Source organism: Paenibacillus sp. FSL H8-0315, assembly GCF_038005365.1.
GTDB lineage: Bacteria > Bacillota > Bacilli > Paenibacillales > Paenibacillaceae > Paenibacillus_AQ > Paenibacillus_AQ odorifer.
In genome coordinates, this window is the sequence record NZ_JBBOTA010000001.1 from 1,557,129 (window position 1) to 1,614,799 (window position 57,671).

Here is a 57,671-nt window from a genome sequence, read left to right on the forward strand (position 1 = left end):
AGAGGCCTCTTTGACTGTGATTTCTGCCGATGCTTTGAACCCACCATCTACCGTCTCCACAGTAATGGTGGCCTTTCCAGCTTCTACAGCGGTTACTGTTCCGTACACTACGGTAGCTACAGAGGTATCGCTCGAAGTCCAAAGTACTGCTTTATCCGTCGCATCTTCCGGGGATACTGTAGCCGTCAACTTGCCGGTTTCACCAGCGGTCAACGCAAGCTCTGTCTTATCCAGTGTTATACCGGTTACTGTCTTAGGTGCAGCCGTCAATTTTACCAGTTTCGACTCTGTCGGCTGCAAGGACAATTTCATAGTTCCTGTGGCAGAGGAAACTTCTCCTGTCCAGAGATCTTGCGTAGTATAAATCTCTGCAGCATCCAGTCCAGCGCGGCCAAGATCAACTTGCTTATCTGCCGAAGCAGATGCACTGTAATTGAATACAGCCAGATAATAATCATTGCCATCCTTCATAACAAAAGTATCGGCGGCATTGGCGTTTGTATTTCCTTCAAGTGGTTTGAACACTTTTCCTTTTAAAGCTAAATCGAGAACATCTTTGTTGTTGAACAAAGCGGTCATGTACTCCTGTGCTTTTGGATCGTTAACATTGTCAGAGCCAAGCAGTACTGTTCCAGCGATAACGCCAGAGTTCATACGGCTACGCGCTTCAGTCAAGCTGGTAGCACGGGCCAATGCCAAATGATCAGGATCGGTGTAGGTATAGATCGTGCCATTTTGCCAAAAGCCATAGGTTAATGAATTCAGCATATATTCGGTTTCATTGATCTTGCCGTAGGTGTCGCAGGAAATTCGCCGGCTATGCGCATATTGACTCGGGAAAATTGGCGCAATTGATGCGCTAATGAACATTTTTCCATCCAGACGTTCTTTCACATAACGCATTCCTTCATTATAAGCTTGGATTCCTGTCGTTATAGTTGAATCGAAATGTTGCCCCTCAAGCGAACCATGCGTTAAGAAATCCAATTTGATGAAGGTGAAGCCCAGCGCTTTAAATTTGTCCAAAAAATAGTTCATGCGTAATTGGGCACCAGGATGTGTTACATCCAAAGGAAAAGCCCCGTCCAGAGTCGGCAGCGGTTGACCCGCGGCATCCTTAAGGACAATATCGCCGTAAGTATATTTATTGTCAGTTCCCTCTACAATCTGGTCCATATTGTTGCCCCAGTATACAAACGGTGCCCAATAAATACCCGCATGCTGGCCATTCCCTTTAATAACCGATACGGCGTCAGTCAGCTGCTTATCATTCAGATTATCCCAATAAGAATCCATGTTAATAAATACATTGCCGTTATTATTGAAATTTTGCAGATTCTCTTTATAGTAATTGGAGACATCCACTACATCCTGATATGAAAGCGTACCCTCGTAAGCTCCCCAGCTATTAAAACCAACCGGTACGCCTTGTGGCAGCTCGGGGTTTAGCGCAAGTGCAGGTGTAATGATCGCATTAGCTTTGCCATACTCCTCAAGCCCTGTACGGTAATCACTGAAGGCCCCTACCATGATCATAGGTGAGGACAAGTTTGTTCCACTTAAGCTGCCATGAGGCTGGGTATCCCGGGTAACATCACTAGCTGCACCCCCATATACGACCAGCTCATTCAGCCGATTGGAGGAACCTTTCCAGTCGATGCCTGTCTTCCAGGTATCATGAGTTACAGAGCCAAGCACAAGGCCGCTGCGTGTCGAGTTGTTAAACACAGTCGTCATCTCATAGCTGGTATCTGCACGATTCATAGATTGAGATTTATAACGAATCCAAGCATCATTGTCAAAAGGAACCGTAAGCACACGATTATCCGCACTAGCTCCGATATCCACACCACCTGTACGTTTTACGGTAATAGGTGACATATAGTTGGTCTTGACCGCTGTATCGCTGGCCGCATCCAGACGGGTCAGAAAATACTTTTGATCGTCATAAAACTTGTAGACCTGCTTTAACGTCGGTTTTCCTGTGGAAGTGTGGACAAAAGTTAGCTCCACGCCTTTGCCGAAACCATCCTGAATGTCTACCGGAGCACCAACACTTGTATGACTCTCATAGCTTGTAGTCTCAACGAGCGTATCGCCGATTTTGATACTGCTATAGATCCCATGCAGCTTCTGTCCGTCAGCCCAGTTATAGCTTGCATATCCAGACTTGGTATTATAGGACACTTCATATTGGCCATTTGATACAAGCAGTCCGTAAGTATATTCGGTAACTGTGATAGCTCCGTAGTTCTTCGAAGCGCCCGGTGTTCCTAAATCACCGTCCTCCTCTACTGGGGGATTAGGATCCACACCCATGGCTGGTTCAACTATAATTCGGTCCAGATCTGGCGCATACCCGTTGCCATCTGTAAATTTGATTGTATTCTCGCCTTCGTTCAGTGACAGTGTAAGTTCATACATTCCAACCGTATCCCAGTCCGGTGTCTTGGGCAGCTCATAATACTGCTCTGCTCCACCATTCGCACTAACGTAGAAGCTGCGTGGGTCACCTGAAATATAGGCGACTGTGATTCGGTAATCATCAGTCATAGGGGCTGTAATCTTGTTGAAGGTTATGGAACTGCCGCTATTCAAGTACCCTACCTTCTGACCACCCGAAGCATTCGGACTTTCGGAAACTTGGGCCTCACCTGTCAAATCATTGAGTGGAGATTCTGCTTCATAGCTGAGGGTATAAGGAATAATTTCTATCCGGTCGAAATCTGGAGAATACCAATCATGATCTGAGAAGGTGATAGTATTCAAACCCTCTACCAAAGAGGCCTCCACATCATAGGTTCCCACGGTGCTCCAGCTTGCCGTCTTTGGCAGGTCGATCATTTCATCCAGTCCATCGTTAACCTGCATATAGACAGGACGTTGATCGCCGGAAATATAGGAGATGCGGATTAAATACGTTCCCGCTGCTGGTACTGCAACATTTGTGAACTGTAAGGAACTGTTTTTGTTCAGATCCGTTACGATTTTACCGCCAGAGCCCACACTGCTGTCCGCCACTTTGGCGTTGCCTGTAAGCATATTCTCAGTAGCCTCGGCTTCCATGATCACACCATGCAGCTTCTCCTTCCAGTCACCCCCGGGTCCTTCACCTGGATCGCTGTCGTCCAGTCCATGGATTACGATCTTATCGATGTCCGGAGAATACCAGTTGTTGTCATCGATCAAGATGGTATTAGCACCCGCGTTCAGCGGAAGCGTCACATCATAAGTGCCTACCGTATCCCAGTCCACAGTCTTGGACGGTTCTTCAAATTGCTTGTCACCGCCATTGGCACTGATATTAAACGGGCGTGAATCGCCAGAAATATAATACACTGTAATTTTATAATTCCCCGGCTCGCTTACGGTCACATTATTGAACAACAAGGAGCTGCCTTGATACATGCCGCCAACTTTTTTCCCTCCGGAAGCCGCTGGGTGGTCAGAAATTGACGCATTACCCGTCAGAATATTCCCATCCGCTTCAGCTTCATAGCTATTTGTATCCTCGGCGTAGACCTTGCCGGCAAACTGACCACCGCTGCCTAACACTAAGCTGATCATAAGAAAGAACAAGACCCCTCTTTTCATTACACGTCCAAACATTTAATCCCTCCATTTAACTTTCTGATATAAGAAAAGCCTTCCGGTTGCAATTCATCAGTTGTTCCTCTTTCCAAATAACGTCTTCAGAACTCCTCTCCTTGTTGTAAGTAACGTCATGTAAGGAATGTACGGCCCGTACCGATTACTCTCTCAAGAATGCTGTATCCAACTATTGCCGTCTGGATTTCTTGAAAGCGCTATCGCAATTAGATGTGTAAAAAAGCTTCCTTTAATCGCAATAATGAATCAAGCCCCTCACATGTGCTGAGTTGTAATACATGCTTATTGTAAAAAGCAAAGGGGCATCTTTCCATATCGCAAGTTTACAATTCATAAAGGAAAGCGACTTTTCTTTCTATTCAGTAAGCAGAAGTGCAGAAGGTTAAATATTTTTCCTATACTCGTTAGGTGTGACCCCAAGGTTCTTCAGAAATAGAGAAATAAAATAAGACGTGCTTTCGTACCCCACTCTCTGGGCAATATCTTGAATCTTCAGTGACCCGTCTGCGAGCAGCTCCTTAGCCTTATCAAGCCGAATACGGGTTAAATAATCGTGGATCGTGATGCCTGTTTTATCCTTAAAAATAGATCTTAAGTAGTTCGGTGACAGATAAACCTGATCAGACAGACTATTAATCGTAATCGGCTGATCGTAATTTTGTTCAATCACGGTGCGAACCTTGTGGACGAGCTTTGTATTTTTATCCATAAGTCGCTCACCTAGCATGCTCACGGCATCACCCGCAGTGCCCAGGATTAAATCCTCGATCTCATGTAAAGTCAGCGCATTATAGATGGAATGATAGAGCTCCGCCCGCTTAAAGCCCTCGGGAACAGACTGATGCAGCTGCTCTAGCAGTTCATCAACAAGATCAATCGCCCAATCACAGATGATTTTTTTCTTGATTCTCAGTGTGGCCAGTCCCACGAAATATTGATGCAGCTTTTGTGCGGCCTGCTCGAAGTCCAGCTGATGGATAGCTTCAAACCACTCTTTTCTCTCAAAAGGTGGCATATGTTCACTGTCGAACTGATTCGAAATAGCCTCGGCATGAATAATTAAGCCCGTGCCTTTATAAAAACGTTCATTTAAAATCACACGCGTCTGCTTATACAGATTATGGACCAGCGCTAATTCTGCTGCCTGCGCTCCGACTGCTGCCGTCACCGTAAAATCCAGCGCACTACGAATAGCCACAGCTAAATCCTCCCAAGCATAATAGCCAGGCTGTTGAGTCGCTTCCATGAACATACCTGTCTCGCCATCCTTGTAAGGAACAAAAACAACCTCTATATTTTTCGCCTTAAAAAAGTGATCCAGATAAGAAATCAACCGGCTCATACACTCTTCCAGACTCTGCTGCTCACCCTCCGCCTCTTTGGGATCAATGCTGAACAGTGCCATGGTATAACGATTACTCTCTGGGAGACGTGTCAGCCTATTGAAGTTATTTGCCAGCTCTGCGGCTTGCTCCGCATTTTTTTCAAAAGAAAGCTCCTTAAGAATCTTAGTTTTAGCAGCCTCCATAGAACGTTGTTTCATCTGAACCTCTTCGCAGCGTGCTTTAACCTTTTCGATAACGCTTTCAATTTCAGTCAAATCTAGCGGCTTCAGTAAATATCCAACAGCTCCTACATTAAGGGCCGATTTAACATAGTGGAATTCATCATGTCCGGTGAGGAACATAATTTGCATCTGGTCATAACATTCATGTATTTTTTTAGCCAACTCAATTCCATTCATTATCGGCATCTGAACATCTGTAAGAATAATATCCGGTTGAAAAGCCTCTATTTTCTCCAAAGCTTCTCTACCATTGCTCGCTGTTCCGACTACATAGATGCCCATCTCTTCCCAGCGGATATAATCTCTCATCATCTCAAGACCCATTTCTTCATCATCTACCAAAAAAATACTATACACCTGAGGTTCCCTCCTTCTTGTTGTCTGTATTTGCTCCTATTATATTCTTTTCCCCTTAGTCGATCATCGACCAAATAAATGTAAGTCATTTTCAGGCATGAATCGTTACTTTGTAAGATCTAATCCCAACGTGCTCGTAAAAAGGCTATCGGGTCCTAAGCAGACCAGATAGCCCTTCGATACCTACTCATCATTATTCGGACGCATAATGAAAACGGAGGCTCATCGCCCCCGCCGAATCATTATAACAGCTCCAATTGGCTGTTGAAATAGTAGCTTCCTCCTGTTTCTGCTTGGAAGGTAGTTCTCTGATCTCCCCATCGAAGGGTCACCGTTCCCGGTGCGTAGGTGCGAAGCGTAGCTTCCGTCAACTGCCCCTTCTCCCAAACTACGTCTACCTCTACCTTTCCTTTGGCTCGTAATCCAGACACCGATCCTGTATTCCAGGCTTGCGGAAGCGCTGGCAACAGATGAATTTCATCCGCGTGGCTTTGCAGCAGCATCTCTGCAATGGTAGCCGTCCCGCCAAAGTTGCCATCCACGACAAAGATATTGCACTCTGCCCCACCAATCCCTGATTTGGAGAAACTGAACAGATTATCGAAGCACAGTCCGCTAATTAAATGAGAGATATGCTTATACGCCTTCTCCCCGTCATATAGTCTGGCAAAACTAAGACCGAATAAGGCGGCGGTGAACTCTACATCCTCCAGTTCTTCCTGAGCCATCCGGTTCTCCAGCGTTACCCTTGCTGCCGCGCTTAACTCCGGTGTTCTGTCCGGTGTAATCTGGTTGCTTGGATACAAAGCGAACAAATGAGCCAAGTGTCGATGCTCAGGTTGCGCTTCTTCATAATCTTCAAGCCACTCCTGCAGCTGACCTCTTTTACCAATCTGTAGCGGGGGTAACTTAGCCATAGCTTCCTTAAGCTTCAGCTGAAGCTCCACATCTGTATCGAGCAACACCGCAGACTTCAGGCAGAACTCGAAAAGATCTTGCACGAGCACTTGATCCATGGTCGAGCCCATAGACAGCTGCTGTGCACCCTCGCTGCTATCTGCGGGATAGAAGCTGTTCTCTGGCGAGTTAGAAGGACCCGTCACCAGCCAGCCATATTTCGGATGAATCGTCATATAGTCGAGGAAGAATTCTGCGGCTTCTTTTAGCACAGGATATGCCTGGCGCTCTAGAAATACACGATCCTGACTATATTCATAATGCTCCATCAGATGGATTGCAATCCATAATCCGCCTGTGACATTGAGCCCCCATGAGGTTTCCCAGCCCGGAGCTGTAAACCCCCAGACGTTAGAGAATACATGCGCTACCCATCCTTTGCTGCCATATAAATCGCGTGCAGTTGATTTTCCCGCCTGAGATAAATCTTCAATATATCGCATCAATGGAAGGTGGCTGTCTGCAAGGTTCACGACTTCTGTCGGATAATAATTCATCTGTGTATTAATATCGAGATGATAGTCGCAGCTCCAGCCCATACGGCAAGCCTCACCGTCATTCCAGATTCCCTGCAAGTGCAGTGGAAGAGGTGAATCTTCCCGTGATCCGGCAATGGTTAGGTAGCGGCCATACTGGAGGAACAATGCGAACAACTGAGGGTCCTCAGCCTGATCCTGTGCCAGTAACCTAATCCGCTGATCGGTAGGCAGACCTTCTTTCCCGGAGCTACCCAATTGAATATCCACCTTTGCATAATCCTGACGGTAATCTTGAATATGATCTTCTTTTAACTGTGCATAACCTTTGGTTAATGCCTGCCTTAGGTTGCTGTAGCTCTCCGTCTCCCATTCCTGATTGCTCCGGCGATAATCAGTACTGACCCCAAAATAAATCCGGGCCTCATTAGCTCCGGAAACTCTTAATCGGCCATCCCCCCTGTAGATCGTACCGCCGGATAGACTTATTTTGAGCTGCCCTTTTGCCCATACCCCGCATTTACCATTACTATGCACCTTTTCTGTAGCTTGCCCCTTGAATTCAATAGTGTCGCCATCCACAACCTCAGTCGTAAACGATTCTGTCCCACCTTCGATGGCAAGCGTAAAGGATACCCCTCCAGGCTTATCGCTCCAAATTCTTGAAACTACCAGATCATCGGCATGTGAAGCGAAGACCTCTCGACGGATTGTTGTTTCGCCGCTCTCATAGACCGCCCCAGACACTGCACTTGTCAATTCCAGCTCCCGCCGAAACACACCGCCTGATTTAACATCCGCATCCTGGGCAAAATCAATAACCACCTCGCATAATCCCAGGTTCGTACCGAAATTTTGTTTTTTAGGCTGTAAATACTGTTTGGCTAAACGATCACCGCTGTCATAATCGCCGGCAAAAAAGTGACTTCGCATCTCTTCCAGCGCAGTTCTACCTCCGGCAGGAGCAGACTCGGGATCCGTTTGCCCAGACCAATAGGTCACCTCGCTCATGCTCCACACTTCACGATGCGGCGCCGCCATTACAACAGCACCTATTCTTCCGTTACCCAACGGCAACCCTTGCGACCAGCTTGTTGCAGGGGTTGAATACCACAATTTAAAATCGCTCATTTGATCGTCTCCTGTCTGTAATAGACCTTCAAAAGTTGTTGTTAATTAATCCGCTTTCTCTGTTATTAACATTGTGTATTTATCGCATTTATCGTAACATCATCAGTACTACTAGTCTTTGTTGACTCGTTCATTCATTTGACAATTTATCCGTTATCCCAAATATTTAACTACAGGCCAAAATTAAGAAATGCTGCTAGCAAAGGGGTATAGTATGAACAAACTATCTGAAATCACACCGTATGTTGGAGCAATCATGCCTTATCTGTACGACGGAAGCAGCAATGAGCATCTGCGCGTCGGCAATGCCTACGCCTTTCATCTGTTTACCGATGGCCCCGGTGAGATGGAAATCGACGGAGTTCGTTATCCGATTGAGCGTAGAACACTGGTGTTTCTGCGCCCCGGCCAGCCACATGCCTTTCATATTTCCCCTTCTCATCCACTCTCGTCCTACAATGTCTATTTTGATTTGTGGGACAAGCAGTCGCCTATGTCTACTAATCTTTCTTTTATCCATGCGCCTGAACCCTTTAGGCTTGAGAAAAAGGCCACCGAAGTCCCCTGTGCCGAGCTGAAAGAATTGCCCTGCGTTTTCCCGCTAGCTAAATATCCACAGCTATACGATAGTCTTGTGATGATTGCCAAAATATACAATGAAGCGATATTCTACCGGAATGAAGCGGTTCATAGCTTGTTATACGGTTGGATATTAAGCTGGTATAATGCCCTCCATCAGCATCAGCCAAGCGATTATCGGATTGTCCGCCTGTTGGAGTATTTGAACACTCATCCCGAACGTGGTAAATCTATCGAAGATTGGGCACAGCTCTGCGGACTCAAGCGAACTTATTTTCATGAGCTGTTTCTGCGAGAAACCGGAATGACGCCGCGCGCTTATCATCATAATCTCGTTATGCGGCGGGCGGCAGGTCTGCTTCTGGAGAGCGAGCTAAGTGTTACTGCCATTGCTGAGAAATTAGGCTATCCTTCGATCCATCCCTTTTCCAGACATTTCAGTGCCTGCTACGGCATAAATCCCACACAATACCGCCTTAATCCGCAAAGCCGAAAACAAATATAGGTTGTAAAAAAGAATACGCGCTATCCGCAAGAAGCAGAGGGCGCGTATTCTTTTGTTATTTTGCCGTCAATTTGAAGATTTTAGATTCTGCGGGTTCAAGCGTAACTTCCAGCTTTCCTGAGATTTCCCCTTCTACACCTTCCCATAGGTCCAGCAGCTGGTAAGCAGCTTGAGCATTCAGCCCTGCCCGTTCTAATGAGAGGGATTTAGGAGCAGATTTCGTGACATCGTAATTGAAGACTGCTATATAAAAGGCATTTTCTTCTGCAGATTCGAGCACAAAAGTATCACAGGATTGCTTGCCGAGGTCCCCTTCTATCGGTCTGAAGGTTTTGCCAAGACGAGCAACATCCATAATGTCCTTATTGCTCAGCCAAGCTTTAGCCCGGGCGGCGGCTTCCTCTTTTCGGAAGTCATCCCCTAGCAGCAGCACCGTTCCCGCGATCACCGAAGCGGTTAGCCGGCTCCGGCCTTCATGCCAGCCCGTGGCTTCCTGGTTATGACTCTTGTACAGTACGGAATGGTCGGGATCATTGAAACGGTACAATGAATCGCTCATCCACCAGCCATGGGTCAAAGAGTTGAGCATATATTCTGTGTCCTGCAGCGTGCCAAAAACATCACAAGAGACACGCCGGCTATGTGCAAATGCATAAGGGAACAACGGTGCGATGGACAGATTAATAAAGAACGGTCGACCACTTACCTCTGGAGACAGCTTGTTCTGCAAGTAGGACATACCGTAGTGATACGCCGCAATGCCCGTCGTAATCTCCGGATTGTGATGCTGGCCTTCCAGTGCGCCATGTGCCAGGAAATCCAGCTTGATATACTCGAATCCTTCCGAGATGAATTTTTTTGTATACCAATCTATTCTTTGCAGGTTCCCCGGATGTGTGGGGTCAATGGCTAGCCCTCCATCAACATCCGGCAGAATCTCACCTTCGCTGTCCCGAAGCAGGATATCGCCATAGGTGTATTTACCGTTCGTACCCTCCACGACATCTCTGAACTGAGTAGGACTTCCCCAGAAAGCGAAAGGGGTCCAGTAAGTTCCCGGTCTATGACCATTCTTCCGCACTAGCTCAAGTGCATTTTTCATTTCTTCTGCTGTGAAATTATCCCAAAAAGCGTCAAAGTTGATGTACAGCGTATCCTCATTCTGGAATCCTAACGGCTGCACTTCTTTTTTCAAAAACTCACTGGTCGACGTATACAAATCATAATCCAGATCAGCCATTGCAGCAGACCAGCTATTCCAGCCAACAGGAACGCCACCCTCCCAAGCCAGTGGAGCTTCAATCCATGTATTGGCCCGGCCGTAAGCTTCAAGACCTTCTCTGTAATCATCATAAAAACCTACGAATACGAGCGGAGACTCCACTCTTTTGCCTTTTACATAACCGTGCGGCTGAAAGTCGCGGGTTAATTCACTCACAGCCCCACCGTAAAGATCCAGCTCCTCGATCTGGCCGCTTCGCTCGCTTTTGATACGAATACCCGTTTTCCACACCTTGTGAGTTATGGAACCCATGATAATTCCTCGCCGGCTATCCGGCGCGAACACTGCCGTTACCTCGTAGCTCTCTGTATCCATAGGTGGCTTCACCACTGTATATCTGACCCATTTATCATTGTCGTAAGGCACACGCAGGATGCTTGGTTCATCCGGTTGACCTGACTCGCCGCCGAGGGATACCGATTTGCTCTGAATGACCGCCATGCGGTTCGCTTTGATATCCTCATCGCTTGCGATCACACTTTGCATCAACACATATGATGATGACTCATAAATATAAAAGTGCTGCTCCAGCTGTGGCAGCAGGGATGTTTCATGTACAATCACTAGATGAACACCTTTGCCAAAACCTTCACGAACAACCTCTTCCTGCAACTTCAGCACGTGGCTCTGATAGTGTTCAGTATTATATTCCCGGCCCTGCCAGCGAAAGGCGCTGCGAATCCCCTTCACATGTGCAGAAGTCCCGCCGACAACGGATGACTCACCCGTTCCGAGATCAATCTCCAGATTCACCAGGCCATTGGTTACACGGATAAGAGACGTTGTGTCTGTATTCACGTTTACGGTTGTATTACTGTCAGTTAGCATAATTTGCCTCCTTGTTGCTGCATTTTGGACCTTGAAGGCCGCAGTCTCAGTAGCTGTATCCCCCAAGTATGACCTCATTATAAAGAGCGGATAAAGCGTTTTCTATACAACGATCTTCCGATCCATACCGCGATCTAACACAACTTACCTAAACTCTGCTGGTCCTGAAGCTTCATGCTGAAAATGCAAAAAACAGCAGCAGGACCAAACGTTCAGGTCCTACTGCTGTTCATACGCTTATAAAACGGATTATTGCTGATCACCAATGATAAGCTTGTAGGATTGTCCCGCGGTTGTAGCGAAACTTACCCTTCCTTCGGCGGAACGTTCACACTGTATATCCTGACTGCCACAGGTTACCTTAAGTGGGGTATCCATGCGGATCACACATTCTGTGCCCAGCAGGGAAGTGATCTGCGCTTCCACTAGCTTGCCGTTGTCCCACTGAATGCTGACTTCAAAGCCACCGCGGGCACGTACACCTGCAACGCTTCCCTCCTGCCATTCATTCGGCAATGCAGGCAGTAGTTCGAGATAGCCGCGGTGAGATTGTAGCAGCATTTCGGCAATCCCGGCGGAGGCTGCAAAGTTGCCATCAATCTGGAACGGCGGATGTGCACCGAGCAGATTGGCATAAACTCCGCCGTGATTATATTGCTCCGACTCCCCGTCCTTCACCAGCCGCAACATGTTGGAGAGCAGACGCAAGGAACGGTTTCCATCCCGGAAGCGGCTCCATAAAGCGACTCTCCAGCCCAGACTCCAGCCTGTGCTTTCATCCCCGCGCCGCTCCAGCGAGGTTCTTGCCGCAGCAAATAGCTCAGGGGTCTCTTCTTCTGACAACTGGCGGCCCGGATAAATTCCAACCAGATGCGAGGTATGTCTGTGGTACATGTCCTCATCCTCAAAATCAGAGGACCATTCCTGCAGTTGCCCGTACTTGCCAACCTGCAGTGGCAATAGACGCTCACGGGTACTTTTCAGCTCTTCACGCAAAGCTTCATCCGTTCCAAGAATCACTGATGCCTCGATACAGTTCGTGAACAACTCCCAGATCAGTGATATATCCATTGTGGCACCCGGGCTGACCGCAGCCACACCCTCCGCTGTCCGGAATTTATGCTCTGGTGAAGTGGACGGGGAGGTCACAAGATTACCCTTGCCGTCGTCAATCAGCCAATCCAATGCGAACAGAGCCGCCTCCTTCATGACAGGATAAGCCGAAGTCCGCAAGTATTCAGTATCTCCGCCAAAAGCAAAATGTTCCCAAAGATGCTGGGTCAGCCAGATGCCGCCCATTGGCCAATAGGCCCAGCTTGGATCTCCATCACCATAATCACCTACCGGTGCAGTGTGTGCCCAAAGATCCGAGTTATGATGAGCTACCCAGCCCCGGGTGCCATAGTTGGTCCGAGCGGTATCCGCCCCTCTCTTCGCCAGATTGCCGACGAAATCCAAAAGTGGCTCATGACATTCTGCCAGATTGCAAATCTCAGCGGGCCAATAGTTCATTTCTGTATTGATATTCAGTGTATAGTTACTGCTCCAAGGCGGACGAGTAGAGGCATTCCATATTCCCTGAAGATTGGCGGCCTGCGTTCCGGGACGCGAGCTTGCGATCAGCAAATAACGTCCGAAATGAAACAGCAGCTCAACTAGACCCGGATCTTGCGCGGAGTAAGTCGTAATCCGCTGCTCGGTTGACATTCCTTCCGGTGCCAGCGGCTTGCCCAGCCGAAGCTTCACCCGATCGAAAAGTGCCCGGTAATCAGTGATATGCGCTTGAAGCAGGCTGGTGTAAGACTTGCCTTGAGCACTTGCCAAGAAGGAAGCTGCAATGGTGGAGGCATCTTTTCCTTCAATTCCCGGGATTAGGTCATACCCGTTAAAACCTGTAGCCGCACTGAAATAAAAGGTTGCCGCTGTCGCACCCAGCAAATGAATCCCACTGCCATCAACCGTTACTTGGCCGTCATCCGCCGTCACGGAGAGTTGTCCTTCGAAAGCCATTCCCTTGCTGCTGCCTAATTCACCGTATTGGATGGGATTGTCGCTCCCGAAATAGCTTGGATCTACATGCTCCGGTGCCGTTCCCGATAGAACAAAGCTGTCACCTTGCGGATAAAGGTTGTGCCGGAGTGGACTTTCCAGCGTGGCATGCACATTCAATGCGCCTGGCACACTTGCGGTCAAACGAAGTACAAGCAACTGATCAGGATGAGAAGCGAACATCTCACGGGTATAAGTAACATTGCCAATCTGATATTCAATGCGATGCAGCGCATTTTCCACATCCAGTGTACGCTGATAAGAATGATAGACGTTGCCATGCTCAAAACGAAGCAATAGATCACCAAAAGGTAAATAAGATTGAGTATACGGCCCCATCATTTCTCTGGTCAGCGTGTCCGCCTCAACATAACGGCCTTCTTGAATCAGCTGTCGCACCTTTGGCAGAACGTTCTTAGCACCGGGATTGTTCCCCTCTTTTGGGTATCCTGACCAAAGCGTATCCTCGTTTAGACTAATTTTCTCCTGTTCCACACCACCGAAGATCATACCGCCCAGACGTCCATTCCCAATTGGAAGTCCTTCCGTCCATACATTTGCTGGCTTGTCATATTGAAGTTTCATACGCGCTCTCCTCACCATCTGTCATTTAATAAATTATCAGCAATTTCAACCTCACTGCAGGCATTTAATTCAATCGCATCATCAAGATTCGAAAGACTCGCCTCACCACTGCCTGCCAGAATTCCATTGCACTTAAAGACCAGTCCGCAGGTGCTCTTGGCACTAAGGGCCAACACATCAATACTTTCAAACTTGTTATTCGTGATGACAATTCTCTGGTGAACGGGAGCACGCTTATCTATCTCCACATTCTCCGGCGAAATAAAGATAACCGGATGCTTTTGACTTCCACATTCCAGAAAATGATTGCCGCTGATGATCACATCCTCCACCTTGCCGGATTCATACCAGGACTCAGCATCCACTGCAATCAGAATGGCATTCATATGCATCCGTTCAAAAATGTTACCCTTAATTTCCACTTTGCGCCGGGTTGTCACAAGAATACCGCGGGTGGGTACTCTCGCGAAGTGATTATTAGTGACTTCAACCTCTGGAGTCCAGGTAACATTCTCTATAACATCATGGCTGCCTATATCATCAGGAGCCGGATGAGCCAACGTCAACAAAAGCTCGCGTGGATTTAGCCGCTTCACTTCGACCACTTCATTAGCCGCATAAGTGGTCAATGAACCGGAGCGAACAAATTCAATTTCGTCCCCCGGATAGAAAGCCATGAATCCGTAGGTCTGATGATGCATGAACCGGACCTTTACTACATTCGCCGATGGCTGCTCTACGATCCGCAGATAAGTACCATGGACATTAACGGGATCGTCATGTGAACCAGAAAAATTACTATCGGCAATGATCACCTTTCCCCGGCAGCTAGACATGTGAATAAAGTCCGCAAAGCCTGTGACCGTTCGTCCCGTTTCCGGACGCGGTGAGAGATCCATACGGCGGAAGCTGAGATTGTCGCTGAACTGGCCAACGATGCCAAGTCCATGCAGAAAATGTAGCCCAACATCGCTCAAGGTGATGTTCGAGCTTTCCGTAATGAATACGCCCACCTGATCACGGATGCCGTCACGGCTTTGTAGAACATGCCCCGGAATAACCTCAGGCTGAAAATTAAAATGCAGACGGAGCTTCATCGGCTCCAGTTCCTCGACAGTGTCTGCCTGCTCCAGCCAGTTATCCATCCGCCAAGTCGTATTGCGCTGCGGATCATAAGTCTGCATTGGGCCTTCAGAAAAGCTCCAGCCCTCACCGATCCAGACCAACTTATCCTCCCTAATCTCATAACGTGAATCGGGATGTACTTGGACATCGAACGAATGGTCACCGCTTTCGGTAATCGTCATCTCCGTCACAGTTGGCCGGGCATAGTCGGTATGTAAATTACGGATCTCCACATTCTTGCAGCCATCCAGCAGGAGCATCGTTTGCTTGCCGTGAAAAATAAATAATGAATCATTGCCCTCCAGCGTTAAATTATGTTGTCCCTTCAGCAAAATACCGATGGTCTTAGTGACATCCCTGTTCTCTTCCTCACTGGCAGTATTAGAGATAAAATAAGGTTTGCGGATGGCCTCGTCCGGATAGAAATGATAGCAGCCCTTCGGGCAATCCAGTAGTACCGGACCGGGAATTTCAGCGACAGCCTGTATAGCCCGAACCATGGCTGGCTGCGCGTCTAAACCAGAATCCGGCAGTACTCCATAATCCGTCAGGCGGATTACAGCAGGAGTAGTAAAGGCGTTACTCTCAGCAGAAGTAATCATCGGCACCGCCTTTCTTTTTTTGTAAACGCTTAATATTTGGCAGTATAATCTCTCCGCTTAAAATAATCAATTGTGCAGCAGTTTCAGAATACGCAGACTGGTGCCTTTACTCTGTTCATCCTTCAGCCCCGTAATGCGTACTGAAACATGCAATTCTTGACGTTGTTCCTGGATCGGAAACATGGCGATAATAGGCCGAAAGGCAAGCGGACACCATTCATCGAATAAGTTCACAGCTTTATAAGAACTGCCATTTAGCGAATATTCAAAAATCCCGCTATCCGGTCCGTAGAGCAGCATCAAGCCTGCGCTTTGCCCGGTCACTGTAAAAGAAAAAACAGCCTCCTTGCTATGGGTATACAGATGCTCTGTTCCAAAACGCCAGTTCATCAGCGGATCTCCTGCAGCCAGTTCGCGAAGTTCGTAACCGTTCACAAGATCAGCCGCACGGAAATCAAGCAGGCTGCCGTATTCATAATTTTGCTCCGCCAAAGGTGGAATATCTAAAGAGCTTTCGCTACTCAAATTCGTCTTGTTAGGAACAAGCGCTGTCTCCAGATACTCTCGCAAAAAAGAGGCATACAGCGCATGACCGTCATCATTGGGATGATATCCATCCGGTGCCAGCTTAGCCCACTCCATTTGTTCCGCCTCTAGCTGCGCATAGACTCTAGCTGCAAAATTAACAGAGGGAAGCTTATAATGTTCAGCTACTTCTTCATGGACAGCAATATTAAAGGGATTGCTCCCGGAGAGATTCTTCTCTGCTGCCGTATACAAAAAGCAAATATCAGTGCCCGGTGACAACCGCCTGCATTGGCGAACAATGCCCTCCATCCCTCTAATGGATTCTTCCCGGTCATTGCCGTCATTGACGCTAAATTCAACGAATAACAAATCAACTGTGCCCTGCTGCAGGACATGCTCCTGTAATCGATGAACACCTAAAGTTGAGTTCGTCCCCCCCACTCCTGCATTGATGAAGCGGAACTCCTGATCCGCAAACCGCTCCTGAAGATACTTACCAGTGAGTGCTCTCCAGCTATATGTGTCTGCTTCGGAAGCACCTGCCCCCTCCGTAATTGAGCCGCCTAAAAAGGCAACGGTCACAGTACCTTTTTCCGTAAGCCTGCCGTTAATTTGAGGTAGTCCACGGCGCGGAACTACAAATGAATGATTGCAATGATTCTCGTCTGTCATAACTCAACCTCCATCCACAAAAACCCATATTTTCCCCTGAAATCAAGAAATCAGGTGCGGGATCTATCATACAGCACCTGATTCTGATTTCAATATTTATTTTTTTGAAGTATCATAAGCCTTTTGTAAAATTTCGAGATAACGGTCAAGCTTCAAGTTCTGCAATCCCTTTACATAAGCGTCCCAGTCCTTGTTCAGATCCTTGTTGCCTGTGATGAATTGCAGCTCATTTTGTTCGATGTAATTTTTCAAATTTGTCTGCAGCAAGCTGGCTTCATCAATCTCACTTGGATCAATCCAGATCGACCAGATGGGGAATAACTCTTTAGGCTCATGACCTTCGTATAGCAGAGTCGCATCATACAGTCTACGTTCATAACCATCAGAAGCAAAGATGTCGGTACCTTGAACGTAAGTATCACGGTATTCTTTAGGCTCATAGAAGTGAGCCATACCACTCCAGCCTGCATTACGTGGTGCTGCGCCTTCTTCACCTGGAATTAGTTTGATCATCGGTTTAACATCTTTCCCCAACGCCACATCGCCTTCGACCGGATCTGTCCAATCGGTTCCCTTCAGGCCAGCTGCGCCATTCGTTTGGCCTTCTGGTGTAAACATATAATCCACCATCTTGATCAGTGTAATTTGTGCTTCTTCACTTGCTTTGTTTGTGATCACGAATTTTGCACCCGGGACTACGCCGCCTCCATCATGAGTCGCATAGGAAATTCCTTGAGGTCCCGAAATCGGAGGCAGCGGGTTGTAATGTGCTGAACGGGTATTCCCCGGGTCGATGTTTACGAAGATCGCTGGGTGCATACCTGCACCTGCGCCTAGAATTTCTGCATCAGCATTTTCACCGATTTTCTTAAAAGCTTCCGCGTTTTGTGTAAAGGCACCCGGATCAATCAAACCTTCGTCAAACAGGGATTTAATATAGGTCAATCCTTCTTTCCACTCCGGAGTAATGGCAGCAGATTGCACCTTTCCATCCTTCATGTTCAGGTAATTACGATCATCATCATAAACAAATGCGTTCATCAAGAAAGGAACGATTCGTACGCCGAACTCCTCGATAGAACCGCTTAGCGGCACTTCATCGGCTTTGCCATTGCCGTTCGGGTCTTGCGTTTTAAAGGCTTTCAGTACATTTTTGAAATCCTCAGTGGTCTTCGGCATCTCCAAGTTAAGCTTTTTCATCCACTCAGTATTCAGCCACATTTTGCTAGGATAGGAACAGTGGAAACATTCTGTATAAGCTACAAGTCCGTAAATGTTGCCATCAGGTGCAGTATTAAGCGTTCTTAGGTCAGAGTTCTTTTCCATGGCTGCTTTAATATTTGGAGCATATTTATCAATCAGATCATTTAGAGGAATGAGTACACCTTGCTTGCCGTATTTCAGTAGATCGGCCTGTGAGAATTGATCAATATAGTGAGTAAGCAGGTAAGCATCCGGATAGTCACCACTCGCCAGTGAGATCTGGCGTTTTTCCTGAGCACCATCCGATGGGTTGATCTGCCAGTTGAATTTGAAATTAAATTTCTCTTCTACATGTTTTGTGAATTTATTGGTCGGAAGGTCGATGCCGGATTCCTGAACTGAGAACACGCTGATCTCAACCGGCTTGCCAGACGAACCCGAACCAGAACCCTGCTGCGTGCTGGATGCGTTATCTGTATTTTTATTTGCACATCCGCTAATTACAACCGTAAATGCCATGACCAGAATTAGTAAAGTAATCAAGCTTTGCTTCTTCAAATATTATCACTCCCTTTTGTAATTTAGCAGGTGATACGATGATACCTTAAGTGTGTACTCCGGGCATACCTCCTTTCCAAAAAAGAGACTCCTAAGATCAACCCTTGACGGAACCAACAAGCATCCCCTGTACAAAATAACGCTGTACGAAAGGATAGATAACAAGTACCGGCAAAGTGGCAATCACAATTAAGGAATACTTCAGCAGCTCGGAAAGCTGTTGTTTCTCGACCAGTTTCCCCACGTCCATGGCTCCACCAGCGCTGTTGTTCTGAATGATGATGCTTCGCAGGACAAGCTGTAAGGGGAACAAATCTGCTGATTTCAGATATATCAGCGCATCGAAATAGGCATTCCATTGACCTACCGCGTACATAAGCACCAACACTGCGAGAATCGGTTTGGATAACGGGAGTACCACGCTCCAGATGAATCTCATATCACTACAGCCGTCGATTTCACTAGCTTCCAAAAGCTCCTCCGGAATCGAGGATTGAAAGAAGGAGCGGGCAATAATGACCTGCCAGACCCAAATGGCGTTCGGAATCAGCAGCGCCCAGCGAGTATCGATCAGATGCATCTCCTTCACTACCAAATAGGTGGGAATTAGCCCCCCACTGAAGATCATGGTGAAGGTAATGATCATCATCAGTGTATTTCGTCCGAAAAAACCTTTTCGAGACAGCGGGTAAGCGATCATGACCGTTAAAGTTATACTAATCAGCGTTCCCGCTGCGGTGTAGAAAATTGAGTTTCCATAACCAGTGATAATCTCAGGCGTATTCAGCAATACTTTGAAACCTTTGAAGGATATATCTACAGGCCAGAGCCAGACACGACCAGAGGTCACGGCTGCCGGACTACTGATTGAGCTGCTGATGATAAAAATAAGCGGATAAAGTACAGCGATTACCACAAGAGTAAGCACGATATAGATTGTGATCAGGAACGCTTTGTCGCCGACGGATTCTTTAATCTTTTTTTGAACTGCTGCTGCCATAGATGAGCTCCTTTCCTACCAGATGCTGTTCTTAGTGATTCTTTTCGCCAGACCGTTTACTGTAAATAAGAGAACCAAGTTGATGATGGAGTTGAACAGGCCCACCGCAGTTGCAAAGCTGTAATTGGCATTCAACAGGCCGACCCGATAGACATAGGTGGCAATGATCTCAGAATTAACGAGGTTAAGCGGGTTCTGTAGCAGGTAGACTTTTTCAAAGCCAATCGCCATTACATTCCCTACATTCAGAATCAAAATGATAACGATGGTTGGCACAATCCCTGGCAAATCGACGTGGCGGATTTTTTGAAACCGCGAGGCTCCATCAACTTTGGCAGCTTCATAAAGTGTTGGGTCTATCCCTGCAAGCGCTGCCAAATATACGACTGCACTGTAGCCCGCTGTCTGCCAAATATCAGACCACACATAAATCGAACGGAACATGCCGGGTTCACCTAGGAAGTTAATAGAATCCAGTCCGAAGAAGTTGAGTGCAATGTTGGCAAAACCGAGCCGAGGGGCCAGAAAGAGCATAACGATTGACACCATGACAACCGTCGAGATGAAATAAGGGGCAAACGATACAAGCTGAACGAATTTCTTAAACCTTCCTCCCCGTACCTCATTAATCATGAGCGCAAGAATAATCGGGATTGGAAAACCCGCCAGCAGCTGATAGCCACTAAGCATAATAGTATTCTTGAGCAGTGTCCAAAACTGCGGATTCTCAAAGAAGAGCTGAAAGTTTTTAAATCCGACCCATGGACTTCCCCATATCCCTTTTATGACGTTATAGTCCTTAAAGGCTAGGACAGTGTTCAGCATCGGATAATACTTGAAGATGATAAAAAACAGCAAAGGCGGAATCACAAGCAGATGTAACTGCCAGTGCTTTTTTATGCTTTTGCGAGCATTTTGTAAGAATACGGGGCCTTTGCTTTTCGGCAACGACTTGCGATGTAATACTAATTCTTTCTCCAGAACAATTCCCCCTAAGCAGATGTCTGTGATTTGTGATAGCGCTTTCTACGGATTGATCATAGATGACTTTTATCTCCAAAAGAAAGGTACACTTGGGTGCTTCAGCGTACAAATCGCCCTATCTGAGGAGCACAAAATAGCAGTAGAACGGCCATTTTTCCGAATTGCAGGGTTGAAATCAGAAAAAAGACTGCATCGTCCAAAGTGGACAGTGCAGCCTTATGTTATGGCATATTTTTTTATTCATCCACAGATTGTCTGTAGGCACTCGGGGAAACACCCATCAACCTTTTGAATGCGCGTCTGAAGGAATGTGAACTGTTGTAGCCCACCCGAACGGCAATCTCATCCACCGTTAATCCGCTCTCTTTGAGCAGGATGATGGCCTGATCCATTCTGACTTTTATCAAATGGTCGGAGAAATTAACACCCGTGACCTCTTTAAACAGCTGGGAAATATATTTTTCCGGCCGCTCCACCTGTTCCGCCACCCGGTAGAGGGTTAGTTCCGTATCCGAGTAGTTTTTTGCTGTGTAGTCCTTAATCTGCTTGATGATTTGAATATGAATATCTTTCTTTTTATTCGCAATGAGTCCGCACAGCTCTTCCATAATGTCAAAAAATTCGTTCTGGATCGTCACAAGCGACTCTGATGAGCCAATGTCTATGACCCGCCGTTTGACACTCTCGATATCTGAATATTCGGTAAATGCCTTTTGATCCAATAGCTTGAGAAAAGTCCCCTTCATTTCCCCGACAAGCTGGTGCTTCATTTCGATGGATAATTCTCGCTGCTCCATATTCTGGACAATAATCGCACGCACAATCCGTTTGGCTTCCTCAAGCTCTCCGGCTCGAATCGTGCTGATTAACCGTTGCTCCGAATCCAGCGGATAATAATAAGTTGTATTCTCAATTTGAGCTTCACTGCTCCAGATAATCCCTTTTTTATTCATATAAACAGCATATTCCAGTGCCTGCTTCGCTTGATCATACGAAAGGCTAACCTCTGTTACCTCTGTGAATAGATCCCCGAAGCCCGCCAGAATGGTAATGCGGTACTCATTAAAGACATTTGTAGCGAGCTCCTCCATCGTCTGGGTGATATTCGCTGCTTCCTGTTCCTTGTCAGCTCCTTCTTCCCTAGAAAAGAACAGCGTTACAACTTTATCAGAGCCCATATCCGTCATCAGGACATCCACGCCAAGCTCAGCCAAGGTCTGTTTCAGCAGCAGCCGGGAAGCACTCAGCTCGTTCAGAATTTCAACACTGTCCATACCCGCATAACCGTTAATCTGAACAATTCCTACGTAGCCACTATCCTGATTCATGCTGATATCCGCCTGTTTGGCGGCAGAGATAATTTCATCCCGCGTTTTGAATTCGCCGGCAATCAGCCGTTTCAGGAAGGCATCTCGGACCAGAGGAAGCTGGCGGTTAAGCTCGGACTCGAGCAGCTTATTTTTGGTAATCATATCGGCTATATTGCCGCTCAAAAAGTCAAATTCATTTCTCTCCGAGGCTTCTTCTTTGCCGAATTGCTCCTTCATGACACTGAGCATACGGTTGATTGGCGCGCTGTTACGGTAAGCTAATATCAGTCCGGCAATCAAACCGATAATTAGAGTGCCTCCCGTAATTTGTATGGAGATTCTCTTGATTTTGTTAGCATTCTCCATCAAAATATCTTGAGGAATCCCGGTCTGATACACCCAGCCATTGGAATCGGAACGGGTAGTAATCACCAGATCATCCTTATAAAACTGACTGACCTTGTTCTTATCAAAAGCTGGATCGTCGAGCATTTTGACCATTTTCTGCTCATCACTTCCTTGCAGAACAATCGTATTCCCTTTAGCATCACTAATATGCACCCAACCCCCATATCGCTCGGTCAGGCCTGAAAGCAGGCTGGAGATATTTTTTTCATCAATAATCACTACTGCGACAGCCGGCGAGGAATCATTAAAGCTATCCAAGGGGAGTGACTGCATATAGGTAATGACCGAGGTTTGCATCCCCCTGCTGACAAAATCACTGAGTGGCTTGATCTCGCTGCGGTGGGTTGTCTCAAGCACTTCTTTTCTCCAATCCTGTAACGAAAGATCCTTATAGTTGAAATTAGAATAGTAATGCTCCGGACGATAGGTCGAACCTGGGGTTAGGATAAGATTATAGTTGGCGAGGTAAATATAATAGTTTTGCAAAAAATCATTAGTCTGGCCGAAGGTCAAAACATTCCGCATCGTTTTCCAAATCCCATACACATTCGTCTCATTTTCACTTTCATTCATAAGAACATTTAGCTCCTGGTTGACCGCCAATTGCCTGGTAAAGCCTTCAACCTCCGCCATACGGCGCTCCAATATCTCCTGACTTTTCTGAAGCTGAGTGACTCCATTCTCAATCGAGATGGACTGTGTCACGGAGATCGAGGTTAGATAGGACATGTACCCGCCAATGCTGGGTATGACCAAAATGACCACATAAGAGATTAGAAATTTACGAAAGATATTGGAATATTTCAGCGTAGTTAGCCTCCCTCAATATGACATTTCGATAGCGCTATCATTACCATAGATTAAAACATTTTGCTTCATAGTCAAGGGTTTGAACTCACTTCACCCTCCTGCACCTCTTCAGAAATGGAAAAAAAACAGCGATCTACGCCGTTATCACTGCCTTTTATCGGCAATTCCGATATTTTATCTATAGTGCGTGGCCCTCCTGTCATTTAGAAAAAAGGGGCCAGTAACGGCCCCCCTTCTTCAATGCTTTGGCTAGACAATCAGTTCTTCTTCTGATCTCTGGCCTCTGATCCAGATGTAAAGACATGATCCGTCGAAGCTTCTTCAATGTCGCCGAAGGCCCAATGCGTTGCCGGAACATCTGCCCACTGTGGATTTGTTACATTGGTTAGAGGACCTCTGCCCAAAGCCCTATTCATAGCCACAACAGCTTCGGCACGAGTAAGCTTGGCATTAGGACGGAAAGTCCCGTCATTATAACCAGTGAAAATGCCAGTACCTTGGGCTTGCAAAATCGCCACCTGTGCCCAATGTCCAATGATGTCAGAGAAACCGGAGCCCTTCTGCGTCGAATCCGGTCTAAGCAGGGTCACCAGACTGGCCATTTCTGCACGCGTCAATGGTTGATTAGGTTTAAAGGTGCCATCGCTGTAACCCTTCATTAGTCCCATCTTCGCTGCTTTAGTTATGGCATCAGCACCCCAGTAACCAGAAGGCACATCACTGAACACAACCCCTGCTCCAGTAGCTCCCTTCTCAGCAACATTGGCAAGAATCGTTGCCATCTCAGCACGCGTAATTTCGTGCTCCGGCTGGAAGAACCCACCCGGATAACCTTTGATATATGCGGTATGACGGATCGGATTAGGCTCGCCATTCCCTGCAGATCCATCCTCATTTCCAGTTGCCGGAGTTGGCGTCGGAGTTAGGGCAGGTGTAGAAGATGGCTGAGCTGGAATGTATGAGCCACCCGAATCCGTTGATGTTGGTGTTGGTGTCGGTGTAGAAGTTGATGTCGGTGTCGGACTTGGCGTTGGTGTCGGAGATACAGCAGGACTCGTTGAAACTGTGAATTTCAATTGATCCGTCAGCATGAAATCACCAGATTTCTTCACAGCTTTAAGCGTGTGTATCCCGCCTTCCAATCCCGAAATACTATAAATTCCCTGACGGGTCAGGCGGCTCTGACTATACGCATTCACGGTTTGGACCCGTTGTCCATCCACATAAATATCCATATCACCTTGCTCTGGACCCATAGGTGTGATCAGGCTGATTCCGGTACCCTTGAAGGTATATTCAAAGAAATCACCGTCCACTGATGTGGAGTGAACATCGTTAAGATAATCTCCCTCCACAGTAAACTTAAGGTTCAGCGTCCCCACTGGCTGTGCAGCAAGATAAGATTTATTCAGTGTAACACGGTTACCTGCTACTGAATAATCAGTCCCGAGAACCAGATCATATAATCCGTTAGTAATACCGGCAAAGCTTTCCGCTTGCTGCAGCAATGTCACCTCAATATCTTCCTGAGCGGAAGCAGCTTTATCAAAGCTGGCAGCGATCGGATTAATCATATTCGGAATTTCTACCTTAAGCATATCAAGGAGCATAAATCTGCCTGATTTCTTCACAACCTTGAGCGTGTGCATTCCATCCGGTAAGCCAGAAATGCTGTAAAGGTTCTGAAGTGACATTTGTCCATGATGATAGGCACTGACGGTTTCCTTAAATTGATCGTCAACATATATATCCATATCACCCTGTGACTCATCTACCTCTGTGAACAGCTGAATCCCCGTTCCTCTGAAGGTATATTCAAAAGAATCACCATTCTGCTCCGTATATTGCACATCGTCTTTATAGTCACCCAATCCTCTGCCACTGCTGCGGTTCCAAATGCCATTGTACTTAACTGTCGAATCATCGTTATTAATCATCACATAACGAATGCCTGTAGAATCACTAATTTGTATCGACAGGGTCTGTGGATCACCAGTGTTAAAAATGAAAATCAAGTCGGTTGTGCCTGCCGGCTGCTGCGCAAGGTATTGCTTATGAATGGTCAATTTATCATTCGTCACCGTAAAATCGTCTTCCGAAAGTGCCTCGCCATTATTTTCAATACCGCTCAGTGTATTACCATTCAAATTCAGAGTGACAGTAACATCCTCTTGTTGTTCTATTGCTTGGTCGAATCGAGCAGATGTCGGAGTAATGGTACTATTCTGTTCTCCTGCTGGAGTTTCTGTAGTCACCTTAAATGCGTCAAGCAGCATAAAATCACCTGAGCTTTTGACCACTTTAAGCCTGTGAGAGCCGTTAGCCAGTCCTGAGACACTGTACAGATTTTGCTGTACCTCTCTTGATCCAGTTTTATAAGCACTAACGGTCTGTGCAGCCTCATTGTCCAGCGTAATAATCATATCTCCCTGAGATTCATGCTTTTCGGTCAGCAGGTCAATGCCAGTGCCCGTAAAGGTGTACTCAAAGGAATCCCCGTTCTTCTCGGCATAATGCACATCGTCTCTATAATCACCCAATCCTCGAGATGAGCTTACCTGCCATGCGCCATTATATTTAATGCCGCTGTCATTATCATTAATGTAAACTACATTGGTGACCGTTGCCTTGTTCGCAGCAGACGAATTCTCAGACGGGTCAGTCCCATAGTTCGTAATATCCGATTGTGAAGCCATCGACGGAGCAGACGAGGAATCCTTGATTGTAATGCTCAAATCCTGCTTTCCTTCTAGCAGCTCTTTGCCGCCATTACGCTTCCAATCCCCGCTGTAGCGCATACCTGTATCATCATCATTGACTGTAGAGGTGCCACCTAATGCTGTAACTTTAAGCATCCGTGACGCATGAGGTTCAAGTATGCCTCCGCTAAATTCCTTCTCAAAGTCTCCCAGCTCAGTGTGACTCCATAAATCGCGAACGGAAGCCGGACCTTCAAGGCCGAGATCACTCCATTTGACTTTCACCTCCGCACTCCGACTGCCCAGATTAAACAGAGCTACGCTGTAAGTGCCATCTCCATTATTGGCATACCAAACCTGCTGCTGGGTATCCATAGATACCGGATGGCCTGGACGTCCTGCCTGATTTACGGCAATTACCTCATCATTGGTAAGCAGTTCTAGACCATAGCTGTCCAGCCTAGTCATGTCATTCCCTGTATACAGTGGCACGGAAGAGATTGACCAGAATGTCATCGCGGATTTCCGCTCGTCTTTGGTCAGACCATCCATAGATCCGTTACCAACGTTCAGCGAATCAAAATCATTCCAACCCCCAGGACCTGCATCCCTCCACCAAAGTGCTGCTTTGGGGAACAAGCGGGAAATACTCGGCCAGGCTGTCAGCCCACTGCCATCGTAAGCTTCCACATCCCAGTCAATTCGCCAACCGTTGGCATACTTTTTCCAGAAATCCACGTAATTGTGATCGAGCGCCCAGGACAGCTCAAACCAGATGTTATTTCTGTCAAAAGCCTTAGACCATGCCTCAACATCGCCGCGCGCATCACGGCTCAAGTTATCAATCCCCGAGCCAGGAGTCACGCTGTCAAATTTGACGAAATCAATGCCCCACTCGCCAATCATATCGGCAATAGAATCCACATACTTCTGGGCACATGGATTCGTGAAATCAATTTTATAAGTGTAGGAATTCCAATAATCCATAATGGTAAGCGGCTTGGCTGTAATGTCCTGTATGCGGCATTGGCCACCAGTCCCGTAAATCTCAAGATTCCGATTATAGGCATCGATGGATACCCCCGGAATCATATAGATTCCAATTTTCTGTCCATTATTATGAACATAGTCGATGACCTCTTGAAATCCGTTAGGATATAAGGTCTCACTTGGAATCGGTCTGCCGTATTCATCCATGTCGCCATTCCAGCCCGCATCAATATTGATGTATTCATATCCATGGGCTTGCAACTTCTCATGCATAACATCCGATTGTTTCTTAATGCTTTCGGCCGAGGTCCAGTTACCTGCACCGTCGTACACCTGCATGCTGTAACTGCTCCAACCCATATACGGCTTTTGCGCCATACTTTTCTCTGCTGCTAGTGCCACATTGCCCTGCGTTCCTGTGAAACCGAACTGCGCTGCTGCAATTATAAATACCAACAGGCTCATTCCCAGCTTTTTTCCCATTCGCTTCAAATCATCCTTACCCCCTCATGAAATGTGGTTAAAATTTCTTTGATAGCGCTTTCTTTACGGGATGATCATAAAGGAAGAACGAGTTCCACGATAGGTACATTTCCGCATTTTACGTACAAATAACCCAAAAACAAGGGGACAAATGAACAACGGAACAAACATTATTCCTCCAACACTAGAAACTTAAGGAAGATAATGTGAGCTGGATGTATTTTGAAAATTATTAATAAAGACCCTTTTGACCTTATGTAACGTGATGGAAATCACATGATTTAATGTAAAATAAATGAATAATTTAGAAATGAAATACAATTATCTTAATCGATGCATGATATGCTCTAGAAAGGGAGATAGGATTGAAGTTGGATTTGGAAGAGTTGAATGTGGATTCCTTGATTCAGATGCTTAAGGCATCATTTTCATTTGAGAATTGGGATGCCATGATTGAAATTGCAGACAAGCTACATGAACAAATTTCCATCATATATGAAAACAATAGTAACCTCATAAGAGGTCCTAAACTGAAGCGGAGTATCCCCTATTATTTTGGATATAGCTCATGCGCAAAAGGTATAGCACTACAAAAGTCCGGTAAGTTTGACGAGGCAAAACTATGTATTCAGAAGTATGCTGACCTTGGCTGGATAGGAGGTTTAGATGAAGAGGCCATTTATGAAGTCGAATATTACCGCAATATAGCAAAAGCCAATTCATACGTTATCGATCTGCTGGAAGGCAAAATGGGAGTGCTACATAAATACGTTGAGTTTATTAGAAAAAGTGATGATGAAGAATTATTGCCGGGACTCATTACCATCTTAGAATCTTCGATAATACATGATTATTCCGTTGATTGGATTCTGAAGGAATTCAAAATCAATGTTGATGATATAGGAGAACATGAGACTATTGTGAATATCAAATACCATGAGGATTACATTTATTTGCTGGCTATGTATTACTATAAACAAGAGAATATGTACGATACAATCAACACTATTCTAGAAATCTTGTTATTAAGCATCAAGCTAGACGATGATACAGGCTTCAAAAAATCAGCAGCGCTCTTTGAACTCCTTAGAGACCACGCCGATCAATCACAACTCAAAGTGCATCACAATATCATGAAAACAATAATCGAAAAAGAGTTTACCAGGTCCTTCAGCTCGCGAATCGAGTTCAGCAAAATACACAGTTAAGCATCACGGAGATCGTTGATTGGATTATAAAGTTGGTTATAAAAAAGGAGTGGTTCTCCGGTTAATGGGGGGAATCACTCATTTAGGGTGTATTGGTCCCGGTCCATACGGTGCATTCTGCGGGATTTATACCGTAGATTTCTCGTTATATGCTCGATCTGGTGACATTCGCTCGATCCGCCATATTCTAGGGCATTTATGCCTCTCTTTTCCTCACATTCGCTCGATTCGCCACATTCTAGGGCATTTTTGCCTCTCTTTTCCCCACATTCGCTCGATTCGCCACATTCTAGGGCATTTTTGCCTCTCTTTTCCCTGCATTCGCTCGATCCGCCACATTCTAAGGCATTTATGCCTCTCTTTTCACCACATTCGCCCGATCCGCCACATGCTAGGGCATTTATGCCTCTCTTTTCGCTGCTTCCACTCCATCCTCCACTTTCTAGGGTATTTATGCCTCTCTTTTCGCCACCTTCACTCGATCCGGTACATTCTGCGGGATTTATACTGTAGATTTCTCCGTATTCGCCCGATCAGCTGCATTCTGCGGGATTTATACCGTTCTTTTCGCCACATTCGCTCGATCAGCTACATTCTGCGGGATTTATACCGTAGATTTCTCCGTATTCGCCCGATCAGCTGCATTCTGCGGGATTTATACCGTTCTTTTCTCCGTATTCGCCCGATCATCTGCATTCTGCGGGATTTATACCGTTCATTTCGCCACTTCTACTCCAGCCGGCCTTTCTGCCCGCCCCACAACATGGTGTTGAACCCCCTCAAAATTCGTCGCTCAGTTGACGAACACCGGTTATTCGTCATGTGTTTAGTTTAACTTTCGTCCTTCTCATTTTACATAAGATTCTTTTCACACTTTGTTTGGATTTTTTAAAATCATACAAAAAAAAGCCCCGATTGATTGCCTCGGGACTTTTTTCGCTTTATTTTCTTCTATATTAATTCAAATCTACTTAACTGCCTAGCTTTCACTTTAAATAGTGCTCTAATGTTCTCCGTACCGCTCCTGGGCCTGCCATCATTTCTTGGAACATAATCTCAATCTTATCACCTAGACCAATCTCGTACAACGGAACCCCAAAAAGTCGCTCATCTTCAAGAATGGGGCGTACACTTGCGGTTTGGTCTCCAAGCGAAACTCCCTGCAGGTAACCTTGCAGTGTTTCTAGTAACGGATCTGAACTCAATGTGAAGACCTCTCCAGCATCATTCACTCCAAGTAAGTAACGACACCACACAGCGATAGCCAGTGGAATCGCCGTTAGCTGCGCTGGATCGAGCTCCTCCCGTCGAATATAGGATTTAATAGTTTCACCGAACCGTATACCCACCTTCTGCGAAGTATCTGTAGCAATCCGCTGCGGAGTATCGGGGATAAATAGATTGGCAAAACGCTCCGTAAGGACTTCGTCCAGGAACTGCTTTGGACTGAGAATCCCCGGGTCCACTACGACGGGCAGGCCTTCTTTGTAACCGATTATCTCCACAAACCTCCGCAAAGTATCGTCCTTCATCTCATCCGCGATCAAGGTGTAGCCAAGCAGACAACCGGAAACAGCAAGCGCCGTATGCAGCGGATTAAGGCAGGTCGTTACTTTCATCGTCTCCACCTTGTTGACTGTCTCCCGGTCCGTAAAAATAATTCCGGCTTCCTCTAGTGGTGGACGTCCGTTCGTAAAGTTATCCTCCACTACAAGATATTCGCTGATCTCAGCATTTACGAAAGGAGCGGTATATGTGTTTTTGGAGGTAATGATCACATCCATATCACCAATTCCCTGTTCCAGAAGCGCTGCCTGTACACTCTCCGAAGGACGTGGTGTGATTTTATCGATCATGGACAATGGAAAGGTTATTACTCGTTCATCTTCCAGATAACGCACGAAGTCTTCTATAACAAGTCCTCTTTGGGCCCATTCCTTAGCGATGGACACAACTCCGTTCTTCAGCTTGTCGCCATTGTGTGAGCAGTTGTCCATGCTGACAAAGGTCATCGGATATTGGCCTTTCAGATATCTTCGATAAGCAAGCGAAGCAACAATGCTCATGACATGAACAGGATGCTCCGGTCCGCTCACAATATCCTTTTCCACAATGCCAAGATATTTATCGTGCGGATCCGTCAACGAGTATCCCTTCTCGGTGATGGTGAAGCTGGCCATTTGCAGGCTGGGATTCTCGAACACCTCGATCAATCGACGGTACTCCGCTTCGCGGTTTTTGTCCGCTGCGATTCCCTCCACAATACTACTGACTACTCTTTTTTGGAAATCACCACGAGCATTCATCAGCACTAAAAGGGTCAGATTGTCGTAGGGCTTGTAGACTTTATCAATCATTTCGAAATCAAAGGTTTCCACCGCAATAATACCTGTATCCGACTTCCTGCTATCCAGCAGCTTCTGATGAGCATTTGCCACGAATCCCCTGAAAATATTACCTGCACCGAAATGAATCCATTCCGGTTTAAGCTGTGTATTGTTTGCTACCTGCTCATAGTCGAACTGTGGAAGCTCCACACCAGCAGCTTTCCAAGCTGCTTTTTCCCCTTGGATACTGCCTCTGGTCAGATGCAGCATTTATTTTGCCTCCTTGACATTATCCAAGCTATCCCAAACACCAAGCAAATACATGATGCCCATAGCTCTATCATACAAGCCATAACCCGGTCTGCAGTTCTTCTCTTCCCCCCACAGATGCCGCCCGTGATCCGGACGTACATAACCAATGTATCCGTTCTCATGATAGGCTTTGACCACCTCGGCCACATCAACACTTCCGTCACGCCCACGGTGCGACACCTCAATGAAATCACCGTTCTCAAATACCTTCACATTGCGGATATGGGCAAAATGAATACGATCATGGAACTCGCGGATCATCGCTGGCAGATCGTTATCCGGATTCGTGCCGAGTGACCCTGTGCAGAACGTCAAACCGTTGTACGGGCTGTCCACCAAATCCAGAAAGCGGCGGATCATATCCCGATTGCGGATAATACGCGGCAGTCCAAAGATCGGCCAAGCCGGATCATCGGGATGGATAGCCATCTTGATGTCCACTTCCTCACATACTGGAATAATGCGTTCCAGGAAATACTGGAGGTTGTCGAACAGTTTATCTTCCGTCACATCCGCATAAGCCGCAAACAGCTCATCCAGCTTTGCCAGCCGCTCCGGCTCCCAGCCCGGCATCGTGAACTTTCCAGCTCCCTTCAGAATCCGGTCCACCATCTCACGCGGATTATCGGTAATGGCAGCCTTTTCATAAAAGAGAGCATTCGAGCCATCAGGCAACTCTTTATACAGCTCTGTGCGGGTCCAATCGAAAACAGGCATAAAATTATAGCAGATCACCTTAACGCCAACCTTGGCGAGTTTACGAATGGTGTCGATATAAATATCGATATATTTATCACGGGTCGGCAAGCCGATTTTGATATCATCATGAACGTTGACGCTTTCTACTACAGCCGTGCTGAAACCCTTGCTGGTGATTTGATCCGCCACTTCTTGGATCCGTTCCATTTCCCACACTTCTCCGGCTACTTTCTCATGCAAAGACCAGACAATCCCCATAACACCCGGAATCTGCCGAATATGATCCAGCGTGATATTGTCATTGCCCTCGCCATACCATCTCCATGTCATGTTCATTGATAAACCCTCCTGTGAATTCGTTTTCAACTATCTTGTATACAAGATTTACTTGATCATAGAATAAGAACAATTCTTTGTCAATCACAATTTGATCAGGAATTTTATCCTGAAATCAAGGAATATCCACCCTATTTTCATCCCAATGATTTTAATGAACGAACTTATCATGTATACTAGTACTGTATCTGTCATTAACAATTGAAAGCAGGAACAGAAATGTCAATTAAAGCTGAAATTCTAAACACACTGAAGCAAGAAATCCTCACGCTGGCGTTAAAGCCAGGCACCATTCTGAGTGAAACAGCCTTGTCTGAGCGGTTTCAGATTTCACGTACGCCTTTGCGTGATGTTCTCAAACAGCTTGCACTGGAATCTTATACCGATATCTATCCGAAAAAAGGTAATATTGTCTCCTTTATTGATCTTGAATCTGTTGAACAAATCACATACTTGCGTTGCACACTGGAAAAGGAGATCCTCAAGGATCTTTCTGCACAGCTTTTACTACCAGGAGTGCACGAGCTTAAAGAAATTCTTAAGAAACAGAAAGAGGTCATCGGGCAGGAGAATGCTGTAGATTCTTTCCTTAATTTAGACGACGAGTTTCACCGGGCCTTGTACAGGCTTGCTGGACGTGAGTATCTGTGGACTCTGATCCAGCAGTCGAATGTACATTATCTCAGGTACCGCAGACTGCACATGCTTAAGACCGACAAGCTGGAAGAAATCTGGAACGAACACCAATCCATTCTTGAGCTTATGGTGCAAAAAGAAACCGCCAAAATCGGCCCGCTAATCCACCACCATCTCCGGGAAGATATTCATTCACTGGATTTTCAGGAGAATTTCTCGGAATATTTAAAGAAATAGTCAGCTAAAAGGCAGCTTGCCCATAAGTTAAGTGCCTTCCCGGATAAAACTTCGTTATAAGAAGAAGCACACACGATCTCTATTCCCTATTAAAAAAACAAAAAAACCTTGATTTCTCAAGGTTTTCGTAAAAAATGAACAAGGATTATAACGCCGCACTAATAGCTTAAATTTGCTCCGTTAGAGGTTATGACCTTTTTGTACCAGTAAAAGCTGTCCTTACGCAGACGCAGCAGCGTTCCATTGCCTGCATCATCCTGATCAACATAAATGAAGCCGTACCGCTTGCGCATCTCCGAGGTGGAAGCCGAGATCAGATCAATACAGCCCCAGCTGGTGTAGCCCATCAGCTCCACGCCATCGGCAATGGCTTCCGCCATCTGCTCAATATGCTGGGCCAGATACTCTATCCGGTATGGATCACGGATCGTGCCATCCAGTTCGAGCACATCTGCAGCACCCAGACCATTCTCTACTACGAACAAAGGAAGCTGGTAGCGGTCATGCATCTCCTTGAGCACAAACCGCAGCCCCTTTGGATCGATCTGCCAGCCCCAATCGGAAGTTTTCAGGAAGGGATTCTTCAGCCCTGAGGACAGGTTACCTTCCGTGGTGGCTGTGATATTCTCATCTACACTGACTACTGAGGACATGTAATAACTAAAGGAAAGAAAATCCACAAGATTGTCCCGCAGCAAAGCTTCGTCTCCCGGCAACATGGTTATTGTCACTCCATGCTGCTCCAAATGCCGGCGGATATAAGAAGGATAATAGCCTCTAACCTGAACATCGGAGCAGAACATTGCCATTTGGTTCTCAGCTTGTGCTTTCAGTACATCACCGGGATGACAGGAATATGGGTAAAGCAGCTTGCGGGCCAGCATGCAGCCGATCTGGAACTGCGGATTGATCTCCCGGCCCCGCTTAATCGCAAGCGCACTGGCTACGAACTGGTGATGCAAAGCCTGAAAAGCAACCTGCTTCTCATTTGACTTGCCATCCAGAATAATCCCTGCGCCCAGAAAAGGCGCTTTGAGCGTACAGTTGATTTCGTTGAAAGTCAGCCAATACTTCACCTTATCCCGGTAACGGGTGAACACAGTCTCCGCATAACGGACGAACAGTTCAACCAGTTCTCTGGATTCCCAGCCGTTGTATTTGGTGACTAGGTGCACCGGCATTTCATAATGGGAAATGGTGACCAGCGGCTCGATATTATATTTGCGCAACTCATCAAAAACATCGTCGTAGAATCGCAGTCCTGCCTCGTTAGGTACCTGCTCATCGCCATTCGGATAAATACGTGGCCAGGAGATGGACATACGGAATACCTTAAAACCCATCTCAGCGAACAAGGCGATATCTTCTTTGTAGCGGTGGTAGAAATCAATCCCTCTGCGTTTGGGGTAATTCCCCTGATTATCATCCTGTATGGCCTCTTCTAGCTGTGGACCGGACATGGACAATAGCTGTTCCAGGCTCTGCCGTTCCTTAGGAGGACAATATTTGACTACATCAGCAGTGGACAAACCCTTCCCGCCCTCATTATACGCGCCTTCGACCTGATTGGCGGCTACCGCACCGCCCCACAGGAAGTTTTCCGGAAATGGATAAGTCATCGGTTGAGCCTCCTTTTATTAATGGGCGGCAGCGGTTGCTGCCGCTTTAGCTTCAGCCTGCTGCTCTTGCTCCAGCGCTTCGGCATCGGCTTTTTTAAAGAATGGATAGTAGATCATGAAGCTTGCACCAATCATAACCAGCTGGAACGCACTTACGCGCCAGCCCCCGTTCATCCAGCCATTAACCAGCACCGGAATGCCCAGCGGCACCTGAATCCCGTGCAGCACAGGAAGGATACCCAGCGTCGTCAGAAGAATCGCCAGACCACTACTCACCAGCGGAGTCAGGATAAACGGAATCATAAACCGAACATTCAGCACCAATGGCATCCCGAAAATCACCGGCTCATTGACACCGATCAGACTTGGAATAATTGCCAGTTTACCAAGTGTCTTATAACGTGTAGATTTGGCGAACAACATCGCAATAATGAGACCTAACGTTGCCCCCGCACCACCGATCAGTACATAAACCGGGAAGAACGGTGAACCAATGATATGCGTACCTTCTACACCTCTTTGGTAAGCGTCCAGATTCTCAAGTCCCAAAGCCACCCAAATCGGGCCGACAACGGAATAGACTACCAAGGTGCCGTGAACTCCAAAGAACCACAGCAGGTGAATTACGAAGATGCAGATCAGCATCGCCCACCAGGTACCCCCCAGACTAGTCAGTGGCAGCTGGATAATCGAGAAGACAAACTCGTGCATATTGCCATATTTCGTTGCGGCGAAAATCGCCGTCAGCACTAGCATCAGAACCGCTACGATAAAACCAGGCGTAAGCGCGGCAAAAGATTTCTCGACCGTGGGCGGAACACCCTTCGGCATTTTGATATAGAATTTCTTTTCCAATACAAAGGTATAGATCTTACCTACCAGCAGTGCCAGGATGATTGCCACGAACAATCCCTTGGCGCCTAACCAGGAGTAACCAAATGCTTTGGTCACGCCATCATCCAGCAGTCCTTTTGGTGTAACTAGCAAGAAACTCATCAGCGCCAAAATCCCTGCCGAAAAGCCTTGCTGCTTATGTTGGGTAGCGAAATTGTAAGCGATGGAGAACACCGCGTAGAGTGCGATCAAATCGGTGGTTACAGTTGCCGGAATCGAAGTATAAGTTTTGAGTCCAGTGCTTTCCAGGAAATTCTGATAAGGATCAAGCTTGAGTGCATTAATCAGGGAAAAAATAGCGCCCAGAATCAAAATTGGCATCAAGGCCATCAGACCGTTGGAAATAGCGCTGATATAGGTGTTTTTTTGGATTTTCGTGCTGACTTTCTGGATCTTGGCTCTCCATTCTGCGCCGCCTGCCATGACTTAAGCCCCCTTCTCCATCAGTTCAAGTGCTGTAGCCAGCACCTTGTCCCCATCCATCATGCCATAGTCCATCATATCGATCGTAGTTACTGGAATGTTCGGATATTCTGCGGCCAGATCGCCTTCGGCATGTCCCATTTGTGGTCCAAGCATAATGATGTCAAAAGGCTTTTGATCGGCGATGTCACTCTCCGCCACCGCATCAATAACCACTTCAACCCCTTGTGTCCGTGCCGATTCTTTCATCCGTTCCACCAGCATACTTGTCGAGAATCCGCCTGCACAGGCGAGCAATATTTTTTTCATCTTAGTTCACCGATCCTTTCAATTCTAGTTCGAGCGCTTTGCGTTCTTTGATTTCTTCGATCAGTTCCACAGCCAGTTCTCTAACCGTCAGGGCATTCATCAAATGATCCTGCGCGTGAATCATCAGCAGCGTAATTTCTGTCTTTTCGCCCCGGCCTTCAGCCTGGATCAGCCCCGTTTGTACTTTATGTGCTTTGGTCAAGCTGGTCTTGGCGTTCTTAATCATCTCGCCCGCTTCTTCCAGGTTTCCGGCGCGCGCGGTTCTTACCGCTTTTAGGCTAAGGCTTCTTGCCTCTCCGCTGCTGGCAATAATCTGCATAATCGTTTGTTCATAATCCATGGGTTCTCCACTCCGTATCGTCATTTTATTTATAGTAGGTTCTCTATCTCATTCATAAATTGCTCATAACTATTCGTGTTTAGCAGCCGGTTACGGCTGTCTTCCTTCTCCATTAGAACCAGTAGCAGCTTGCTGATCTCTTTGTGCAGGAATAACTGCCCCGGACCCAGATTGATCAGAAAAATCAACTGGACCGGCTTACCCTCATAGATCAGCGGTTTCTTCAACACGGTTACACTGATACAGTCGCGGATCGCGCTCATCCGCATCGGATGCGGGCCGGCCACCCCATTTTTGTAAATGGTGGTGAATTTCTGCTCTCTGAGCAGCACTTGTTCGGGAAAATCGTCAGCTGCATAATGATTGCCCACGATCTCCCGGCAGCGCTGCTTTAACAGCTCCATGTAATCTTCGTCCGAACCAGACAGATGAAACAGCTCCCTGCGGAACAAATCCTTGAAATCCATCAGCTTGTAGGATGGTTCTGTGCGATTAATCTGCAAAGACAATATTTCTTTGATCCGCTGAATCTCTTGATCATCCAGCAGCTGTTTGATATGGATCACCGGTTTTTCCTTAATCTCTGTTGCCAGCGGTACAGTAGAGAGAATCAGATCCACAGGCTTGCTGCTGATCTCCTCCACCTCCGTGATGGAGGCTGTGATCACCGACGCTTTGGGGAATACCGCTTCCAGCTTCAGCCGGATTAACTGGGCACTGCCCCCTCCCGTCGAGCAGATCACGGCAATCCGCTTGAACTTCTCCAGATTGCGCTGCTGCATCCGTTCCAGATGGGTGGCAAAATGCAACGCGACATACCCTGCCTCATCGCGCGACATCCGAAACCCGTACTGCTCCTCTACAATCTCAGCGAAGCGGAAGGAAATGACGAACACATTGGCATACTGGCTGTAAACATCCTCCACCAATGGGTTGCCGAGCTGAAGATTGTAATACAACCGGTTCAGCAGCGGGAACATATGCAATAGCAGTGCTTCGCGCAGCTCTTGATCTTGAGTGAATCCAGTAAGGAACTCGCGGTCCAAGCGCTCCAGAATAGCCGTGATTCCCTCCCGCAGATGCGATTTGGTCTCTTCCGACATCCGCTCCATAATGGTCTTGCCAGAAATGTGCAGCGCCAAATAATCAATCTCATCCGCCGGAAGCTTAATCTGGTATTGAGAGGAGATGAAATCTGCAATACTCCCGGCAATATCCTGATACAGCGGCTCAGGTGTTCCCTGCAAGGCTTGTCCAGCCACAATGAAATTGTGCTTGGAAACCCGGTAAAGAAGAATGAACAGATGGGTCAAGATATTATCCAGAAACACATCCGAGATCTTCAGTTCTTTTTCCTTGAGGATTTGCAGTAGAAATCCCTTAAGCTGCTCAGCATCAAAGTCCTGACTAAAAGCATGAAAATCCTCCGTATGCTGCAGCGTATGACCCGATTGCAAGATAAAGTAAGAAAAGGCTTTACGGAAGTCTTGCTCTTCCCCCTCGATTTTCATGCCATAATGAGCCCGACGTTTCAAGCTAAGCCGGAAAGCGGCAAGTCGCTGCTCTACTTCCTTCAGATCGGAAATAATAGTAGAACGGCTAACGCCGATTTCTTCCGCCATGTTATCCATAGACTGATAGTTATCGTTCTGCAAGAGATAGAATATTAAATACTGCTGGCGTGATTGCTTATTATCGAGATCCACCTGATCCAGCTGCAGCATTCCTTTTTCCTGGTAGCTACTGAATTTGGCTTCATCGCCAATCTCCAGTAGATAACCCTGGCCGCGGATCATACGGATACCGAAACCATTCGCCTCTCCTGTTTTGTCGAGTGCACGGATCACGTCACGGAGAGTCCGTTCGGACAACCCCACTTCGGCAATCAGCTCACTCATGCGCACAGGACTCTTGCGGGTATATAAAATATTAACAATCGTATATTCTCTCACCTTAAATTCCCTCATTTGTGATACTAGTATCGGATGAAGCACTCAGCTGGTTATGAATACATCATACGTGGAAGCGTTATCTTCTGAACAGTTTGTATTCTGCTGTTTGGAACGGCAGAAACTGACGGATAGGTAAATAACGGATTAAATTCTTAGCATACATTATTTGTGGCCACAAATCAGGAGGAAATATACAACAACGAGGAGAGTGTGATGTGAGGGGAATAGGATCAATATGTAGGTTGGAACCAGAAGTATCTTTTACTAATCAAAAATCCCAAGGTCAGTATGACCTTGGGATTTTGATTATCTTCTGCGGGAAATCCCGCATGGCTTTGCAATATGTTATCCACTACATGCCCACAGCTGAGGAAACTGCAGCAAAGATTGCCGCCACCAGCCAAAGAATCGGAAACAGCTTGAGTATTACCTGTAACCATTGTCCAAAATTGATCCGGGCGATGGCCAAACCTGCCAGCAGCACACCACCTGTTGGCGAAATGAGATTCGTTAATCCATTTCCAAATTGGTATGCGGTTACTACCGCTTCGCGGTTAACACCCACAAGATCGCCTAATGGTGCAAGCACAGGCATCGTCAAGGCCGCCTCTCCGGATGAAGAAGGAACCAAGAACGTAATAATATTATGCACGACCAGCATGATGGTGGTGAACAAGTAATTCGGCAAACCCTTAAGCATAGTAGCCAGGCCATTCAAAATGGTATCGATAATCATCCCGTTCTCTGCAACGACGAGGATCCCCCGGGCCAAACCGATGATCACAGCAGCGTAGTGTGAGTTATATTTCATCTTGGCATTAAAAAGGCCTCAATTCGGCGATTCTGCCACAACAATAGCTAGATCCATCTTATTGCAATTAACTCAAACCGTTTCCATTCTATTTGAACTGGAACCAGGTTAAATTTGCAACTGTGGTTGAATCTGACTTAACAAAAGTTACATATACGGTATGGGTCCCTACAGCGGTCCCGGCATTAAGCGGGATATTCTTGACTGACCATGTCTGCCATCCGCCTGTGCTTTCTGCTGTCCAATAACCCAGCATAGTGCCCGTAGGACTGTCCAAGTGGAATTCTATTCTTCCGCCGGAATTAGCGGATGCAACCTTCAAATCAATACTTGTTTTAGCTGTACTACCAAAATCTACATTTTTAAATGCTATATAGTCGCCATTACTCCCTCCACCAACATCCAGCCCACCATCAGTGCTTGCCTCATAGGAAATAACACCTGAACTAAGGTTATAGCCTTCCGCTTCAAATTTCAATGTGTTGAATTTTGGAGCTGCAGCATAGCTGTTAGTATCTGTTATTTTCAATTCTGCCAATGTAGTTGCCGCAACTCCACCGACGCGAACATTGTTTAATGTAACTCCGGAGACAGTAGATGTGTCACTCCAACCCTTCATTATTGAAACTTCACCTAAAGCGCGTAAATTTATATTATTATAGACCACATTTTTTATCGGACCGGTTTTCGCAGAAAGATCAAACCATCTGGAGTGAACACCGGATCTTGGCCAGAAGCCTTCTACATCTATATTGTCAAATATGATGTTTTGTGCTGCTGGAGTTCCATAAAGATGACCTACTGCTAAAGCACGCCAGCACCGGTATACATAAGAGTTTTTAACAACTATGCCATCCTGAAGCTGTTTCACTCCATCTCCAACCTTAAATGCTCCACATCTGCTCCAAGCCAAAGCATCATCCACAACTACATTTGACTGGCTTTCAGGACTTCCAGGCCAGTTTGCAGCTATATCCGTAGTTTCTACATCCCATGTCTTAAATGAGTATGTGTCATCCTCCGATACTGCTACAGTGTGCTTTATGAGTACATTCTGGCTCTCTTGAATGTCGATTGCATCATTTTCATAATCAAGTTCATTGTTGTTGAAGTGCTTTGTATTCTGGAATGTTACGTTATTAGATCTTGTAACTATTGTAGCCCAGCCACCGCTGTCTCTTATTGTTATGCCGTCAACCGTGAAGTTGCTGCACTGCAAGGGTACAAGAATATTGTTCAAATAATTGTTTCTATTTCTCATATAATGGCCATTGCCGTCAATAGTCCCCCTGCCGTATATCTTAATATTGTTTGCATTTGTTTCAGTATAAATAAACCATGTTCCATCCTTACCCAGAGAATTCTTATGAAAATGGGTAGTGTAATCGCTTGGATTTCCTGAACCCCTTATAACAGAACCACCCTCCAGATAAACCGAAACATTGCTTTTTAAAACAAGGTTTCCGCACTTATAAACACCGGCTGGAACGTATACTATACCGCCACCTGCTGCGTTAGCCGCATTTATGGCGTTTTGTATTGCAGTTGTAGCCATAGCGGCACCGGTACTGTCGGCACCGTACCCGGTTTTAACATTGTATATACCTGTACCGGATGAAGCCGGAACATTGGTTTCAAGAGCATCTGCCGCAATAACCAGATCTTTCAGGTTATTGATTTTAACTATAAGATATGTTGGTGATGAAAGTGTAAATGTAAGTGTATTTCCGCTCTTTGTTGCAGTGATTCCCAAAGCTTTGGGAGAAATATTATAGGTATTGATTGTCTCGCTTGCTGTTATTGTGATTGTAGTAGTACCTGAAAAAGAGAAATTACAATAATTATAGTTTACAAATACCGCCGAAGTGTCGATTACCGGTATATTTGTAGAGTCTGCTGTTACCGTGTATTGACTGGTCGTGGTATAGATCGACGGTAATGGATAGCTTACAATTGTGCCCGCCGCTCTTGCTGTCAAAGGAACGACAGCTAAAAGACTGGCGAGCATACAAACAATTAAACTTAATAGTTTTAACCTTTTTAGCATAAATAAACACCTCTTTCATATCTTCAGAAAATACTCTGTCATCAGTGAATAATGATTTCACCAGTGATGCTCTATTACTCTTTTCATAAAGTCGATATATTCCTGTTCAGCTTCGGAAGTGGCAGAGTAATACTAACCTTTTCTGCATCAGCAAAGTTTCCTTTTAAAATACGGCCCCGGTTTTGTTCACCTTTTGCAGAATTTCTGCGTTGGTCGCTACTACTGAGCTGTATTGTTGCATTTTATGCACAATCTCCCCACGGTCGCTGCTATTGATTTAGCATTGTTGCACTTCATGCACAATCTCCGCGCAAGCCGCTCCAATCATGGCATATGGCCCTACTGTTACTCCGCATTTCCGCCCTCAGCCTGCTTCCAATCTTATCTATGCTCCGGCTCCAGACAGAGCCGGAGCATATCGTCCACATGGGCCGTTGCCAGACATTCCACCGTATCTGCAGAGCCGTAATAGATCTTGACCTCGCCGTCATCCTCCAGAATCATCCCTCCCGGAAAAATCACATGATTGCGGAAGCCCCCGCCAATCTCATAGTCTGTCTCCGGTGCCAGCAGTGGCTGCCTGCTCATGCCGATCACCTTGCGGGGGTCCTCCAGATCCAGCAGCATAATTCCGGCGGTATAGCGCTTCTTCCAGGTGTCCTCCCAACCTTGCTTGCCTCTGGCCGGGTCCACATCCACCGCATGGAAGGTGGTCAGCCAGCCCTTATCCGTCCGGACCGGAGGTGCGGCCGGGCCAACCTTGTCATTGGCAAACGGCACCTGCTCGACGGCGAGCAGTAGGCTGGAGTTGCCCCAATGCTTCAGGTCCGGCGACTCGGAGATCCAGGCATCGAAGCGGTCCCGGCCGCCGCGGCTGTATACCGTGAAGGGACGCTCCAGCCGGACATACTTGCCGCCGATCAACTCGGGAAACAGTACCATATTGCGCAGGTCCGGTGTAGACAGGCTGAGCACCTCGAAGTGCTCCAGATCATCGGTAACGGCAATTCCGCCGCGGATGCCATGGTGCGTATCCACGGCAAAACACATATAACAACGGCCGCCGATTACGGTCAGGCGCGGGTCGTAGGCGCGGATAATTTCCTCGTCATGAATTTTGAACACTGGCTTCGGGCCGGCGGTCCAGCTCAGCCCGTCGTCACTGTAAGCAATGCCGAGATCCGTGGTGTGGTGCGGCTCAAGCGTCTGATCTACCAGTGAGCCGTAATCATTACGGAAGATCATCACATACTTGCCGTTAAATTTCGTTACACCGGCATTGAATACCAGTGCGGTGGGGTAAGGAACCTTCGTTGCATCCAGCACAGGATTGCCCGGATACCGCCGGATGAACGGGGCAGATTGCAGAATTGCCGGAGCGTGTTGAGTCATGGGGTGTACCTCCTTGAATGTCAAATATGGAATATGGGTTGCGCAGGGCCGGACCGCTACCCTTTGAGGGAACCGGCTGTCATCTGCATGAAGGATTTGTTGGCGAACAGATAGGCTACGAGAATCGGCAGAATGGACAAGCAGGCGCCTGCCATCATATAGTGGGTCTGGGAAGCGGCCGAAATCCCGTATTTCAGGTTCGCCAGCCCGACAGTCAGCGTCTGCAGCTCCGGCTTCGTCATCGTGAACACGAGTGGCAGCAGATATTCATTCCACGCGCCGCGGAAGGTGAACAGCGCACCTACGCCGAGTCCGGGTCCGAGCAGCGGCAGAATAATCCGCCAGAAGGTGCGGCCGGGGGAGCTGCCGTCCATCAGCGCCGCCTCATCCAGCTCACGGGGAATCCCCTTCATGAAGCTGGACAGAATGAAGAAGATCGAAGCATGGGCGGAGATCAGAATCAATATGACCCCCCACAGGCTGCTGTGCAGATGAAGCTTGACCATCAGATCAAACTGCGGACGCAGCACGACCGCCCCTACTGCCACGAACATAGTGAAGGATTGCAGGCCGATATACAGTTTCTTGCCTGCAAAATCCATCCGGTCCACCACATAAGCCGCCATGGATGATACCAGCAGCGTGCCAACCACCGCCGCCAGAGAGACAATCAGGCTGTTCAGCGTATATCTGGAGAAATTCGCCTGTGCCCAGGCTTCGGCATAGTTCGAGAAATGCCAGCTATCCGGCAGGAAGGTGGCTCCCGCAGTCAGTTCGGCATTTGTCTTGAAGGAGCCGAGAATGGTGATAACAACCGGAATCAGGGTGATAAAAGCAAATGCCAGCAAAAAAATCCACAGGATGATATTGCCCAGTATGGTTCTTATTCTCATAATAGCCTCTCTCCTCAATCGGTCTGATTCATACGTCTGGATGCGTAGAAATAAATGAGCGATATGATCCCGACGATGACCGCAGACACGAAGGCGACCGCACTGCCGTATCCGAACTCTTGGACCTGGACCGCCGCGCTGCCTCCGCCGACAGGGAAAAATAATTTGTACAAATACAGGAACATCACCTCTGTCTTGCCTACAGGACCGCCTTCGGTCAGCACCATAATGCTCTCGTATCCCTTCAAAGCTGTAATGATCGCCAGCATAATGACCATCTGCATGACAGGCCCGAGCATCGGCAGGGTGACATAGCGGAACTGCTGGAGTCTGCCTGCTCCGTCCAGGGAAGAGGCTTCATAAACATCCTCCGGGATATTCTGCAGACCGGCGAGGAAGAGCAGCATGTAATTGCCGACCGCCCCCCAAGCCGCAACCAAAATGACGGTGAGCATGGCATATTTCGGCCCCAGCCAGTCCACACCGGAATCGGAAAGGCCCGAACGGATCAGGAACTGGTTGAGAATCCCGTTATACGAGTTAAAGATCGTGAAGAAGACTACGGCCATTACGGCGGTACTGATGACGGTCGGCATGAAGAAAATCCCCCGCAGCAGCTGTCTGCCCCGCAGCCCCCGATTCAATATGGAGGCCAGCAGCAGAGCCAGCGGAATAGTGATCAGCAGCTTGCCGCCTGCATAGACAAACGTGTTCACCACCGAATCCCAGAACTGGGTATCCTTCAGGATGCGGCTGAAATTGGCCAGCCCGGTAAACCGGGCCGTTCCGAACCCTTTGTAATCATAGAACATATAGCGGAACGCCCAGGCAATCGGATAAATCCCGAGGACCAACGTGAGCAAGGCACTTGGAAAGATAAAGCTGTATGAAAATAAGGCTTGTTTTGTTTTGTTCATCTGGTTTCTTCCGGCTCCTCTCCCTTGCGGCCAGAGCAGAGGGATGGGAAAGCTGCTTCCTTATCCCTCTGCTTTGGCCTATATCTCTATCCCTGACCTTCCATCTACTTGGCGAACTTGCCGCCCAATGCGGCGGGGTCAAAGCCGGCATCCGGCTCGGCCTTCACGCCATCATTCGCAATCACGCTGTCCAGTGCAGTGTTATAGCGTTTGTTCAGATCGGCGATAATTGCCTTCAGATCGCCGCCGTTCAGCATATACTTGAAGAAGGCGTCATCCGATTTCATCCCTTCCGGTGCTACAGACGGATAGACCGGCCACACTCCATCGTGCTTGTTCGGCAGGAAGCCTTCAATGCCGTTCACATCCGGTGTCTTGGCTACTGCGCTGACGGATGGAACCATGGAGATGCCAAAGCCTTTTTCCTGATAATCCGTCAGCACCTGATCGCCGTACATGAACTCCATGAACTTCCAGGCTGCTCCTTTGTGCTCCGACTTCGAGCTCAGCGCCAGCCACTGGCCCCCGAGGAAGCCCGAAGCCCCCTTCACGGTGCCGTCGATGGTCGGAACCGGAGCGGCTGCCCAGTCAATCTTGGCCGGGAACTGATTCTTGTAGACGCCCGGCTCCGAGGAGTAGGACATATACATTCCGATTTTGCCCTCTGCAAACTGCGCCCGCAGCGGATCAATATCCAGCGATTCCACACCCGGCAGCATGCTGCCGTTGTCCCGGATCTGCTTAAAGGCATTGATGATCGACTCGAAGCCGCTGAAATCGTAGCGGGCCGTCTTGAAATCATACCCGAAACCGCCGTAGCCGCTCATCTCCGCAATCACCCGCGCCGAACGCGCAAACGCGCTTCCGGGGCTTTTGAAGTTCTGGGCGAAGCCGTAAGCGCCGTCCGCTTTACCGGCTTCCGTCAATTTTTTGGCGGTATCCACCAGCTCCTGCAGGGTAGCTGGCGGATGCTCAACGCCTGCTTTGGCGAACAGATCCTTGTTGTATACTAGACGCATGGTTGTTCCATAATTCGGCAGACTGTAACGCTTGCCGTCAAATTCATTCAGATCCGGCATGACCGGGAATTTCGTCTTCAGCTCATCGGTGAGGAACTCGTCAATGGGAGCGAGAAAGCCTTTTTTGTAGAAGGTCTGGATGGTATTCTCCTTCACCCGGATTACATCCGGCGCATCGGAGGTCTGGAAGGACAGATCGAGTGCGGTATCGAAGTCGTCGCCCTTGACGACCAGCTCCACCTCAATCCCGTCAGTATTGGTTGCGTTGAACTCGGCTACCTTGTCCTTCACGAAATCCGCATCATGACGGTCGCCGGTCCAGTAGCTGATTTTGGTCTTGTCCCCCGAGCCGCCTGTCTTCCCGTCTCCCTTACCTTCTGCAGCATTGCCACCGTTACCGTTGCCGCAGGCTGTCAGGCCAAGTGCCAGGACCAGGCTCAGAGATGTTATTAGCATACGCTTCATCATTGGTAGTTCCCCCTTATATATCCCTGTTGTATTCGCTTACAACCTGATTATAGACGGATTGGCGCATCCGGATAAGGCGGGTAAGCCCACTTTAAGGGCAGATTTCTGCAGGAGCTTTATACAGTGAAGGGAGGCCACCTCCGCCCTGCGGACATGCCTCCCCTGCGCATTTTTATTCTTTTCCAAGATAATGCAGTTTGAACTCGGACGGGGTCATTCCGGTATATTTCTTGAACACCTCGCTGAAATAGCGCCTGTGCTCATACCCGAGATCCTGGGCGATCTCCTGAACCTGCCGGCCGCTGATCAGCATCGCCTTAGCCTTCTCCATCTTCTCGTGCATCACATACTGCTGAAACGAAATCCCCTGCACCTTCTTGAACAGGTTGGAGAAATACCCCTGGCTGAGGTTAATCTGCTTCGCCACCTGCTCCAGCGACAGCCCCGTATCCAGATGGCTATCGATATAAGCGGCGGCCTGGCGGATAATCCGCGTGGACTCCAGGGAACGGGCCTCCGTAACCAGCGCACAGGCCTCCCGGCACAGCCCGGACAGCAGGTCCCGGATATCCTGCAGGGAAGGATGCACCCGGTTCTTCAAGACGGCAATCCTGTGCTCCAGCGGCTCCACCTGCCCGTAGGGGAACTGCTCCAGCAGGACCCGGCAGATCCTGTAGCCCAGCTCATAGCCGACGCTTTCCACATAACGCGGCTCAGGCAAAAGCCCGCTGTCCAGCAGCTCCGCGAATAGTTGATCGAGCATCTGCAGGCTTTTGGCAGAATTGCCGGAACGCAGGGCGAACAGTAACTCCTGCTCAACGGCGGCGGAGTAGCTGTGAAGTGCGAGCGGTTTATTCTCAATATTGCTGTAAATGTAGACCCCGTTTCCTCCGGTGTAGAAATGATAACCCAGCGCGCTAATCGCCTGCCTGTACGCTACACCCAGCTCCTGGATCGCCGCTACGCCCAGCCCCACGCCAATGGAAAGCGTATGCCTGGAGAATCGGCTTACATTCGTGCAGCAGGTCTCCGTAACCAGCGCCGCCGTATCCGGGTCCGAGCCGTTCATGATGCAGACGTACCGGTCTGTCGCCTCCCGGATAATGACGCCGCGGGTCCAGGCGGAAATCGTCTCTTCGAGAATATTATGCAGGCTGAACCGCAGCAGCTCGACCTCCTGCACAGGCTGGCCGCTCAGCTTCTCCGTGAAATGATCGATTTCGGCGACAAATACGAAGAAATCATGCTGGTCCAGAGGGATATCGAGATAGGCCCAACGAGAACGTGCATCCGATTCTGTCGTCTGGTGGTGCAGCAGGAAGATGAGATATTCCTGGCGGAGAATAGGTAGACTTTCTCTAATTTTGGCCTCCATCACAGCAAGTCTGGTGGTCTCCTGACGCTCCTCCCGGCACAACTCCCTGGCCTTCAGCACAGCCTGCACAATCTCGTTCAGGGAAAAGGGCTTCTTGACGAAATCAAGCGCCCCTAGTCGGATGGCTTCCTGGGCATAAGAGAACTCCGAGTAGGCGCTGAGGATAATAATCTTGCAGTCCGGCAGTTCCTCCAGAATCGCCCGGGTCATCTGCAGACCGTCCATTCTTGGCATCCGGATATCAGTCAGCACAATGTCCGGCCGGCTCTCGCGGATAATCTGCAGCCCCGCTTCACCGTCCAGCGCTGTACCGACTACCTCAATACCGTGCTCCTGCCATGGCGGCTTGCTCGAGACCATCTCCACCACACTTTTAATATCGTCGATTACACATAATTTGAACTTTTCCAGCTCCAGCTTCCGGTCCATCCTTCATCTCTCCTCTTCTGAGGGAATCCACAGATCCGTCCGTGATCCCTTACTTGGTTCGCCGCCCACATCCATACGGGCTTCGTCCCCGTAATACAGCGCCAGCCGGTGCCTGATGTTGAACAGGGCATAACCTTTCCTCGACTGCGGAGCCCTGAGCATCCCCTGCTTGACCCGTACAGCATCAAGTCCCCGTCCATTGTCGGTAATGCAAATATGCAGCAGCCCCTGCTCCCGGCTGACCGTGATGTCTATCCTGCCTCCTATAGTCCGGTCGCTGAATCCATGCTGGATGCTGTTCTCCACCACCGGCTGCAGGATAATCTTGGGCATCAGACAGGTAAGCAGTGCCTCATCCTCTACCGTCACCGTGTATTCGAACAGACCTTCATAGCATTTCTGCTGAATAGCGAAATACTGCCGCACGTGGGACAGCTCATCCGCAAGGGTAATCAGATCCTTGCCGCCGCTGAGCCCGATCTGGAACATCTGCGACAACGACAGGATCATCTCATTTACATCGTCATTCTCCCCCATGACCGATTTGCAATAGATGGTATTGAGTGTATTGTACAGAAAGTGCGGCTCCATCTGGGCCGTAAGCGCGCGGATCTCTGCATGCCGCTTGTCCTCCTCCTTGGTCTTCACATCCGCGATCAGCGTCTTAATCTCTGACATCATCCGGTTGAACTGAAAGCCCACCTGGGCAACCTCGTCCTCATAACGGCTCTCATACACCACGCTGAGCTGGTTCTCTTCGACTCTGCGCATCAGCCGCCGCAGCTTGAACAGGGGCTTCAGCAGCACAGATGTCAGCTGGTTGGAGATCAGCCAGGTGGCCAGCAGGAAAACAACGATGACATAGAGGGTAATGCGCTGCACCCGCTGCAGCTTGCCCAGCAGCTGGTCCCGCGACTGCATGCCGGAGATGATCCAGTCGGGTGATACCGCTGAGCTTGTATAATTAACCAGATACTTCTTGCCGCCATAGCTGTAGTGGTCCTGCGGATCGGCCGCTTTCCCGGCTTCGGCAAGCACCGGCTTCCAGGGGAACCTGCCCCGGAACGGCCAGCGGGACTCCACCACCGCCTCTCCTTCCCCGCTCACCAGATAATAATTTCTCCCTGCTTGTTCTCCGCCTGTATTCAGCAGCTCATCTATCCGGCTCTCCCTGATATTGACCACAATAAATACATTGCTGATCGGCGTGTAAGGGTATTCATAAATCCCCCGGACTACGAAGGAGACCACCCGCTGGCTGCCCGTGAACAACCGGTCATAATGTCCTTTGGCCCAGTAGCCGCCCGGCCGCTCCTTGCTCAGATCATATAATTCCGAGCCGTAGAACGAGTTGTCCTGCGCCCGGATCTGCGTAGTGGAATAGAAATCGCCAATCGGGGTAACGATCAGCACGTTTTCGATGATCGGCTGATTGAACGTTACCTGGGAGAGCACATATTGCAGATCCGACAGATGGACATAGTAATTCGACACATCATGGCTGAACACATCGAGCATCATCTTGCGGTACGCATCGCTCAGCATCAGGGACTGCACAGACAGCGCCACATCATTCAGGCGGGAATCCAGCAGCTGTGCCGTCTTGCTTACGGTCTCCCGGCTGCCGGCGTAGGCATTATCCTCGATCTCCTGCGCGGCAATCCAATACGAGAAGCTGCCCATTGCACCGATGGACAGCGTAATCAGCACGATGAACGAGAACAGAATCCTCTGTTTGATGGATATCCGGTAATACCTGCCGGCGATCTGCTGCCGGATCTTACGGCCATAGGCTGTGAATGTATTCATAGTTCCCCCTTCTTGAGCATGTATCTCCCTATGTTTGTATGTTCTTGTCACTTGTACCATATGGCTGCTCCAGTCCGGTGTCAAGACAGGGCATGATTATTTAGCGGATTCCGTCCCTTATTATCAATAGGCAGGGGGCCCTCCGCATAACATGGTGCGGAGTCACTAATCATGGCTCAAGTTGACGGGAAGCTGCGCGATTGAGTAATTATGCTTGTGACGGTCAGTCCATTCCGTTTGATGCCTTTCTGCGGCAAATGTTGAACGATCCAACAGTAGCAGAGCTCACTGATTTTGTTGCCTCATACGTAAAAAATAATACAATTAGCCAAACTGACGGTTTCAAGGGCGATTCTATGAAGCATGAAACAGAGATGGGGGGAACGTTGAGCGAAGTCCTGCCCCAACTGAATACTGGCGGCAACGCAGTGTTCACTTATTATGGCGGCGGGCAATCTGGTCTGCTTCATGTGGTATTCCATGTATAGGTCTGGTAACAATATACTGCTTCCATTTGCTGCTTCGACATCTGGATGTGAAGATGTAAAACTACGTCAAAATTTCAATTTTACGTTTTTATTTCCGCTTGATCATCTTTACAGTAAATCACGCTTAATTTTTGCGATCTGTCACAGTTCTAGCTGTTCTCTAGGGTTAAGCCCCTTAACAGTCTGCAATAACTCCACTACTGTACCACTTAATTCACCAATAGTTGAATGCTCCTTCCCGGTTAAAAGCCATTCATAAGAACAACCGAACTCAGAGCAAATTGAGAAAACCGTCTCTATTGCCGGCTTACCTTTTCCAGATTCCAAATCACTAAGGCTGCCTTGAGAAACACCGATTTTATTAGCAAAATCCGTTTGTTTAAGATTATGTATTTTTCGTAGTTGTTTAATATTTGCCCCAATAGTGTTCATTTAACCGCCTCCACACTACGATTTATGCCAACAATTGATCCACGAGCTTTTGAACCTAAAATCAGTTTTAGCCATTTAGAGTATCTTTAATAATACTCAAGGAAAACCATTAAAAAAGCCCTGATAAATCAAGGGTTTCTTGACCATCAGGACTAAGATACTTGTGCCAAAAATCGTTACAAACGCTGACAAGATGAATTACAACTCACACGTAGATAAATTCTCCGCAACCTTTAACAAAATTCTCGGCAATTTCCTTTTGACTCATCCGGGTGACAATCCCTGAAAAAATACCAAGTGCAAAGAAAAGCGCTCCGATCTCAGTCATATACCAGCCTTTGCTCAGTATTCCCCAGACAATAAGCCCCAAGGTAAAGATGAAGCCGCCAATAATTAATTTATCCCGATTCGAGAAACTTACTTCTATCCCATCGTTCTCCTTGATGAAGTGTTGGCGGTTTAGAATATCATTTTGGAATACCGCTGAAAATCACCATGGCTATCGGAATCACTTTTGAGTCTTCCGGCTAAAGCCATCAGTGCCCGGTCAATCGCCCCCGTCTGCAGAATAATTCTAAAAGCTCCCCCTACAATCAGGACGAAGGCGACGACATCAGCAGCATTGATGATTCCCTCCAACGGCGCACTGGCAATTTGGGCAAATCCTTGTCTCAAATCCCCTTGCTCACTGATTTTAGGAACGGTATGATAGGTTCCTTGTCAACTATTAATTTATTCAGAATTCAACTCCAAAATATCTTCGGCAGCGACGATCTGTAATGCTCTGATTTTTAAAATAAAAAAATCGCATGACCTCAATATTTCATGAGAGTCATGCGATCTTCTGGTCAAGGATGATAAGACGGGGATAGAACCCCTACGGTATAGGAACAGTCCGAGATGATGTTGCAGATATAATCACAGGCGAAACAATTATTACTGAATAGCCTTTAATCTTCTATTTCAACGATTACATTAATGATAGAAGCATCATGGTCTTTAATACGAAGTGGTGCTGCGAAGGCAGAAATGAGTTTTTTGCCAACTAATGGAGCTGGGTTAATATCTTCATAAATGAGCATTGTCGGCTCTTTATATTTCTCATGATCTAAAAAGGCATGATGGACAAAATAGCCGTTTCTTTTTGCTTCTGCCAAATTTTCAATGCTCAAGGTATCAATAGCTACTGCTTTGCAGTTTGGGAGCTTCGTCCGGATGTATTCGGCAGCTTCCGAAGAGACAGCAGGAAAATTATTGGCGTATTTTTCGAAATCCGTATCTCTGTGTTTCCAATAGCTCGTGTTGAAGATTAGAATATCCGCTTCATTAAGTTCTTCATATTCCTCAAGCATGTCGATTGTGATAAAGCCGTTTGGGCCAAGCGGGCAGTCAATTAATAGTGGGCTTCTGTAGATGAAGTCTTCTATAGGAACAGCATCTATCCCCTTACCGTTATTCAAATGATGCCATGGTGCATCGACATGGGTACCAGCATGAAGATAAATGCTTAACACACTTCCGTTCCATTCATCTCCTTTAATCAAGCGCTCTCTAGGATCTAATTTCACTTCTGGTAATCCTGGAAAAATAGGCATTCCTTCATAAATTGGGTAACCAATTTCGACGAATTTTGAAATAGTAACACGCTCCTATAGATCACATAATTCCCCTCTACGTATACTCATTTTTTGTACAGGATTTATGCTGGTCCGATAATGTAACGATAATATTACAGCTTAAAGTTGTTGATAAATAGTACATTATTGCAGTAATTATTATATAGCTTCCTAAAATGCCACTCTTAGTGTGTATTTTTCAAACTATTTGTTCTGATGACCCAAAGAATAAATTATATTGGCAATGGTTTGCGGACTTTCTCCCCCGTTTGACTCGAGCCACTGATTAATGACACCAATAGATCCATAAACCTTGTAAGTGAAAGAATAGTCCCTTAGAAAGGGTTCGTTCCAATTTTGTTCAAGTAAAACTCGTGTTAAAAATTCACTTTTTCCACTCTCTGAAATTAGAAGCTGATACATGGTTTTCTTATCTTGAATAATGTTTAACAGTTTGACCATGGATTCTTCAGATGTGCAAGGACTGCCTCCTTCTTGTAATGCTTCCACCAATTCTTTATTAAATTCATTCTGCATCACTTCAAATAATTCAAAAGGATCTTTGTAGTGCAAATAAAAGGTGCCACGGTTGATATCAGCGTAGTTACATATTTCAGTGACCGTTATTTGAGGTAACTTTTTAGTTTCTAATAAAACCAGGAAGCTCTCTTTAATGAGATTAATCGTATATTTAGTTCTTCTGTTATTCTTGGTTCCAACCATATGCTCCTCCTGTTCTATCCTTTCAACATAATAGATGTAATCTGTTTACTTCATAACATTTACAAAGGTATTGATTATTGTGATTGTTCAGACGTATAGATTATACTGACAACACGACATTAAATCAACACATGTCCACTTAATGAGGAATTAATAAGCCAAAATCTATTTTTATATAATACAAGGAGATGAACTAACAATGACAATCACTTCAGATAAAACAAACATTCTTATAGTAGGTGCAGGAGCAGTAGGTTTCTCTGTAGGTTACCATCTACACTTATCAGGCACCGATGTTACCTTTCTTGTACGAAAAGGACGAAAAGCAGACTTCGCTCCTCCTCAGAAACTATATTGCTATGACGATGCTACATTGAAAGATTTTAGCAACTTTAATGTCATAGAAGATATAGAAGAAATAGAACCTCAGCAGTATCAATTTATTATTATTACATTGGACGGAAATGTGAGCCGTTCACCAGAAGGCGTAGCTACGTTATCCAAATTGGGAGATGTCGTTCGTAATTCTAAAACTACGGTGATTATGAGTGCGTTTGGAAGCGGGATTCGTGAACATTACATTCAGTACATGAGACTTCCGGAAGACCAGCTGTTAAGAGGAATACTGGGTACGTTAAGTCATCAATCCAAGGCTGATTTGCCTGTGCATGCACCAACAGACCCCAAACTCATTAACCAAGCCATTGTCTGTTACAAACATCCGGCGAACAAGGTCGGTTTCCAGGTCGAGAACAATAATAAATCAGCTGCCAAACAATTTAGCGCACTGTACAATAACTCTGGGGTCTCACGCTGTGGTCAAGTAAGTCCGGCGATGTTCAATATTTACTCTAGTATAGGTTTTCCTGTATACGCTGCTTGTGATATCGTAGGTTGGCCTAAATTCTCAGCCGTTATTGCAAATAAAGATCTTTGGCAGCTCGCTTGCCGTGCTCAGGGTGAAATAGCATCCCTGCCCAAGCATGGTCTAATCGGTAAGATTATGAGTTTTGTGATGGGGCCACGCATGACAGCAAAAATACATCTCAAAATGGAACAAGATATGCTGCCGCTAGATTATCAAGCATTCAATCGTTTCCATCATGGGGGTAAAGTGAAGGCTCAGGATGTAGAATCTATACGGAATTCGATTGTAGAGGGAGAACTTCAAGGCCGGCAGATGAAGGCTTTAAAGGAATTATTGCAACGTGTTGAACATAATTAACATCCGCACAAAAAACAGTATTTCATCAAAGATGAAATACTGTTTCCGCTCCGAACATTCATAATAGCGAATAACATTTTCCTTGTTCAGCTTGGAAGGTTACACTTTCGTCCTTTGCTGCCCGCTGACTTCGTGCCACCCGTGCTGATATGCAGCATTCGGTCAGCCCACATATGGCAGGTCTGCGTAGCCATTGTTTCAAACATCAGCGACCATCGTCTGGTTTCTTCCCCTGCTCTTGGCCAAGTATAACGCCTGATCCGCCTTCTCCAGCAGCCCCTCCCGCTCCAATGTATGAAAAGGATAATGGGCGATTCCTAGAGAGATTGTAACCTGTGTCTCGATTGGCCCCCTGCTTTGTTCCATTGCCCGCCGGACTCTTTCAGCTATGATGAAAGCTTCCTCAGGTCTTGTGTGGGCTAGCAAGATGATGAACTCTTCACCGCCGTAGCGGTAGCAAACATCGTCTGGACGAACCGAGGTAACTATAACTTTGGCTACAAGTTTCAGCACTTCGTCGCCGATGAGATGACCGTAAGTGTCGTTCACGAGTTTGAATTTGTCTACATCCAGTACAATGAGCGAAAACGGTTGTCCTGAGTCAATCCACTGACTCATCGTATACTCTAACGATCTCCGGTTCATTAAACCGGTCAGAGCATCCGTCGTAGCCTCTTGGGTCAGTTGATCCGTCTGCTTCTGAATATCCGTCATGGCAAGCAACACAGCCTTGGTCAGCAGATCTGCCTCTCGGCTCCATTGCGGCTTCGCTTCTGGCAATTCAATCCTTTCCTTGCCCATCCTGCTCACCAGATTTGCCAGGTACACAAAAGGCCGGGCCAGCTTGCGTGCTACGAGAATGACGCCCATCAGGAGGATAATGAACGGAAACAACGAATACCAGAGAATGGTCCGAAGGTGCCCCATCAGTTGATGATGGATGACACTAATCGGCGAAACGACCACAATTCCCCATCCGTTGGCTGGAACGCTGGAGTATCCGGCAAGCATTTCAACGTCACGGGTGTTACGCACTTGCTGTTCCCCACTCTCCCCATTCATGAGTTTCTGCACAACCTTGTTATTGCTGACATCCTCCCCAATGAGCTGCTTATCCGGGTGGTACAACAGATGCCCGCTTGAATCCACAATATAATAATAGGAGCCAGAATCGTCCACGTTATTGTCGCCAAAAATCATAGACAAAATATTGTTCTCCTGCAGATAAAATGTGCCGCTCAAAATACCGCGATATGTACCATTCTTGCTAAAAATCGGCTGACTCATAAAAACGATTAGTCTCTTTGTGGTTTGGGTCATGTAGGGGGAGGATATGTAAGGTTTTTTTAACGCCAGAGCTTCCAAACCGACCTTAGAAGTAATATGGTTTCCTGCTGACCCCAAACTAGCCGGTACTACATTGCGGATCAGCCCGTCGGCATCGAGCACGGCGATAGAATTGAAGTAATTGCTACTATTGCGCATCAGTTCCAAATTATCATCCACTTGCTTCGGCGTTGAGGTTTCGTCATCGGAGAGTGTGTCAGCACTGTATTCCAAACTGCTGCGCATGGACTGAAATAAGGAATCCATTGTTTTGGTCATTCGGTCAGCGTTGTAGTAATTCAGATGGAGTGTAGTCTCCATCAATGATTGTTTTTTAGACTCGTAAGAGCCAATCAGAAGGATGCTTGAGGTTAGTAGAACCACCAGCGTAACCAAGCCCGTAAGCAGCGATGTAAGACTGAGCTTTTTACTTTGACCCGGGTCGGCTCTTCTCAGTGTAAGCAAACTTTAACCCTCCTTGGTTCTTGAAAACTAGATTAATCAATAATACAACAAATTAAGATGTTATTCGACAGTAATCAATGGGCTCGGATCTCTCATACCACTGTGCGTACCGTTTGATATACGGCGGTTGATGAAATCTTACATATTAAAAAACTCCCTCCAGAGCTTGTGATTAGACAAGCACTGAAAAGGAGTGTTATTACCCTGAGTCCTGTGTGTTTGAATGTGATTCCCAGATATACAGAACCTTAGCTTTTGATGGAAGCTTTACTCAAGAAAAACAAAAAAAACCTTGATTTCTCAAGGTTTTCACTGTGATGCCGAGGACGGGGGTCGAACCCGTACGGTACTCACGTACCGCAGGATTTTAAGACATGAGTTTTTATTGATATGATATGGAACTAAACTCAATAACCTAGTCATATCAAGGACTCAACCCGTTCTTATATTGTTCTCATTTGGACTGGTTTCTACTGGTTGACCTAGAGTCTGTCCCCAGTTCGTCCCCTGCGATTATTTAACAAAACCTTGTATTATAAAAATGAAAGTACCACTTATAGTTTTAAATCAGGCTTTGATCGCACCTCTTCTTTAAGCGAATCGTCCAGAATCCTATTTTTAGGTTCAGGCATTATCATCCGACTTCCCTCCCAAAGACCATTACCTTCAAGTTTTTTACGCTGTTGTGGTTTCATTGTCTTCGTCGACTCCCTTAATAACTTTCAACGCTCGTGGCATGTTCTTACCTCTCTGTATGTACCCCTTAATCTCCAGGCGCTCCATGTGCGCATGTATTACCGCTGTAGATGACAATCCTACCTCCTTGGCAAGCTCCCGCAAAGTAGGTGGATGTGATTGACTTTGATCATCTTAATCAACGCTTCAAGGACTTCTTTTTCTTTATCCGTTAATGGCTTCATGTAATTGCTCCTTTATCACTTGCCTGCCAAGCTAATATACTTTCCGCTAGAAATACTCTTGGGGCACTAGTGTTTAAGCAAGTTGCGCCAATCTTGCCGTCCTTCATACCTTTAATTTCAATTTTACATTGAGTAATCTTGCCAACTTATCTAAGTAAACAATTTCAATGGTTTGACCATTCTGCATTTGCATGTTGATAACCCCCTAAAAAATAAGATCATATGTTCTTATCATGACCAAACATGCGTTCTTAATCAACAGAAATCCCATTATCAAATGTAATTATTATGAATTAATAAATATAATACTCTTTTAATTACATATTTAAGAAATTTTGTTTAGACTGTTCTTGTTGCATTTATGTATCTTTGATTCCTATAAACATACTAAAGGAGATACATATGAAAAAGAAAATTTACGTACCTATCATTTTATCCTTACTTCTGCTATTTAGTTTTGTTTCTATTACTAAAGCAAATACCACAACAGTATCAAGTTTAATTCCGGTAATGACATCTAATACTTCTCCATCTGGAGTGGTAAGTGCAAGTAGCGAATGGGGTATTGACCATCAAGCATTCAACGCATTTAACAATAACAACAACGACTATGGGTGGGCTTCTAAAGAAGGTGTGCCAAATGGATGGATAGCTTATGAATTTGAAAGTCCACAAATTGTTAACTCTTACTCTCTAACAGCTCGTGGCAAAAACGAGAATGTAGCAA

The 57,671-nt window shown here is 46.9% G+C and carries 40 protein-coding genes and 1 pseudogene (2 of these 41 cut by a window edge); 6 read left to right on the forward strand and 35 right to left on the reverse strand.

Annotated features, from left to right (window positions below; all coding sequences use genetic code 11):
* From MHB56_RS06760 to MHB56_RS06770, 3 genes are all read right to left on the reverse strand, one after another.
* A protein-coding gene (locus MHB56_RS06760; protein ID WP_341143414.1) for an S-layer homology domain-containing protein crosses the window boundary here: on the reverse strand, nucleotides 1–3,609 show its 5' portion. The gene continues 1,347 nt to the left of window position 1, outside the view; only the first 3,609 of its 4,956 coding nucleotides appear in the window; its start codon is at nucleotides 3,607–3,609; its stop codon lies off the left edge, out of view.
* Between the two features lie 382 nt (nucleotides 3,610–3,991).
* The gene (locus MHB56_RS06765; RefSeq protein WP_341143415.1) at nucleotides 3,992–5,533 is read right to left on the reverse strand and encodes a response regulator; all 1,542 of its coding nucleotides are present in this window, start codon (nucleotides 5,531–5,533) and stop codon (nucleotides 3,992–3,994) included.
* Between the two features lie 242 nt (nucleotides 5,534–5,775).
* Complete coding sequence (locus MHB56_RS06770; protein ID WP_339244421.1) at nucleotides 5,776–8,097, reverse strand: glycoside hydrolase family 95 protein; 2,322 nt, start codon at nucleotides 8,095–8,097, stop codon at nucleotides 5,776–5,778.
* A gap of 214 nt (nucleotides 8,098–8,311) precedes the next feature.
* Between MHB56_RS06770 and MHB56_RS06775 the strand changes: the two genes are divergently transcribed.
* Nucleotides 8,312–9,181 (forward strand): helix-turn-helix domain-containing protein, encoded by an 870-nt coding sequence (locus tag MHB56_RS06775; RefSeq protein ID WP_076128933.1) that lies wholly within the window; start codon nucleotides 8,312–8,314, stop codon nucleotides 9,179–9,181.
* A gap of 55 nt (nucleotides 9,182–9,236) precedes the next feature.
* On the opposite strand, the gene MHB56_RS06780 is transcribed toward MHB56_RS06775, so the two are convergent.
* From MHB56_RS06780 to MHB56_RS06820, 9 genes are all read right to left on the reverse strand, one after another.
* Nucleotides 9,237–11,291 carry an alpha-galactosidase gene (locus MHB56_RS06780; RefSeq protein ID WP_341143416.1) on the reverse strand — a complete coding sequence of 685 codons (2,055 nt, stop codon included), beginning with the start codon at nucleotides 11,289–11,291 and terminating at the stop codon, nucleotides 9,237–9,239.
* A gap of 249 nt (nucleotides 11,292–11,540) precedes the next feature.
* The gene (locus MHB56_RS06785) at nucleotides 11,541–13,925 is read right to left on the reverse strand and encodes a glycoside hydrolase family 95 protein (protein WP_280753425.1); all 2,385 of its coding nucleotides are present in this window, start codon (nucleotides 13,923–13,925) and stop codon (nucleotides 11,541–11,543) included.
* An 11-nt stretch (nucleotides 13,926–13,936) separates the two neighbouring features.
* Nucleotides 13,937–15,652 carry an alpha-1,3-galactosidase-related protein gene (locus MHB56_RS06790; protein ID WP_341143417.1) on the reverse strand — a complete coding sequence of 572 codons (1,716 nt, stop codon included), beginning with the start codon at nucleotides 15,650–15,652 and terminating at the stop codon, nucleotides 13,937–13,939.
* Nucleotides 15,653–15,718: 66 nt separating this feature from the next.
* On the reverse strand, nucleotides 15,719–16,852 hold the full coding sequence (locus MHB56_RS06795) for an SGNH/GDSL hydrolase family protein (protein WP_341143418.1): 1,134 nt from the start codon (nucleotides 16,850–16,852) through the stop codon (nucleotides 15,719–15,721).
* 96 nt (nucleotides 16,853–16,948) lie between these two features.
* A complete protein-coding gene (locus tag MHB56_RS06800) occupies nucleotides 16,949–18,574 on the reverse strand; it encodes an extracellular solute-binding protein (RefSeq protein WP_076128949.1) in 1,626 nt (541 codons plus the stop codon).
* 136 nt (nucleotides 18,575–18,710) lie between these two features.
* Nucleotides 18,711–19,613, reverse strand: a complete 903-nt coding sequence (locus tag MHB56_RS06805) for a carbohydrate ABC transporter permease (protein ID WP_036683268.1) — start codon at nucleotides 19,611–19,613, stop codon at nucleotides 18,711–18,713.
* A 15-nt stretch (nucleotides 19,614–19,628) separates the two neighbouring features.
* A complete protein-coding gene (locus tag MHB56_RS06810; protein ID WP_038574727.1) occupies nucleotides 19,629–20,483 on the reverse strand; it encodes an ABC transporter permease in 855 nt (284 codons plus the stop codon).
* Between the two features lie 350 nt (nucleotides 20,484–20,833).
* Nucleotides 20,834–23,044 carry a helix-turn-helix domain-containing protein gene (locus tag MHB56_RS06815; protein ID WP_341143419.1) on the reverse strand — a complete coding sequence of 737 codons (2,211 nt, stop codon included), beginning with the start codon at nucleotides 23,042–23,044 and terminating at the stop codon, nucleotides 20,834–20,836.
* A 338-nt stretch (nucleotides 23,045–23,382) separates the two neighbouring features.
* Nucleotides 23,383–27,297 (reverse strand): X2-like carbohydrate binding domain-containing protein, encoded by a 3,915-nt coding sequence (locus MHB56_RS06820; RefSeq protein WP_256721055.1) that lies wholly within the window; start codon nucleotides 27,295–27,297, stop codon nucleotides 23,383–23,385.
* A 365-nt stretch (nucleotides 27,298–27,662) separates the two neighbouring features.
* Between MHB56_RS06820 and MHB56_RS06825 the strand changes: the two genes are divergently transcribed.
* Complete coding sequence (locus tag MHB56_RS06825; protein WP_076191803.1) at nucleotides 27,663–28,505, forward strand: hypothetical protein; 843 nt, start codon at nucleotides 27,663–27,665, stop codon at nucleotides 28,503–28,505.
* Nucleotides 28,506–29,491: 986 nt separating this feature from the next.
* Here the strand turns inward: MHB56_RS06825 and MHB56_RS06830 are convergent.
* Entirely contained in the window at nucleotides 29,492–31,102 is a 1,611-nt protein-coding gene (locus MHB56_RS06830; RefSeq protein WP_341143420.1) for a mannitol dehydrogenase family protein, read from the reverse strand.
* Nucleotides 31,103–32,179, reverse strand: coding sequence for a mannonate dehydratase (uxuA, locus tag MHB56_RS06835; RefSeq protein WP_076128893.1), 1,077 nt, complete (start codon nucleotides 32,177–32,179; stop codon nucleotides 31,103–31,105).
* Nucleotides 32,180–32,398: 219 nt separating this feature from the next.
* On the opposite strand from uxuA, the gene MHB56_RS06840 reads away from it, so the two are divergent.
* The gene (locus tag MHB56_RS06840) at nucleotides 32,399–33,052 is read left to right on the forward strand and encodes a GntR family transcriptional regulator (RefSeq protein WP_076128891.1); all 654 of its coding nucleotides are present in this window, start codon (nucleotides 32,399–32,401) and stop codon (nucleotides 33,050–33,052) included.
* A 158-nt stretch (nucleotides 33,053–33,210) separates the two neighbouring features.
* On the opposite strand, the gene MHB56_RS06845 is transcribed toward MHB56_RS06840, so the two are convergent.
* The 13 genes from MHB56_RS06845 to MHB56_RS06905 all read right to left on the reverse strand — a co-directional run bounded on the left by MHB56_RS06845 (nucleotide 33,211) and on the right by MHB56_RS06905 (nucleotide 49,749).
* Nucleotides 33,211–34,671 carry a glycoside hydrolase family 1 protein gene (locus MHB56_RS06845; protein ID WP_341143421.1) on the reverse strand — a complete coding sequence of 487 codons (1,461 nt, stop codon included), beginning with the start codon at nucleotides 34,669–34,671 and terminating at the stop codon, nucleotides 33,211–33,213.
* A gap of 18 nt (nucleotides 34,672–34,689) precedes the next feature.
* Nucleotides 34,690–35,988, reverse strand: coding sequence for a PTS sugar transporter subunit IIC (locus tag MHB56_RS06850; RefSeq protein WP_340920094.1), 1,299 nt, complete (start codon nucleotides 35,986–35,988; stop codon nucleotides 34,690–34,692).
* A gap of 3 nt (nucleotides 35,989–35,991) precedes the next feature.
* The gene (locus tag MHB56_RS06855; protein WP_036683292.1) at nucleotides 35,992–36,297 is read right to left on the reverse strand and encodes a PTS sugar transporter subunit IIB; all 306 of its coding nucleotides are present in this window, start codon (nucleotides 36,295–36,297) and stop codon (nucleotides 35,992–35,994) included.
* A gap of 1 nt (nucleotide 36,298) precedes the next feature.
* On the reverse strand, nucleotides 36,299–36,637 hold the full coding sequence (locus tag MHB56_RS06860) for a PTS lactose/cellobiose transporter subunit IIA (RefSeq protein WP_038572728.1): 339 nt from the start codon (nucleotides 36,635–36,637) through the stop codon (nucleotides 36,299–36,301).
* 29 nt (nucleotides 36,638–36,666) lie between these two features.
* Nucleotides 36,667–38,589, reverse strand: coding sequence for a BglG family transcription antiterminator (locus tag MHB56_RS06865; RefSeq protein WP_341143422.1), 1,923 nt, complete (start codon nucleotides 38,587–38,589; stop codon nucleotides 36,667–36,669).
* 352 nt (nucleotides 38,590–38,941) lie between these two features.
* Nucleotides 38,942–39,400: a hypothetical protein gene (locus MHB56_RS06870; RefSeq protein ID WP_341143423.1), complete on the reverse strand. Its 459-nt coding sequence runs from the start codon at nucleotides 39,398–39,400 to the stop codon at nucleotides 38,942–38,944.
* A gap of 88 nt (nucleotides 39,401–39,488) precedes the next feature.
* Nucleotides 39,489–41,447 carry a carbohydrate-binding protein gene (locus MHB56_RS06875; protein ID WP_341143424.1) on the reverse strand — a complete coding sequence of 653 codons (1,959 nt, stop codon included), beginning with the start codon at nucleotides 41,445–41,447 and terminating at the stop codon, nucleotides 39,489–39,491.
* A gap of 381 nt (nucleotides 41,448–41,828) precedes the next feature.
* The gene (locus MHB56_RS06880; RefSeq protein WP_143759935.1) at nucleotides 41,829–42,839 is read right to left on the reverse strand and encodes a glycoside hydrolase family 130 protein; all 1,011 of its coding nucleotides are present in this window, start codon (nucleotides 42,837–42,839) and stop codon (nucleotides 41,829–41,831) included.
* Between the two features lie 56 nt (nucleotides 42,840–42,895).
* Nucleotides 42,896–43,732, reverse strand: a complete 837-nt coding sequence (locus MHB56_RS06885; RefSeq protein ID WP_036683306.1) for a carbohydrate ABC transporter permease — start codon at nucleotides 43,730–43,732, stop codon at nucleotides 42,896–42,898.
* 14 nt (nucleotides 43,733–43,746) lie between these two features.
* Nucleotides 43,747–44,649 carry a carbohydrate ABC transporter permease gene (locus MHB56_RS06890; RefSeq protein WP_036683309.1) on the reverse strand — a complete coding sequence of 301 codons (903 nt, stop codon included), beginning with the start codon at nucleotides 44,647–44,649 and terminating at the stop codon, nucleotides 43,747–43,749.
* Between the two features lie 104 nt (nucleotides 44,650–44,753).
* Nucleotides 44,754–46,136 (reverse strand): ABC transporter substrate-binding protein, encoded by a 1,383-nt coding sequence (locus tag MHB56_RS06895; RefSeq protein WP_036683312.1) that lies wholly within the window; start codon nucleotides 46,134–46,136, stop codon nucleotides 44,754–44,756.
* 172 nt (nucleotides 46,137–46,308) lie between these two features.
* Complete coding sequence (locus tag MHB56_RS06900; protein WP_312149128.1) at nucleotides 46,309–47,940, reverse strand: response regulator; 1,632 nt, start codon at nucleotides 47,938–47,940, stop codon at nucleotides 46,309–46,311.
* Between the two features lie 3 nt (nucleotides 47,941–47,943).
* Nucleotides 47,944–49,749 (reverse strand): cache domain-containing sensor histidine kinase, encoded by a 1,806-nt coding sequence (locus MHB56_RS06905; RefSeq protein ID WP_341143425.1) that lies wholly within the window; start codon nucleotides 49,747–49,749, stop codon nucleotides 47,944–47,946.
* Nucleotides 49,750–49,949: 200 nt separating this feature from the next.
* Here MHB56_RS06905 and MHB56_RS06910 point away from each other — a divergent pair, with 200 nt between their 5' ends.
* Entirely contained in the window at nucleotides 49,950–50,237 is a 288-nt protein-coding gene (locus MHB56_RS06910) for a hypothetical protein (protein ID WP_036683320.1), read from the forward strand.
* Between the two features lie 141 nt (nucleotides 50,238–50,378).
* Here the strand turns inward: MHB56_RS06910 and MHB56_RS06915 are convergent, their stop codons facing one another.
* From MHB56_RS06915 to MHB56_RS06935, 5 genes are all read right to left on the reverse strand, one after another.
* A complete protein-coding gene (locus tag MHB56_RS06915; protein ID WP_341143426.1) occupies nucleotides 50,379–50,669 on the reverse strand; it encodes a helix-turn-helix domain-containing protein in 291 nt (96 codons plus the stop codon).
* Nucleotides 50,670–50,874: 205 nt separating this feature from the next.
* On the reverse strand, nucleotides 50,875–51,135 hold the full coding sequence (locus tag MHB56_RS06920; protein ID WP_256717515.1) for a hypothetical protein: 261 nt from the start codon (nucleotides 51,133–51,135) through the stop codon (nucleotides 50,875–50,877).
* Nucleotides 51,129–51,344 (reverse strand): hypothetical protein, encoded by a 216-nt coding sequence (locus MHB56_RS06925; RefSeq protein WP_076128872.1) that lies wholly within the window; start codon nucleotides 51,342–51,344, stop codon nucleotides 51,129–51,131. Before MHB56_RS06925 ends, MHB56_RS06920 begins: the two co-directional genes overlap by 7 nt.
* 275 nt (nucleotides 51,345–51,619) lie before the next feature.
* A complete protein-coding gene (locus tag MHB56_RS06930) occupies nucleotides 51,620–52,306 on the reverse strand; it encodes a cyclase family protein (RefSeq protein ID WP_076310155.1) in 687 nt (228 codons plus the stop codon).
* 183 nt (nucleotides 52,307–52,489) lie between these two features.
* Nucleotides 52,490–53,008, reverse strand: a complete 519-nt coding sequence (locus MHB56_RS06935) for a TetR/AcrR family transcriptional regulator (RefSeq protein WP_076128868.1) — start codon at nucleotides 53,006–53,008, stop codon at nucleotides 52,490–52,492.
* A 199-nt stretch (nucleotides 53,009–53,207) separates the two neighbouring features.
* Between MHB56_RS06935 and MHB56_RS06940 the strand changes: the two genes are divergently transcribed.
* A complete protein-coding gene (locus MHB56_RS06940) occupies nucleotides 53,208–54,233 on the forward strand; it encodes a ketopantoate reductase family protein (RefSeq protein WP_076302547.1) in 1,026 nt (341 codons plus the stop codon).
* Between the two features lie 198 nt (nucleotides 54,234–54,431).
* Here MHB56_RS06940 and MHB56_RS06945 read toward each other — a convergent pair whose 3' ends face one another.
* The 3 genes and pseudogenes from MHB56_RS06945 to MHB56_RS29830 all read right to left on the reverse strand — a co-directional run.
* Nucleotides 54,432–56,024 (reverse strand): sensor domain-containing diguanylate cyclase, encoded by a 1,593-nt coding sequence (locus MHB56_RS06945; RefSeq protein ID WP_341143427.1) that lies wholly within the window; start codon nucleotides 56,022–56,024, stop codon nucleotides 54,432–54,434.
* A 554-nt stretch (nucleotides 56,025–56,578) separates the two neighbouring features.
* A complete protein-coding gene (locus MHB56_RS06950; protein WP_179089432.1) occupies nucleotides 56,579–56,719 on the reverse strand; it encodes a hypothetical protein in 141 nt (46 codons plus the stop codon).
* Nucleotides 56,700–56,873 (reverse strand): annotated as a pseudogene (locus tag MHB56_RS29830) (LexA family protein); the annotation flags it as partial. The gene MHB56_RS06950 and the pseudogene MHB56_RS29830, both read right to left, overlap by 20 nt.
* A 473-nt stretch (nucleotides 56,874–57,346) precedes the next feature.
* Here MHB56_RS29830 and MHB56_RS06955 point away from each other — a divergent pair.
* A protein-coding gene (locus tag MHB56_RS06955; RefSeq protein ID WP_076302545.1) for a hypothetical protein crosses the window boundary here: on the forward strand, nucleotides 57,347–57,671 show its start. It continues 509 nt past the right edge of the window; the window shows 325 of its 834 coding nt (coding positions 1–325); it begins with the start codon at nucleotides 57,347–57,349; its stop codon lies beyond the right edge, outside the window.

Bases quoted from the DNA above. Each gene is read 5' to 3' on its own strand.
- MHB56_RS06915 (WP_341143426.1), bottom strand. From the start codon at position 50,669: ATGAACACTATTGGGGCAAATATTAAACAACTACGAAAAATACATAAT.
- MHB56_RS06780 (WP_341143416.1), bottom strand. From the start codon at position 11,291: ATGCTAACTGACAGTAATACAACCGTAAACGTGAATACAGACACAACG.
- MHB56_RS06860 (WP_038572728.1), bottom strand. From the start codon at position 36,637: ATGGATTATGAACAAACGATTATGCAGATTATTGCCAGCAGCGGAGAG.
- MHB56_RS06845 (WP_341143421.1), bottom strand. From the start codon at position 34,671: ATGACTTATCCATTTCCGGAAAACTTCCTGTGGGGCGGTGCGGTAGCC.
- MHB56_RS06885 (WP_036683306.1), bottom strand. From the start codon at position 43,732: ATGAGAATAAGAACCATACTGGGCAATATCATCCTGTGGATTTTTTTG.
- MHB56_RS06820 (WP_256721055.1), bottom strand. From the start codon at position 27,297: ATGGGAAAAAAGCTGGGAATGAGCCTGTTGGTATTTATAATTGCAGCA.
- MHB56_RS06870 (WP_341143423.1), bottom strand. From the start codon at position 39,400: ATGAAATATAACTCACACTACGCTGCTGTGATCATCGGTTTGGCCCGG.
- MHB56_RS06815 (WP_341143419.1), bottom strand. From the start codon at position 23,044: ATGTCCTATCTAACCTCGATCTCCGTGACACAGTCCATCTCGATTGAG.
- uxuA (WP_076128893.1), bottom strand. From the start codon at position 32,179: ATGAACATGACATGGAGATGGTATGGCGAGGGCAATGACAATATCACG.
- MHB56_RS06790 (WP_341143417.1), bottom strand. From the start codon at position 15,652: ATGATTACTTCTGCTGAGAGTAACGCCTTTACTACTCCTGCTGTAATC.
- MHB56_RS06940 (WP_076302547.1), top strand. From the start codon at position 53,208: ATGACAATCACTTCAGATAAAACAAACATTCTTATAGTAGGTGCAGGA.
- MHB56_RS06850 (WP_340920094.1), bottom strand. From the start codon at position 35,988: ATGGCAGGCGGCGCAGAATGGAGAGCCAAGATCCAGAAAGTCAGCACG.
- MHB56_RS06830 (WP_341143420.1), bottom strand. From the start codon at position 31,102: ATGCTGCATCTGACCAGAGGCAGTATCCAAGGGGAAAAAGCAGCTTGG.
- MHB56_RS06785 (WP_280753425.1), bottom strand. From the start codon at position 13,925: ATGAAACTTCAATATGACAAGCCAGCAAATGTATGGACGGAAGGACTT.
- MHB56_RS06840 (WP_076128891.1), top strand. From the start codon at position 32,399: ATGTCAATTAAAGCTGAAATTCTAAACACACTGAAGCAAGAAATCCTC.
- MHB56_RS06905 (WP_341143425.1), bottom strand. From the start codon at position 49,749: ATGAATACATTCACAGCCTATGGCCGTAAGATCCGGCAGCAGATCGCC.
- MHB56_RS06875 (WP_341143424.1), bottom strand. From the start codon at position 41,447: ATGCTAAAAAGGTTAAAACTATTAAGTTTAATTGTTTGTATGCTCGCC.
- MHB56_RS06935 (WP_076128868.1), bottom strand. From the start codon at position 53,008: ATGGTTGGAACCAAGAATAACAGAAGAACTAAATATACGATTAATCTC.
- MHB56_RS06800 (WP_076128949.1), bottom strand. From the start codon at position 18,574: ATGGCATTTACGGTTGTAATTAGCGGATGTGCAAATAAAAATACAGAT.
- MHB56_RS06805 (WP_036683268.1), bottom strand. From the start codon at position 19,613: ATGGCAGCAGCAGTTCAAAAAAAGATTAAAGAATCCGTCGGCGACAAA.
- MHB56_RS06890 (WP_036683309.1), bottom strand. From the start codon at position 44,649: ATGAACAAAACAAAACAAGCCTTATTTTCATACAGCTTTATCTTTCCA.
- MHB56_RS06775 (WP_076128933.1), top strand. From the start codon at position 8,312: ATGAACAAACTATCTGAAATCACACCGTATGTTGGAGCAATCATGCCT.
- MHB56_RS06795 (WP_341143418.1), bottom strand. From the start codon at position 16,852: ATGACAGACGAGAATCATTGCAATCATTCATTTGTAGTTCCGCGCCGT.
- MHB56_RS06900 (WP_312149128.1), bottom strand. From the start codon at position 47,940: ATGGACCGGAAGCTGGAGCTGGAAAAGTTCAAATTATGTGTAATCGAC.
- MHB56_RS06855 (WP_036683292.1), bottom strand. From the start codon at position 36,297: ATGAAAAAAATATTGCTCGCCTGTGCAGGCGGATTCTCGACAAGTATG.
- MHB56_RS06950 (WP_179089432.1), bottom strand. From the start codon at position 56,719: ATGAAACCACAACAGCGTAAAAAACTTGAAGGTAATGGTCTTTGGGAG.
- MHB56_RS06770 (WP_339244421.1), bottom strand. From the start codon at position 8,097: ATGAGCGATTTTAAATTGTGGTATTCAACCCCTGCAACAAGCTGGTCG.
- MHB56_RS06880 (WP_143759935.1), bottom strand. From the start codon at position 42,839: ATGACTCAACACGCTCCGGCAATTCTGCAATCTGCCCCGTTCATCCGG.
- MHB56_RS06895 (WP_036683312.1), bottom strand. From the start codon at position 46,136: ATGATGAAGCGTATGCTAATAACATCTCTGAGCCTGGTCCTGGCACTT.